This window comes from Nocardioides sp. Bht2 (assembly GCF_047308515.1).
Classification (GTDB): Bacteria; Actinomycetota; Actinomycetes; order Propionibacteriales; family Nocardioidaceae; genus Nocardioides.
Genome location: NZ_JBLBWI010000001.1, coordinates 899329 through 952842, shown reverse-complemented (window position 1 = coordinate 952842; position 53514 = coordinate 899329). Strand labels below are relative to the sequence as shown.

Sequence of the window (53514 nt, the reverse complement as noted above, 5' to 3'; positions counted from 1 at the left end):
ATCGAGCTACCCAGCTTCTCCGGCGGCAGCAGCTCCTTGAGGGCGCTGATCCCGAGCGGCACGATGCCCATCCCGACGCCCTGCAGGCCGCGGCCGACGATCATCGGCACGACGGTCGAGGAGAGCGCGCAGATCATCGAGCCGAGGATGAGGATCGACGAGCAGATCAGCATGATCCGGCGCTTGCCGTAGAGGTCGCCGAGGCGTCCGCTGACCGGGGTGGCGACACCGGCGGTCAGCAGGGTCACGGTCACCACCCAGGCGGCGTTGGACTGCGTGGTGTCCAGCAGTTCGGGGAGTTCGAGGAGCAGCGGCACGACCAGGGTCTGCATGAGCGCTGCGGTGATGCCCGCGAAGGCGAGGACGAAGACGATCGCACCGGCTCGCACCGGCTGAGCCGGGGGCGCGTGCACGTCGCTGTGGTGCGAAGTTGCAGTCATGAATATGTACGATACACATGGGGTGCGCAGCCCACAAAATGTGGTCACTGCATGGGGCGTGCCTGATACACTGCTCACATGCAGCGGGAAGAGTTGCCGGTGGAGGTCGAGAACGCTCTCGACGCGATCGAGTTCGAGGGCATGTTGATGGGGCGGCAGATGTCGCCGCAGAACCATCCCGAACACACTGTGTTGTCGCTCGACCGCAGCGCCTACACCTTGATGAGCCGGATCGAGATCGACGGGCCGCTCTCCATTCCGCAGATGTCGGCGGCCTTCGCGCTCGACGCCTCCACGCTCAACCGGCAGACCGCGGCGATGATGCGCAAGGACCTGATCCGCCGGATCCCGGACCCGGACGGCGGCATCGCCCGCAAGTTCGAACTCACTCCCCACGGCATGGAGCTGCTGGAGGGCGATCGCGACATCAAGCGCCGGGGGCTACGGACGATCCTCGCCGCCTGGTCGGCCGAGGAGGTCACCACCTTCGCCGCGCTTCTGCACCGCTTCAACTCCGACGTCGAGGCGCGCGAAGGTCGACCCTGGCCGCGGCCCACCCATTGAAGCTGAACCGCAGCGATGGGCTGCGGCCGATGACTCTGCACGGCATGATCGGTCTACCTCGACACATCACGTCAGGAGCAGCGCATGCAGCGGACCCGGGTCCACAATTTCTCGATCTCTCTCGACGGCTTCGCGGCCGGTGAGCCACAGTCCCTGGAGACGCCGTTCGGCCACGCCGGGCAGCGGCTCCACCAGTGGATGATCGCCACCAGGTTCTGGAGTGAGCAGGGTGCGGACGGCGTCGACAATGCGTTCGCCCTCCGGCACAGCGACGGCATCGGCGCCGAGATCATGGGGGCCAACAAGTTCGGGCCGCCCGGCTGGGCCGACGATCCGAACTGGCGCGGCTGGTGGGGCGAGAACCCGCCGTTCCACACTCCCGTCTACGTACTCACTCGGCATGAACGGCCGTCGTTGGAGATGGAGGGCGGCAATGTCTTCCACTTCATCAAGGCGAGCCCGGCGGAGGCGTTGGCCACTGCGAAGCAGGCGGCCGGCGAGCTCGACGTGCGGATCGGTGGCGGCGCCACGGTCGTCCGCGATTTCCTGGCCGCCGGACTCATCGACCACCTGCATCTGGTGGTGGTCCCGATCGTGCTCGGCCGCGGTGCTCGGCTGTGGGACGGCTTGGAGGAGATCCAGGACGGCTTCGACGTCGAGACGGTGAGCTCGCCGAGTGGCGTCGTCCATCTGACCTTCACCCGCTCAGCCTGACCGTCGAGTTCGCCTTGAAATCTCTCGAAAAACGATAGATCCTTATCGAAAGGCGGCACCTAGTCGCCGGGAGATAGGAGCAGCGATGGAACGCTGGGTGATCCGGACACTGCGCGGGGTGATCGCGGTCGCGCTGCTCGGTTCGTTGCTGGTGCAGCTGGTGCTGATGCCGCTGCTGTGGATCGATCTGGAGGGTGAGCAACGCGGGGTACAGATCTCCCTGGTCGCGATCGGTGTGCTGGGGGTGGCCTGTCTCCAGGTGATCGGCGTCTGCGTGTGGCGACTGCTCACCCTGGTCGGTCGCGGCACTGTCTTCTCGCAGGTCGCCTTCCGCTACGTGGATCGGATCATCGTGGCGGTTGCGGCGGGCGCCGTGCTGGTCTTCGCCATCGCGGTGGTGGCGCGGACCGCCAACCGGAGCACGCCCGGGGACCAGGTGGCGCCGGGAGCGGTCGGCCTGATCTGCGGCGTCGCTCTGGTGGTGGCCGGCGTCGCCCTGCTGATCTATGTCCTGCGTGCCCTCCTGGCTCAGGCGGTGGCACTCGACGCCGAGGCGAAGCATCTGCAGTCCGAGCTGGACGAGGTGATCTGATGCCGATCGTCGTCGACATCGACGTGATGCTCGCCAAGCGCAAGATGCCGGTCGGCGTCCTCGCCGATCGGATCGGGATCACCCCGGCGAACCTTGCCGTACTGAAGAACGGTCGGGCCAAGGCGATCCGGTTCACCACGTTGCAGGCGCTCTGCGAGGTGCTGGAGTGCCAGCCCGGCGACCTGTTGCGTTGGGAAGCCGACGCCTGACCCGCTCAATGTGACCTCAGCGTCCGAAATCGTGACGATTTCGCGCCGTGAGGTCACATTGAGCGGGGAGCGGTGAATCCGTTCTCGAAGGCCCAGCGGATCGCCTGGCTGCGGCGTTCGGCACCGATCTTCCGGTAGGCGTTGCGGATGTGGGTCTTGACGGAGTTGATGCTGAGGTAGAGCGAGCTCGCGATCTCCTGATTGCTGAGGCCACGAGCGATGAGGGCCAGCACCTCGCTCTCGCGGGGCCGCAAGCCGTGTTCCCGACCGGGCCAGTCGCCGACGGCTTGGATGCGGGAGCGCATCGACGGCGTCTCCACGACCCGCGTCCCGGCATGGACCGCCGTCAGTGCATCGACGAGCCGCTCAGCTGACAACGCCTTGGACAGGTAGCCGGCGGCGCCCTGACTGATCGCCCTCTCGACCAGCTCGGGGTCGGTGTTCCAGGCGAAGACGACCACCTTGGTCTCGCTGGTGTCGGCGATCCGGCTGAGCTTCTTCTCGCCCTCCTCGCCGGGATGGGCGAAGGTGTCGAACAGGACGATGTCGACGTCGTCGGATGCCGGTTCCCGGGCGTCGAGCTCGACCACCCGGACCTGATCGCGATGTTCGGCAAGCATCCGGGCGAGCCCGGCCACGACGATCTCGTAGTCGTTCAGCACGGCGATGCGAGGTGGTTGCGGGCTAGCCGGCATCGTGACTCCTCATCTGGTGGATCGACTGCTGAGGCGCACCACCAACCTACGGGACGGCGCTAGCGCCGGAGCCCGTCTGGAGCCCGATCATCGGATCCGACTCCCCGCCGACGACGACCTCCGCCGCGGCACCGACGGAGAGCCGGTGCTCCCCTGCGTAACGGCGGATCGCCGCGTAGGCGTCGGCCTCGGTCAGGTTGTGCCGCTGCATCAGGATGCCCTGGGCGACACCGATCAGGTGCCTGGTCTTGATCGACGTCTCAAGGCGGCCGACGAGCTTCGCAGTGGTCAGGGCGGTGGCGACATGGGTCGCGAAGACCAAGGCGCGGTCGACATCGTCCTGGCTGAAGGTGCCGGCCGCCTTGTCGTAGACGGAGATCAGCCCCATCACCCGGTCGCCGTCGTCACGGTAGGAGCGGAGCTGGACGGCGACCACGGACCGGATGCCGAGCTCGGCGAGCTGCGCGCACCAGCGGGGCCAGCGTTCCTCGTGCGCGGTGTCGGTGACCAGGAAAGCTCCGGGATCGTGCGGAGACTCCCAGAGCGGGCCCTCCTCCAACTCCAGTTGGAGCGCTCCGCACCGCACCACCAGGTCGTCGGTTGCGACCATCGACTCCCATCTGCCCGCCCGGCGCAGCATCGCGTCGCAGTAGGTGGCGTTCGGGACGACGTCGAAGACCAGCTCAGCGACACGGTCCAGGGTGTCCTTCTGGTCGGTGAGAGCTCCGAGCTCTTCGCTGACGGCGGCGAATCGCGCAGCGTCGCTGAGAGCGCGTGGCTTTTCAGGCACGTTTAGCCCCTTTTGTTATGAAATACCCGGGGAGCGTAGCCCTCGGGGAAGGCCGAGCGCGTCACCCTTTGGGGTGACTGAAAGGGGTGCCGGAGGCGGGATCTCCGCGGCTCTTTTCGGGGCTCCGGACAGGGCGCCGATGACTCCGGCGACCGGGGTCGGTCTGTATCGGAGACCACTCACCTCGGGAGGACCGATGACCGCCAGCTACACCTTCGACATCTTCTCGACCGTGGACGGGTTCGGCTCGTACCGGCCGCCCGGCGACTGGGGCGGTTACTGGGGCAAACAGGGCCCGGAGTTGTTGGCCCACCGGCGCGAGCAGTACGACGGCGAGCAGCGGATGGTCTTCGGGGCGACCACCTTCCGTGAGTTCATCGCGATGCTCGCCGACGCGCCCGAGGACGCCGACGTGCGCGACCCGTGGGTGGAGAGGATGTGCAGCCTGCCGACGACCGTGATCTCGTCGACGCTGAGCGGACCCCAGGACTGGCCGGACGCCACCGTCGTCGCGGGCGACGCCGTCGAGATCGTGGGTCGCCTCAAGGAGGAGTCGGATGCACCGCTGCGGTCGCACGGCAGCCTCGCGCTGAACCACGCGCTGTTGGCGGCCGGGCTGGTGGATCGGGTCCAGGTGACCGTCTTCCCAGTGATCAGCGGGCGCACCGGCCAGACGCCGATCTTCGGTGGTGCCGACGACTTCGACCTCGAACTCCTCCAGACCCGCACCCTGGACGGCGACATCCAGGAGCTGATCTACCGGCCGACGCTGCGTCGTTGGGGTTGACCGGCGACGACGCGGGTGGTGAAGGCTCCGCGGGTTACGCTGGATCGGTCCAGACCAGAGTTGAACGGCTGACCGATGACGCTGAACCCACGCGACCTGCGCGTCGACGCGCCGCGCCTCGAAGCGCCGGACCACCTGGTCGAACAACTCGCCGCGTTGGCCCGTGACAGCAAGCCTTCGGCAGCACCGCGTCGTGGTGCGACCCTCGCTGCGGCGACGGTCGGCGTCTTCGCGCTGGGAGTCGGCGGGGCCTGGGCGACGGGTGCGATCGACGTCCCAGGTCTGCCGAGTCAGCAGCCCGCGCCGCCGGCCAAGACGCCGACCGCGCCGACTTCTCCCGAGCCGAGCAGCACGCCTGCCGACGGCCCCTCCTCGACGCCGAACACCGACCCCGCGGAGCGGCCCGGCGCTCAGAAGGCCGAACGTCCGGAGCAGGACGAGGGCGTCGGCAAGGGAGCGGGCAAGAAGCAGGGCTCCTCGTCGAAGAGGTCCGAGAAGTCGCAGAACGGCGGTAACTCCGAGGCCGCCCCCGGCAAGGCGAAGGGGAAGGGCAAGGAGAAGGCCAACCCCGGTAAGGGCCAGGAGAAACAGGCCGAGAAACCGGCCAAGCCCGCCAAACCCGGTGGCACCAGCAAGCCCGAGAAGCCGACCAAGCCGAAACCCACCCAGGCCGCAACCCCCGCCGCAGGCGTCTCCCCGGGCGATGGCTGACGACGCCGCCGTGGCGCGCGCCCGACAGGGGGACCCGGACGCGTGGCGTGAGCTCTATGCCGACCATGCCGGTCGGCTGCTGGCGTGGCTGCGGCTGCGCCCGCTCGGTGACGCCGCGCTGAGCGCCGACGACGTCGCGGGGGAGGCGTGGTTCGTGGCGGCGTCCAAGATCGCCGACTTCGACGGGAGCTCGGAAGAGTTCGCGGGCTGGTTGTTCGGGATCGCCCGCAAGATCGCGGCGAACGCCCAGCGGACGGCGCAGCGTCGGGCCACCCATCCTCAGGAGCCCAGTGATCTGGTCGACGCCGGGCCACAGGCCGTGGACCATGCCGGTGAGCACGAGCGCATCGACTGGGTCCGCTCGGTGCTCTCCGCCCTGCCGCAGCGGGAACGTGACTGCATCGGACTGGTCGACGCGCTCGGGATGGAGCCGAAACAGGCCGCCGAGGTACTCGGCATCAGTCCGGTCGCGTTGCGGGTCGCCCGGCATCGGGGACTGCGCCGCCTGACCCGCGACGGCGCCACAGCGGTACGACTGCTGATCGAGCAGCCCGGCAGCTGATCCGGACGCACCAGGGGCAGTGAAGGTCGCCCTCCGCCGCCCCTGGTTCAGCGCTGGATCAGGCGGCCGGCGTCTCCGCCGGAGCCTGCTTGGCCTGGCAGTCCGCCAGCCGCGCCTGGGCCTTGGCGAGCCGCTGGACCTGGGCCTTCTTCGCCTTCTTGGCGTGCTCCTTCTTCTCCTTCGCGGAGGCGAGCGCGCGCTTGGCCTTGGCCTTCTCGCTGCGGTTGTCAGCCTTGACGACGGCCTTCTTGGCCTTCTTCACCTTCGCGGCCTGCTTCTCGAAGACAGCGGTCACGCGAGCCAGCGCGTCCTCGGCGTTGGCGACCTGAGTGGTCTCCTTCGCGCACGGCGCCTTGGCGGTCTCTGCGGCGTAGGAGCCGGGCGCCATCAGTGCGCCGAAGGTCAGGGTGAGGCCAGCTAGGGTGGCGGTGACTCGGGTGGACTTCTGCATGGGACAAACTCCTCTGTCGACAACTGATGTCACCCAGTACCTGTCGCGAGGGCGCCGAGGCGTTACATCCGGCCCGGCACTTTTTCAGTGCCGCTCCTCGAGGCCGACGGCGTCACGCAACTTCTGGACGGATTCGGTGAGCGCGGGGTCGTCGGCAGCACGCGAGGTCATCAGGTCGGAGAGTGCCTCGGCGATCACGTTCAACTTCTCGTGGGCGCTCTCCTCGGAGCGTCGTCCGGCGTTCTGCAGCAGCACCAACAGGAGCAGCGAGAGCACGGACGAACCGGTGTGCAGAGCCAGCTCCCACTTCGTCGTGCTGGACCAGAGTGGGAGGCTCGCCACCCAGAGCACCAACGCAGCGACGATGACGTAGAAGAAGGGGGCGCTGCTGACGGTCGTGTTGACCCGCTCCACGAAGTGCTCGAAGGGGCCGCGCCCGGAGCCCTTGCGCCGCGACTCGGCGGCATCGCTGCGTTCCATGCCTCAAAGTAGCCCCTCAATGTGACCTCTCAGCAAGAAAATTGGCCGAATCTGCGCGCTGCGGTCACATTGGAGGTGGGTGGTTCGTCAGTCAGGTAGGAACGCAATCAAGGAGAAGCTATGAAGACGATGACCTGCCGCCAGCTCGGCGGCCCGTGCGACCTCGGCCACCAGGGTGAGACCGCCGACGACGTGATCAACGCTCAGGACCGGCACCTCAAGGAGGCGGTCAAGGCGGGGGACGAGACGCACGTCCCGGCCCGCGAGGACATGAAGGGCCGGTGGAAGCACCCGGTGAAGTCGATGGGTTGGTACCGCGACATGAAGAAGGCGTTCGCCGAGCTCCCCGAGGACTGATCCAATGTGACCTCAGCGCTGACTATTCGACCGAATGGCAGCGCTGAGGTCACATTGAGTTTTTGCGGAGGCGGACGGCGGCCAACAGCTCGGGCTCGGCGCGGAACCGGATCGCGGCGACCCGGCCGTCGACGATGCTGAAGTCGAACGCCACCTGCGGCTTGCCGCGCTGCATCCAGGCCGCGCCCGGGCGGTCTTCGACGAAGGCCGAGAACGCGGCCTGGGCAGCACCGTTGAAGAAGGTCGCCACCTCGTCGCGACCGCTCAAGGTCGGAGTACCCATCGCCGCAGCCGCGGCGTCACCGTCGACCACCACGTCGGGGGCGAGGAGTTCGAGGAGCCGGCTGAAGTCGCCCTCGCGGGCGGCGGCCATGAACGCATCGACGATCTGCCAGTCGGCCAGCGCGTCCTCGGCGGCTGGCTGGGTGACCTTGGCCCGGGCGCGGGAGGCCAGCTTGCGCGCCGCCGTCGGCGAGGTGCCGAGCAGCGCCGCGACCGTGGTGAAGTCGAACCCGAAACTGTCGTGCAGGACGAAGGCCACCCGCTCGCCGGGGCTGAGCCGGTCCAGCACCACCTGGAGGGCGATCCCCACCGTGTCGGCGAGAGCGATCTCCTCGGCCGGGTCCGGAACATGCTCGAAGAGCTCCAGCTCGTCGGCCGGGGTCGGCACCTTGGCCCGCAGCCGGTCCAGGCAGAGCCGGGTGGTCACAGTGGTCAACCAGCCGCCGAGGTTGGCGATCTCGGTCTCTGTCGACCGGAGCCGCAGCCAGGCCTGCTGGACGACGTCCTCGGCTTCGACGTTGTCGTTGAGGATGCGCGCGGCGACCCGCACCAAGCGCGGTCGTTCGGCTTCGAAAGCGAGGGTCTGGTCCATGGTCATCCCATCATCGCGGTTAGGTCCGTCATCGTGATGACGTTCCCGGGGCGGCAGATGTGACCGGCGGCGAACGGAGCCATCCACCCGCCATCTACTATCTCCCTTAGTAGATATCGAAGGGATGGGGCTTGTGCGCGCACAGACCAAGCTGGCAGCGATCGTTGCCGCGCTGATCGTGCTGACCGTGGGGTTCGTCTGGCTGCAGTCCGACGACGGCCCGAAGGAGGCGTCCACCGCTGCGGAGCGCAGCGCGCTGGTGCGACCCGACAGCAGGATCCTCGGCGAGAAGGGTGACGGCAAGGTCACCTTCGTCGAGTTCCTGGACTTCGAGTGCGAGGGCTGCCGCGCGGCATACCCGTACGTCGAGGAGATGCGGGAGAAGTACGGCGACGAGGTCACCTTCGTGGTCCGCTACTTCCCGATGCGCGGACACTTCAACTCCGAGCGCGCGGCGCGCTCCGTCGAGTCGGCTGCACGCCAGGGCAGGTTCGAGGAGATGTACGCCAAGATGTTCGCCACCCAGGAGGAGTGGGGCGAGCAGCGCAAGCCGCTCGACGACCTCTTCCGTGGCTTCGCTGAGGAGCTCGGGCTGGACATGGCGGTCTACGACGCCGACTACTCCTCCACCGAGGTCAAGGAGCGGATCCAGCGCGACATCGCCGACGGCGAGAGCCTCGAGGTCCGCGGCACCCCGACCTTCTACGTCAACGGCAAGCCCTTCCAGCCGCAGTACGTCGAGGACTTCGAGAAGGTGCTCGACGAGGCCCTCGGGCGATGAGCGAGGCGACCCCGACGTTCCCCGACCGACGACTCGGCTTCGGGCTGACGCTCGGCGGCGCGGTCGGACTGGTCGCCTCGCTGACGCTGCTGATCGAACGGATCATGCTGGCCGAGGACGCCGACTACGTGCCGTCGTGCAGCCTCAACCCGGTGCTCAGCTGTGGTTCGGTGATGGAGTCCTGGCAGGCCTCCGTCTTCGGCTTCCCCAACCCCATCCTCGGTGTCGTCGGGTTCTCCGTGCTCACCACGGTCGGAGTCGCGGTGGCGACGGGTGCCGCACTGCCACGGTGGTTCTGGCTCGGGCTCCAGGCCGGCGTCACGCTCGGTCTCGCCTTCGTGCTCTGGCTGATCCACCAGAGCCTCTACCGGATCGGCGCGCTCTGCCCTTACTGCATGGTGGTCTGGGCGACCGTATGGACCGTGCTGCTGTACCTGACGCTGCGCAATGCCGCCTACGGCGCCTTCGGAGCCCGCGTCCAGGCTCACCCGGCAGTCGGACGGTTGCGGGAGTGGCACGCCCCGATCCTGTTGCTGGGCTTCGTGATCGTGCTCGCGCTGATCACCGAACGGTTCTGGGACTACTGGTCGGGCCTGGTGTGACGCCGCCACCATCGCGCCACGGACGGCGCGCGGATCGCGCGCGGCATCGGGCCCCTCGGCGTCCCCTGTCCCTGCGGTGGTTGGGCGCTGGTCTGGCGATCACCGCGGTGGTCGCGACCGTCGGTTTCGCGCAGCGCGACGGCGGCACCGCCGACGCCGAACCCACCGCCACGTCGGGGAAGAGCACCAGCCAACGGTCCACCTCGGCAGGCGAGGAGCCCGCCATCACCGGGCCGGCACAGGCGCCTACGTCGCAGTACACGATCGCGCCCCGGGTCAGGCTGGCGCCGATCGAGGTCCCGGCGGTGGGCACGGGCTCGTTCGCGGTGGCGAACCGGATCTTGGACGATGCGACCGGCTCCGCCGGCGGTGCCGAGACGATGACCGTCCGGATCGAGGTCGAAGGTGGCCTCCGCCACCAGCCTGACGCCGTCGCGAAGCGGGTGATGCAGACGCTGCGTGATCCGCGGGGCTGGTCCGGGGCGAAGGGCGTTCGCTTCGTCCAGGTGGCCGATGAGCCGGATCTCCGGATAGTGCTCGCCACGCCGCGGACCACCGACGCCCTCTGCGCGCCCTTGCTGACCCTGGGTAAGGTCTCGTGTCGCAACGGTGACGTGGTGGTCCTCAACGCCTGGCGCTGGGAGGTCGGCACCGATGACTACGCCGGCGACCTGGAGAGGTACCGGACCTACCTGATCAACCACGAGGTCGGCCACGCACTCGGCGAGTCCCATGTCGACTGCCCCGGGGCCGGCCTGCCGGCGCCGGTGATGCAGCAGCAGACCTATGGCTTGCAGGGCTGCCGGATCAACGTCTGGCCGGACCCAGCGCACTAGCGGGCTCTAGCAGCGCACGCGCCGCTCAGGCGCCGAGCGCCACCGACGCCGCAGTGCCACAACACTGTGTGGCAAGGGCTTCCAGGGCCGGCGCCGCGAGCAGGAGCGCGGGGCTCACCAGCACGGCTGCCGAGGTGATCGCGGCAGCCAACCGGCGCCGGGTGCCCCACGGCGACGGGGTTCGCGAGAGCCGACGGACCCGCTCGGCGGTCGCCACCGCACCGGCCCCGAGGCCCGGCTGGGGGACGGCGAAGCTCAACGTCAGCAGGGCGGAGGCCAAGGTGCGCCGTCCGCCGCTCCGGGTGGCGTCGTCGTCCGCCTGCATCTCGGCGAGGCGCGCGATCTGGTGCTGGGTGACGGCGAAGAAGGAGATCGGCGCGAAGGCCCGGCGCAGCGCGGCGGCGAAGTCGAGGGCGACGTCGTGGCGGGCACGGAGGTGGCTCCGTTCGTGGGCCAGCACCAGGTCGAGCTTGCGGGCGCTGAGCAACTCCCGCGCCGCCGTGGTCACCACGATCGCGCTCCGCCGCCCCGGAAGGCAGTAGACCAAGGGGCGAGTGCTGGTCAGCAGGTAGTAGCCAGCGGGCTCCGGACTGCCGATCAGGTCCAGACGGGAGAGCTGACCCTGCCGCGTCGCGCGGGTGGCGCGACTCTGCGCCAGCCAGAACCAGCCGATCCGGGCGATCAGCAGAGCGGTCCCGGTCAGGACGACCACGGTGAGCACGGTGCCGCCGGGCAGACCGTAGTGCTCGCAGAGCGCCGCCGGTGAGAGCGGCAGGTCGTCCAGGACCGAGGAGTTGGTGACCAGCACCGGGATGGCGGCGGCCAGCCCGGCGAGGACCAGACTGGAGGCCACCGCGATCGACAATGCCTGCCAGGCTCGGATTCCCCAGCGAGGGGCTGCCGACCAGCGGCCGAGTCGCATCAGCCGTGGACCGAACGTCGCACCGAGGAAGGCCAGCGCCAGCATCATCAGGCTGGCCATCAGGGCATGCCGCGCTCGAGATTGGTGAGCGCGCTCCGGAGCTCGGCGAGGTCGGACTCCGACATCTGTTCGACGAAGTTCATCAGCACGGCGCCCCGGTCGGGGCTCTGGGCCAGGACGTCTTCGATCAGGCCGGCGGTGTGCTGTTCACGGCTCAGAACGGCACGGTAGCGGTAGGCGCGGCCGTCCTTCTCCCGAGCCACGAACCCTTTGCTGTGCAGGTTGTCCAGCACCGTCATCACCGTGGTGTAGGCGACGTCGCGCGAGCTCTGCAGCTTCTCCAGCACCTCGCGAACGGTGACCGGGCAGGGGCTCGCCCACAGGCACGCCATCACTTTGGCCTCGAGCTGACCCAAGGGCTTCATCGCTGCTCGCCGTCCCCATCCGGCTCCTCGGCCACCACGCTCTCGCGCGCCCGGCCGCGACCCTCGGTGCCTTCGGCGATCCGCTGCAGGAACGCGTTGTAACTGGCGAGCTCCTGGTCGCCTGTGCGCGCCTCGTTGCGGTCGAAGCGCCGTCGTTCGCGGCGGTCGGAGGAGACCCAACCTGCCAACAGGGCAAGGGCGATGATCGCCAGCGGCAGTTCGCCGAACGCCCAACCCAGCGAGGCGCCGAGGTACTGGTCGTCGGCCAATGAGTCGCCCCAGTCGCGGTCGAAGAGGGTGAACCAGTCCTTGGCGAGGATCTCCTCGCTGGCCATCAACGAGATGGCGAAGAAGGCGTGGAAGGCGAAGGTGACCATCATCAACAGCAGCCGCAGCGGATAGCTGGGCCGCTTGATGCCCGGGTCTGTCCCGATCAGGCAGCTCACCAGCACGTAGCCGCTGAGCAGGAAGTGCAGGGTCATCAGGATATGGCCGGTGTGTGCGCGCATCGACATCTCGAAGAGCGGTGAGTAGTAGAAGCCCATCATCCCGACCACGAAGATCACCGCGGCGACGATCGGCTGGGTCAGCACCGCGGCCGGTCGGGAGTGCACGATCGCCAACAGCCACTCGCGAATCCCACGGCTGTGGTCGCGGCGAGCGGGGAGCGCGCGCAGGGCGAGCGTGATCGGCGCGCCCAGCACCAGGAAGACGGGAACCGCCATCGCGATCGTCATGTGCTGCACCATGTGCGCGCTGAACAGCACCCGGCCGTAGACGGCCGGTGCGCCGCTGGTGGCCCAGAAGAAGATCGCCCAGCCGATCACCCAGGAGAGCGTCCGTGCCCACGGCCAGGAGTCGCCGCGACGGTGCAGCTTGACGACGGCGACCACATAGGCGACGACGACCAGCACGGTCAACGGGGCGAAGAGGCTGTCGAGGTTCCACTCGGTCGCCCACCGGGAGCCGGTCAGTTCGGGCGGGAACGGCTGTCCGAGCTTGGACTCCGCGAAGCTCAGGCTCTCGGCGGTACGCGGTGCCGGCGGCGGAGCGCTGCGGTTGAGCGCGACACCGAGCCCGGCGGCGGTGAAGAGGACGACCAGTTCGCCGGCGACCAGCCGGGCGAAGGCACGGGGAGCGCCGTCAGCCAGGCGGTCCAGGAGATGGCGACGCTGCCACCAGCCGGCGACCAGAAGCGCCAACAGGGCAACGGACTTGAGCAGCACGAGGCTGCCGTAGCCGGTCCACAGATCGCTGAAAGCCGGGATCCGCAGCACCGCGGCGAGCACCCCCGAGACGGCGACCGCGGCCAGGCTCCAACCGGCCAGCGTGGAGAAGCGCCGGACCGCGATGGAGAGGTCGGCAGGCTCCAGCGTCCGCCGGACCCAGGCCAGTGCTGCCAGGGACCCGGCCCAGACGCCGATCCCGAGCAGGTGGATGAACTGATAGTTGACGGCGTTCTCGTGGTCGGCGGTGCCGGCTGCGTGGCCGGTCAACGCGATCGTCCACAGGCCGGCAACGGTGAAGGCCAGCAGCCAACCCAGGCCGCCGACCCGCTGAACGACGGTGGCCCCGAGGGTGATCAGGGTGGCCAGGCCGGTGCCCCAGACCAGGTAGGTACCGACGTCGAAGTTCCGGGCGAAGAGCATCACGCCGTCCGCGAAGGCCGGGTCGCTCAACGGGACCCCGGAGGCGTCGGAGTAGGTCAGCGCGATCAGTGCGGCCGAGCAGATCGCCCAAGTGAGGGCGGTGACCTGGCTCAGCACCAGCAGCCGGGCCCGTGGGCCGCGGAGCCGGTCGCCCTTGCTGCCGGGCAGGCAGGTCGCGGCGACCAGCAGCGCGCCGAGCGTGACCAGCGCGACGACGTCGCGGATGGACTGGACGATCGGCAGCGAGAAGCGGGTCAGCGGACCGGGGTCGGGGAGTCCCGAGATGGTGGCGCCGGTCAGCGAGTCGGTGATCGCGGCACCACAGAGGGTGACGATCGCCGTCCAGAGCACCAGGGCGGTGCCCCACAACCAGCGGTTGCTGGCCGGCGTGGCGGTCGCGGTCTCGCGGGTCGGTTCGACCTCGGTCTGCTGGCTCATCCGCGTGCGCGGCGGCGGTTGGCGCGGGCGGCGAGGACGCCGACCCCGATGATCACGACGGCGGCGATACCGCCGACGGTCCACCACCAGGCGGACGAGGAGTCGTCGCTCTTCTCGTCGCTGGTCTCGGCGTCGGTCTGCTCCGGCTCCGGCGTCGCGGTGGGGGTTGCCGAGACGGTCGGCTCGGGAGAGGTGCTCTCGGTGGTCGCGGGCGCGGTGACGGTGAAGTTCACCTCGCCGGTGACCGGGTGGCCGTCACGGGAGACGACCCGGTAGGCGACCGTCCACTTCTTGCCGGACCCGACCGTGGCGGGGACCTCGGCCAGCAGGATCTCCGGGCTGTCGCCCACGCTGAGCGGAAGCTTCACGGCCGGGTTGCCGGCGATCCGCAGCGAGGCCGAGCTCAGGTCGGCGCTCATCGTCTCGGTGAAGGTGAGGGCGACCGAGGTCGGCGCCTGGGTGAGTTCGGCGCCGTCGGCGGGGTCGCTGCTCACCAGCGCGGTGTGTGCCGACGCCGGGGAGAGGCCCAGCAGCGGGAGTAGGAGGAGCAGTGCGGCGACGCTGCTCAGGCGGCCAAGAAGGCGAATTCTCGAAGCGATCACCCATCTACTATAGGAGGTAGTAGATAGTCGACCGAGGCGGGTCAGAGCCTGGGGCGGCTCCGCGTTCGACCGCGAGAAGTTACTCATTCGGGGGTAGACGCCTCCCCGATGCCGGGTGCAGGCTCAGAGGCGGTCCGGGTTCACCCCGGCCACCTCTCGGAAAGGTTGAACATCGTGAAGAAAGCACTGACGATCTCGACGTCAGTCCTCGTCACCGCGGGGATGCTGATGCCGATGAGTGCCACCCAGGCGGCGCCTGCGAACCAGGCTGCGCCAGGGCATGGCCGTTACACCCCCACCGAACCCACGTGGGGGACGTGTGAAAGCCCGCGGCTACAGGCCGCGGGGGCTGAATGCGGAATGTTGGAAGTGCCGTTGAACTACGCCCGTCCGGGCGGCCGGAAGATCCAGATCGCGGTCAGCCGGGTGCTGCACAGCGACCCCGACTACAAGGGGATCATCGTCGGGAACCCCGGTGGACCGGGTGGCTCCGGGTTGGGGATGGCTCGACTCGGTGCCGCGATCCCCAACGGCGTCGGCGCCAAATACGACTGGTACGGATTCGACCCGCGCGGCGTCGGCAGCAGCACACCGTCGCTGAGTTGCGACCCGGAGTACCCCGGTGCGGGTTACGACCGCCCGAACTATGTCCCGACCAAGCCGTGGATCATGCGCTGGTGGCGGAAGACCACCTCCCAGTACTCGCGCGACTGCGCCCGCTCCGATGCCCGTGGCCTGCTCCGGCACATGCGGACGACCGACGTCGCCGCCGACCTCGACAGCCTGCGTCAGGCGGTCGGCGCCAAGAAGCTGAACTACTACGGATTCTCGTACGGCACCTACCTCGGCCAGGTCTATGCGACCAAGTACCCGCACCGGGTCGGCCGCTTCGTCTGGGACGGCGTCCTGAACGCCAAGAACGCTTTCTACCAAGCGAACCTTGACCAGAACGTCCAGTTCGACAAGAACCTCGACATCTACTTCAAGTACCTCGCCAAGCACGACAGCGCCTTCGCGCTCGGCACCGACTGGCGCGCCATCAAGCGCGGTTACTACCGCCAGTTGCGCAAGCTCGACCGCACTCCCGCAGCCGGAGGGAAGCTCGGTCCCGACGAGTTGGGCGACGTGATGCTCAGCGCCGGTTACTACGTCTACGACTGGGTGGGCCTCGGTGAGGCGTACGCCAAGCTGGTCAACACCGGCGACGGCGCGGACCTGCTGGCGATGTATGCCGAACCGGGTGACGACAACGGCTTCGCGGTCTACAACGCGGTGCAGTGCACCGACGCCCCCTGGCCCGGTTGGAAGCGGACCCGGGCGGACGCCTGGCGGATCCACCGCAAGCATCCGTTCCTGACCTGGGGCAACACCTGGTTCAACGCACCGTGCCTGAACTGGCCGGCGCCGTCGGGCAGGGCGGTCAAGGTCAGCGGGGCGAAGATCAAGACGCCGATCCTGATGATCGGCGAGACGAACGACGCCGCCACCGTCTTCACCGGAGCCTTGGCCACCCGTCGGGCGTTCGGGTCCTCGTACCTGATCGAGGGCGTCAACGGCACCACACACTCGGGCTCGCTCTCCGGAGTCGAGTGCACCGACAACACGATCGCTGCCTACCTCGACACCGGGAAGCTGCCGAAGCGCAAGCCCGGCAACAACCGCAGCGACCAGAAGTGTGACCCGGTGCCGGCCCCGGAGCCGGAGACGGCGCTGGCTCGTTCCTTCGGTCCGGCGTCGAACGACCGGATGCCGGCTGACCTGCGGCAGTTGTTGACCAACGCCCAGAGCACCGGGCGCTGAGCGCGCGTTCAACGCATCTCATCTAGCCGGCTCCGTGGGCGCCACTCCTTGTTTGGGTGGTGGTCACGGGGCCGGTGCGCGTGAGCGACAGGCCCTGTTCAAGGGCTGACGGCTGCACGGTAAGGAGCGCACCTGGGCTAGGGCTTCTTGATGGCCGCGAGGTGTTCAGGCTTGAGTCGTCGCACGTCGGCGGTGAACGCCGGCGTGATGTCGAACTTCACTCGGCGGAGTCGATCGTGTCCAGATGAGCGAGGAAGCTATCGCCGTCGTCGAAGGTCGTTACCTCACCAGCGGCGACCGTGTCGTCGACATCGCGCTCACGCTCCTGCCACCGCTTGGTCCAGAACCATGCCTGGTCGGCGGGCACCGGGAGAGAGGGGCGCCGTTCGAGGACGCCGTCAGGTCGCTCAGTGAGTTCGACCAGCGGGGTGTGCTCGAACGGCGGGGTCTCGACAGGCGGGGTCTCGACAGGCTCGACCACCGGGGTCGGCCGGACGGGTGTGGTGGGTGCTTACGACTCGGTGGGCAGGGTCGGCAGGTCGGGCCCGACCCGCTCGGAGAGCCACTGCGCAACCTGGTCCGGTGACGGCGCCAGGCCATCGCTGATCACGTGCGGCGAGACCCGCGAGAAGTAATCGGTGACCATGCCGTCGGATTCGCGGACCAGGACACCTGCGGACTCGCCGTCCACGATCCAGGAGCCGAGCACGACGCGGTTGCCTTCGAAGCTCGGCAGCTCGGCGTACTGCTGGTAGACCCAACCCTCGGTGCCGTAGTCGCCGGGCATGACGACGTCCTCCAGCATGTCCTCGAGGTGGATCCGGATGCTCTCGCCCTCCCGTCCATGCAGCGGCTTGGCGACCCAGTTCTCCAAGTCGTGCGGCGAATCGAAGTAGGCGGGCAGCAGCAGACGGTGGTTGGGGAAGAGTTCCCAGAGCACCGGCAACAGAGCCTTGGTGCTGAGCAGCACCTTCCACGCGGGCTCTATCCACTTGGTGGGGTTCACCTCGGTCGCCTCGACGATGTAGCGGCCGAACGGCTCGCGCAGCATCTCCTCCCAGGCGTAGAGCTTGAAGGCGTTGCGGATCGGGTAGTCGTTGGCGTCGCGGTAGTCGCGGGTCTCCGGGTTCCAACCGACCTCGGCCATCGGGTGCGCGAGGGTGGCCCAGCCGGCCTGGATGGCGGTGTCCATCAGGTAGTAGCAGGTCATCTCCATCTCGCCGCCGTCGTAGCTGTCCTCCTCACCGAGGTCGTAGAGGAAGTGCAGTTCGTTGCCGGAGAAATGGCCCGACGCCAGCAGCTTCTCCCAGGCGGCGACGAGGCGATCGTGGAGCGAGTTCCACTGATCCATCTCGCCCATCACCTCCTCCATCCACTTCCACTGGATGATCCCGGTCTCGACGAGTCCGGTCGGGGTGTCGCCGTTGATCTCGAGCATCTTCACCGAGCCGTCGGCGCCGTAGACGAGATCGAAGCGGGCGTAGAGGGCCGGGTCCTTGCGGGCGATCGAGCGACGGACCACCTCCAACGAACCGGGGGCGAGGCCCAGACGTTCGTCGGTCATCGTGGTCGCCATGTGGCTGACCGCCTGTAGGCACATCGCCCACAGCTCTTCGGTGGCAGCCTCCAGCATGTCCACCTCGTCGACGGTGAACTCGTACCAGGCCTCTTCGTTCCAGTACGGGATCTCCCGACCGTCAGGGAGCGGAGTGACCGGGAAGACCAGGCCCTGCTCGACGACGGTCTTGCGCCAGTCCTTACGAGCTCGCGCGCGGTGCCGCCACATCAGGCGATGGAGGCGCAGACGATGGCGCCGACCGAGATGGCGGCCGCGGCGGCGACGTAGGCCAGCGGACGGACCGGACCGGGCTCGGTGACGATCTGGCGCAGCGAACCGGGCATGATCGCCTCGATCGTGAAGAACATGACGGCGTTGAGCACGATGCCGACGACACCGAAGGCGATCGTCCAGCCGAGTGCCGTGCCGAGGTCGGTGTCCCCATTGGTCCAGATGGCGGTGAAGAGGACGGCCGCGTTCGAGAGCAACCAGGCCGAGGTGATCACGCCGGCGGAACGCGAGTGCGCGTGGACCGACTCGTTGCCGTTGGCGTCGACGCCGCGCAGGTGGGTGCCGAGATGACCGGGGGTGGCCAGGTCGAGCACGTAGTAGCTCAGAACCAGCATCGCGCCACCGGCGACGGCGTAGGCCACGGCGTGCCAGACGGCGTTGAAGAGGTCGTCCACGGGTATCTCCTGCGAGCGGGATGGGATGAGAACAGGTCTGTTGGGTGCGGGCTAGCTGAAGCCGCGGCCACTGCCGCCGAAGCCGCCCTTGCTGGTGGCGGTCTTCACCGAGCTGCTGCCGGACTTCGGGAGTCCGCCGCGTTGCACGTCGCCGCTGAGGCTGCTGCCGGACCAGGTGCCACCGGTGGCCTGGCCACCGACGGCGGGGACGCGTTGCGAGGAGCCCAGGTAGTACCAGAAGAAGCCGGTCGACGTCCCGTTGTACTCGGTGTCGTCGTCGCACTCGTCGTCGTCGACCCGGTTCTGGGTCTCGGGGTCGACACAGACGGCCGCATAGTCGGCACTGCTGGCGCATCCGGTGAGCCCACTGGCCATCAGCGCGGTGACCCCGATCGCAACGCTGGTCGAGCGCATCCGCCGTCGCGTCGCGGGACTGCTGGACGTCATCTGCTCAGGCCTCCGGTCGGTCGCTGTCGGCCACATTCTCCACGACGGCTCAAGGACGCGCTATGTGGTGGCTGGCTCCCGATAGCAGGGAGCCAGGCGCCACATAGTCAGCGGCGACCGTCAGCGGCGACGTCGCAACAGGCCGCCGGCCCAGAGCGCCCAGAGGACGAGCACCGGTTGGAAGAAGAGGCGGGTCAGACGCTTGCTGTCCGTGTCGAGGCCGAAGGCGTCGGTCCCTTCGACGTACTGCGCGATGTTGCCGGGGAAGATGGCGATGAAGAAGGCCGCCAGCAGGCCGCCGAAGAGGCCGCGATGCTTGGGGGCGGCGGCCATTCCGGCGCCGAGAGCGATCTCGACGACGCCCGAGCCGAGCACGGTGAGGTCGTCAGAGACCGGGAACCAGTCCGGAACCTGGGCGGTGAACTCCTCGCGGTGGGTGGTCAGGTGGAGGACACCGGCGGTGACCATCACGGAACCGAGAGTGAGACGAGCGATCTTCTGCGGAAGTGGGCTCATGTGTTTCAGCCTAGCGGCGTGATCCTGGTACCGGCCCGGCCTTCGAGCAGGGCGAGCGGGTCGTCGAGGGAACCGATCACGGCGAACTTCCCGCCCGACTCGACGAACCGGCAGGCGGCCTCCACCTTCGGCCCCATCGACCCGGCGGGGAACGAGATCGCCCGCAACGAGGCAGGGTCGATCTCGCGGATCGGGCGTTGGTTCGGCGTCCCGAAGTCGCGCATCACCGCGGCCATGTCGGTGAGGATCAACAGGGCGTCCGCCCCGAGCGCCCCGGCCAGCACGGCCCCGGTGAGGTCCTTGTCGACCACCGCTTCGACGCCGTGCAGCCGGTCGGCACCGTCGCGGACCACCGGCACGCCGCCACCGCCGGCGCAGACCACGATCGTGCCGGCGTCGAGCAACAGCCGGATCAGTTCGGTCTCCACGACCCGTTGCGGCTGCGGGGAGCCGACGACGCGGCGCCAGTCGTCGCCGTCCGGGCGCATGCTCCAGCCGCGGGTCGTGGCCAGCTGGGTCGCCTCGTCGTGGGTGTAGGTCTCGCCGATGAACTTCGTGGGGTTGGTGAAGGCCGGGTCGATCGGGTCGACCTCGGTCTGGTTGATGATCGCCGCCACCTGCCGGTTCGGGGCCACGTTGTGCATCTCCTGCAGCAGCCAGTACCCGATCATCCCCTGGGTCTGTGCGCCGAGGACGTCGAACGGGTACGGCGTCGTCAGGTGTGGGTCGGAGGCACTCTGCACCGCCAGCACCCCGACCTGGGGCCCGTTGCCGTGGGTGAGCACCACTTCGTGGTCGTCCAGCATCGGGGCCAGGGCCGCTGCCGCCCGACGGACGTTCGCCTGCTGGATCGCCGCGTCCGGGCGTTCGTGACGGCGCAGCAGGGCGTTGCCACCGAGCGCGATCACGATCCGCATAGCGCGACACTAACCGGGAGAAACCTGGTTGCGCGCTGCCGCGCGGCGCGCAACCGTAGAGAGATGAGCAGCTTCATCTCGCACACCTCTGTCGACTGCCGTGACGCCTACGTCCTCTCCAAGTTCTGGGAGCAGGTGCTGGGCTACCGCGAACTGCCCGATGACCCCAACCTGCCCGGCCACGAGGAGTGCCTGATCCGTGACCCGGAGACCGGCCACCAGGTCCTCTTCCTGGAGGTTCCGGAGGCCAAGTCGGTGAAGAACCGGCTGCATTTCGACCTCCGTCCCCGGTCGGGCACCCGGGACCAGGAGCTGGCCCGGCTGCTGGAGATCGGCGCCGTCGAGGTGGCTGACCATCGCGGGATCCACGGCCCCGGCACCGGCTGGGTGGTGCTGGCCGACCCCGAGGGCAACGAGTTCTGCATCCTGCGTTCCGAGGCGGAGATTCCTGCCGAATAGCCGCTGGACGGCTCCCGATCTGTCTTAGGGTGCCAGCCATGCAACGCACCGTCGCCTGGGCTGTTCTCGGGGTCCTCTCGCTCTCCCACCTCGGGTTCCAGTTGGCGGATCTCGATCTGCTGAGTGCGATCACCCAGATCCTGCTGATGCCGGCGGTCGCCGCGTTGCTCTGGACGCTGACCGATGCGCCGCGCGGGCGACTGGTCCGCCTCGGCCTGGTCGCGCTCGGCTTCTCCTGGCTCGGGGACACGCTGCCGCGCTTCGTCGACGACGGCTTCCTGCTGATGGTCGGTGGCTTCCTGGTCGCCCAGGTCATCTATGCCGTCGCGTTCTGGCCCTACCGGTCGCGGGCCACCGTGGCGCGGGCCCGTTGGCTGGTGCCGGCGGCAGCGGTCGTGGTGATCGCGCTGCTGTGGGTCTGTCGCGACGCCGGATGGCTGCTGCCGGCTGTCGCCGTCTATGCGACCGCGTTGGTGGCGATGGCCCTGCTCGCCGACGGCGTCAACCCGGTGGCCGGCGTCGGTGCCCTGGTCTTCGTGGTCTCCGACGCGATGATCGGCCTGGGCGCGTTCACCGACCTGGACCTGCCGGCGTCCGGCTTCTGGATCATGCTCACCTACATCACCGCTCAGATCCTGATCACCCTCGGGATCGCCCGGGAGGCCCACGCGCATGCCGATTCCTGACTTCATCGTCGAGCTGCGCAAGCGGATCGGCCACGACCCGCTCTGGCTTCCGGCGGTCACCTGCGTGGTGGTGCGGGGCGACGAGATCCTCTTGGTCCGCCGCGTCGACAACGGAGAGTGGTCGCCGGTCACCGGCATCGTCGACCCGGGCGAGAATCCGGCGATGACGGCGGTCCGCGAGGTCTTGGAAGAGACCGATGTGCAGTGCCTGGTGGAGCAGTTGGTCTGGGTCACCGTGGGCGCCCCGGTGGTCCACGCGAACGGCGACCAGGCGCAGTACCTCGATCTGGTCTTCCGCTGCCGCTACCTCCGCGGCCTGGCGCGGATCGCCGACGACGAGTCGATGGACGTGGGCTGGTTCCGGGTCAAGGACCTGCCGCCGATGCAGCCGTATCTGATGAGTCGGATCGAGGTGGCGTTGCGCCACAAGGGCCCCGCCCGCCTCTAACTCAATGTGACCTCAGCGCGCAGAATCGGGTCGATTTTGCGCGCTGAGGTCACATTGGGGGGATGATCGAAGCATGCGTCCGATCATCGTCACCGCGTTCATCTCGCTCGACGGCGTTGTGGAGGCGCCCGGCGGCGAGCCGGGCCACCGCAGCAGCGGCTGGACCTTCCAGGACATCGACTTCCTTCCCGAGGCCTACGAACTCAAGGGCACCGAACAGGAGGAGACGACGGCGCTGCTGCTCGGTCGGGTCAGCTATGAGTCGTTCGCGCCGGTCTGGCCCAGCATGGAGGAGTTCGCCACCTACAACGCGATGCCGAAGTACGTGGTGTCGACCAGCCTCGACGCCGACGAGGTCGCCGCCGGCCCGTGGCAGCCGGTCGAGGTGCTGCGTTCGCTCGACGAGGTCGCCGCCCTCCGTGCGGGTGAGGGCGGACCGATCGCCGTCCACGGCAGTGCCACCCTGGCCCGTTCGTTGGAGGAGGCCGGGCTGGTGGACCGCTACCACCTCTTGGTCTTCCCGGTCCTGCTCGGCGCAGGCAAGCGGCTCTTCAGCGACGCCGACCTGGCCAAGATCAAACTGAACCTGCTCGACTCCGCGAGCTACGCCAACGGCATCCAGAAGCAGGTCTTCGAGGTCGTCCGCTGAGATGACGATGAGCCTCGCGGCGATCCGTCGCTACCCGGTCAAGTCGATGGGTGGCGAGGCGTTGTCGCAGGCCGTCGTCGAGGGCCGGGGGCTGGCGGGAGACCGCTGGTTCGCGGTGGTGGATGCCGATGGGAAGCTTGCCTCCGGCAAGGACACCCGGCGCTTCCGGCGCCGCGACGCGATCTTCGACTACACCGCGCGTACCGACGGCGACCAGGTCCTGGTGAGTCGCCACGGCACACAGTGGCCGGTCGGTGACGCCGAACTGGATGCCGACCTGTCGCGCGCGATGGGGGCCGCGGTCCGGGTGCTGCCCGAGGGCGCCGTCGACCACTTCGACGAAGGGCCCGTCTCCTTGATCGGGACGGCGACCCTGGCCTGGTCAGCCGAGCGCGGAATCGAGGCCGACCCGCGCCGGCTGCGGGCGAATCTCGTGGTCGAGACCGACGAACCGTTCGTCGAGGAGAGCTGGGTCGGCGGGGAGGTGCGGGTCGGAGGCGTCATACTGCGGATCGTCGACCGGCTACCGCGGTGTCGGATGATCGACCTCGACCAGGACGGCGCCTCCGCCTCCGGTGGTTGGCTCAAGTTGCTCGGCGCCGAGCGGGATACCTGCGCGGCGGTCTACGCCGATGTGGTGCGTCCCGGTCTGCTCGCCGTCGGGGATCGCCTGGCTCTCTAGCCAGCCGCCGGGGAAGCGCGCGTAACGGATGACGGCGCGCGCGGTGATCGAGCACACCCTTGAAATGGATACCCTAGGGGGGTACGGTATGTGACATGTCGACCGAGCAGACCGTCCACGAGCAGCCCGACCACGCCGAGCCCCACGCCGATGAGCACAGCTACATCGCGCACGGCAACAAGGAGGCCTACCTCAAGCGCCTCAAGCGGATCGAGGGTCAGGCACGCGGGCTGCAGCGGATGGTCGAGGAGGGCCAGTACTGCATCGACATCCTGACCCAGGTCTCCGCGGCCAAGAAGGCGCTCGATGCGGTGGCCCTGGGGCTGCTGGAGGAGCACATGGCGCACTGCGTCGTGAATGCGGTGCGAGCCGGCGGCGACGAAGCCGAAGCCAAGTTGAAGGAAGCCAACGACGCGATCGCGCGTCTTGTGCGCTCCTGACCGATCGAGAAGGACAAGAGAGATGACTCAGAACACCTACACCGTGACCGGAATGACCTGCGGACACTGCGTCTCCTCGGTGACCGAAGAGGTCCAGGAGATTCCAGGCGTCTCCGCGGTCGAGGTCGACCTGCCTACCGGAGCCGTGACCATCACCAGTGCCGACGCCCTCGACGAAGCCGCTGTGCGTGCCGCCGTCGAAGAGGCCGGCTACCAGCTGGCATGAACACGCCACTGCGGATCGGGCTCTTCGCCTCGGCGCTGGCCTTCGTCTTCGGAACTGCGGTGATCGCGGGTTGGGCCATCGGCCCGATCGACGACGAACCGAAGAGCCACGACGCCGGCCACGGTGCGGAGAACTCCCCGAGCGACGAGACGCAGCCCCACGAACACGGTGCCGAGACGCCCGAGGCAGCCGAGAGCGCGCCCGCCGGGCTCAGCATCTCCGACCAGGGCTACACCCTCGCTCTCGCCTCCGCCCACGCCGAGGCTGGCAAAGGCCGCGAGCTCGCCTTCCGCATCATCGGGCCCGACGCCACGCCGGTCACGGAGTTCGAGGTAGCGCACGAGAAGGAGCTGCACCTGATCCTGGTGCGCCGCGACTTCACGGGCTTCCAGCACGTCCACCCGGTCCGCGCCGACGACGGCACCTGGCGGATCGACGTCGACCTGACGCCGGGTACGTGGCGCGTCTTCGCCGACTTCCAGGCGACCGGCGGGCCGGCGCTCACCTTGGGCGCCGACCTCCACGTCCCAGGTGTCACCAAGCACGTCGCCACCGAACCGAACCGGGCCGCACAGGTCGGTGACTACGAAGTCACCCTGGCCGGAGAGCTGGCTGCAGGCGAGGGCAAGGAGCTCCGCTTCACCGTGACCAAGGACGGCAAGCCGGTCACCGACCTGCAGCCCTACCTCGGCGCCTACGGTCACCTGGTGGCGTTGCGCGCCGGCGACCTCGCCTACCTGCACGCCCACCCCGGCGGTGACCCGAGCGACCCGGCGACGCCGAGCGGGCCGGAGGTTGGCTTCCATGTCACCGCGCCGAGCGCGGGCCAGTACCACCTGTATCTCGACTTCCAGCACGACGGCGTGGTCCGTACCGCTCCCTTCGTGCTCGACGTCGGGGCCGCCGGATCGGCGCCCGAAGACCAGAGCCAGACACCGTCGAGTCCCACCGAGGAGGAGAGCAGCGATGAGCACCAGCACTGACGCTCCCGCCACCGACCGCGAGGTCGAGCTGGCGATCACCGGGATGACCTGCGCCAGCTGCGCCAACCGGATCGAGCGGAAGCTGAACAAGCTCGACGGCGTCACCGCGACCGTCAACTACGCCACCGAGAAGGCGAAGGTGCACTTCGCGGACGAGGTCGGCACCGACGCCCTGCTGCAGGCGGTCGCCGACGCCGGTTACGCCGCGAAGCTCCCTGAGTCGAAGCGCGCCGCGGTAGACGCGCCCGCGGAAGAGGCGGACCCGACCCGCCCGTTGCGGGATCGGCTGGTCATCTCGACGATCCTCAGCGTGCCGGTGATCGCTCTGGCGATGGTCCCGGCCTGGCAGTTCGACTACTGGCAGTGGCTCTCGCTGACCCTCGCCGCGCCGGTCGTGGTCTGGGGCGCGTGGCCCTTCCACCGGGCTGCCTGGACCAACCTGCGCCACGGTGCGGCCACGATGGACACGCTGATCTCGTTGGGCACGTTGGCTGCGCTCGGCTGGTCGATCTACGCGCTCTTCTGGGGCACGGCCGGGACGCCGGGGATGACCCACCCGTTCGAGCTCACCATCCAGCGCAGCGACGGCGCCGGGAACATCTACCTGGAGGCGGCGGCCGGCGTCACCACCTTCATCCTGGCCGGCCGCTACGCCGAGCAGCGTTCCAAGCGTCGCGCGGGTGCGGCTCTGCGCGCACTGCTGGAGTTCGGCGCCAAGGAGGCCAACGTCCTGGCCGACGACGGCAGCGAGCGTCGGGTGCCGATCGAGGAGTTGAGCATCGGCGACCGGTTCGTGGTGCGCCCCGGCGAGAAGATCGCCACCGACGGCGTCGTCGACCAGGGCAGTTCCGCCGTGGACGCCTCGATGCTGACCGGCGAGTCGGTCCCGGTCGAGGTCGGCCCTGGCGACACGGTCACCGGAGCGACGGTGAACACCGGCGGCCGGTTGGTCGTCCGCGCCACCCGCGTCGGCAGCGACACCCAGCTCTCCCAGATGGCGCGTCTCGTTGAGGACGCCCAGAACGGCAAGGCGCAGGCGCAACGCCTCGCGGACCGGATCTCCGGGATCTTCGTGCCGATCGTGCTGCTCCTGGCGGCCGGAACCCTGGGTTTCTGGATCGGTACCGGCAACGGCCTGAGTGCGGCGTTCACGGCAGCGGTGGCGGTACTGATCATCGCCTGCCCGTGCGCGCTGGGTCTGGCCACGCCGACCGCGTTGATGGTCGGTACCGGTCGGGGCGCCCAGTTGGGCATCCTGATCAAGGGGCCTGAGGTGTTGGAGTCGACCCGCAAGGTCGACACCGTGGTGCTCGACAAGACCGGCACCGTGACGACCGGCCAGATGGCGCTGCGCACGGTCCACGTGGCGGCGGGGGAGAACGAGGACGAGGTCCTCCGTCTCGCCGGCGCATTGGAGGCGGCATCCGAGCACCCGATCGCCCAGGCGATCGCGGACGCCGCTCGGGAACGGACCGGTGCGCTGCCCGAGGTCGACGGTTTCAGCAACGTCGAGGGGCTCGGTGTGCAGGGTGTGGTGGTCGACGGCGAGCAGAGTCACGCCGTTCTGGTCGGTCGGCCGCGGTTGCTGGCCGAGTGGAGCCAGCACCTCGATGACGAGCTCACCGCTGCATTGAACCGGGCCCAGCAGGAGGGCGGCACCGCCGTCGCTGTCGGTTGGGACGGTGCGGCCCGCGGCGTGATCGTGGTCGCGGATGCGATCAAGCCGACGTCGGCGGAGGCGATCGCGCAGCTGCGTGGTCTGGGCCTGCGTCCGGTCCTGCTGACCGGTGACAACGCGGCTGTCGCCGGAACGGTCGCTGCCGAGGTCGGAATCGACGCCGACGACGTGATCGCGGAGGTCCTTCCCAGCGAGAAGGTCGACGTCGTCAAGCGGCTGCAGTCCGAGGGCCGGGTCGTGGCGATGGTCGGTGACGGCGTCAACGATGCGCCGGCATTGGCCCAGGCCGACCTCGGTCTGGCGATGGGGACGGGTACCGACATCGCGATCGAGGCCAGCGACCTGACCCTGGTCCGTGGCGACCTGCGGTCGGCGGCGGATGCGATCCGGTTGTCGCGTCGAACCCTGGCCACCATCAAGGGCAACCTGTTCTGGGCGTTCGCCTACAACGTGGCGGCGCTGCCGTTGGCGGCGTCCGGTCTGTTGAACCCGATGCTGGCCGGTGCCGCGATGGCGTTCTCGTCGGTCTTCGTGGTCACCAACAGCCTGCGGTTGCGGCGGTTCCGGGCCTCCTGATCAGGCTGACTCTGTTATAGGTTCCCCCTCGGGTTGAAACGTTGCTCGAGGGGGAATCGTCCATGTCAAACGTCACGAACACCGGTCGGCTGAAGCTCACTCCGATGCGGCCGCGTGACCCGGCCGAGCCGGCGCGGGTTGCGAGCATGCTGGAGCTCTTCTTCGACCTGGTCTTCGTGGTCGCGGTCAGTACGGCTGCGGTTCAGTTGCACCACCAGATGACCGAGGGCCACGTCCTTGATGGCCTGCTGCACTACGCGATGGTCTTCTTCGCGATCTGGTGGGCGTGGATGAACTTCACCTGGTTCGCCACCTCGTTCGACACCGACGACTGGCTCTACCGGGTGGTGACGATCGTCCAGATGGGCGGTGTGCTGGTCCTCGCGGCAAGCATCGAGCCGGTCTTCGCCGACGATGACTTCCGGCTGATGATCGCCGCCTACGTGGTGATGCGGATCGCGATGGTGACCCAATGGTTGCGGGCGTCGCGCTCTGGCGGACCGCACCGCCGGGCGGCGCAGACCTATGCGCTCGGGATCGCCGTCGTCCAGGTGCTGTGGATCGCTTTCATCCCGCTCTCGGACACCGACTTCGCGGGGTACCTGGTGCTGGCGTTGATCGCCGCCGAGTTGTCGGTGCCGGTGATCGCGGAGCGGGGCGGCACCACGCCGTGGCACGCGCACCACATCACCGAGCGGTACGGCCTCTTCACGTTGATCCTTCTCGGCGAGAGCCTGCTCGCCTCGGCGAACGCGATCCTGAAGGCGGTGCACGACCAGGAGGAGTTGGCGCCGCTGATCGCGATGGCGGTGTTGACGTTGGTGGTGACCGCATCGCTGTGGTGGATCTACTTCTGGCCCACTCATCACCACGCGATCGGCACTTTGCGCGAGTCGCTGCGTTACGGCTACGTGCACTACTTCGTCTTCGCCGCCGCCGGCGCCTTCTCGGCGGGTGTCGAGGTCGAGATCGACGTCCTCACCGACCACAGCAAGCTGAGCGAGATGGCCGCCTCCTTCACCGTCACGGTGCCGATCGCCGTCTTCGTGCTGGGCATCTGGTGGATCGCGATCCGCCAGTGCGCGGACCGGGTGGTCAACACAGTGGTCCCTGCCGGCGCGGTGTTGGTGCTTCTCGACCCGCTGATCCCGATCCCGATCACGCTGACCGCCGTGGTGATGGTGATCATCGTTGCAGTGTTGGTGATCCGGGAGCCGCAAGGGCAGCAGGCTGACCTTCACGGGGCGGCTGGCGTCAGCCACTGACGAGCCCGGGGCGTCAGCGGGCGCGCGCTGCGATCCGAACGCCCAGATCCTCAAGCTCGTCCGCGAGTGCGCTGGCGATCCAGACCTGGTTGCGGGCCCGGTCGGTGAGCGGACGGATGACGCCGCCGGCATGGAGGCGCTCGATAGCGGTGTAGAGGCTGGAGGTGGCGCCGCCGACCTGCGCCGTGGCATCGTCGGCAGAGAAGATCGGGTGGTCGGTGAGGTTGTCGAGGAGCTTCGCCGCAGCGCTTCCCTTGCGTGGTCTACCGGCCCGTTCCCGCCAATGATCGGGGAGTTCAGCCAAGCGTTGGGCGGTGACGCGTGATTCGCGGGCGGCGAGGGCGCTGGCGGTGGTGAACGCCGTCAGGAGGGGTGCGAGGTCGCCGTCACGGTAGGCGCCGAGCGCAGCGAAGTACTCGTCGCGTCGAGCCACGACTGCGGAGGCGAGCGGGATCACCACACGTCGAGTTGCGCCCCGGCGACGGAAGACCGTGTTGATCAGCGCCCGGCCGATCCGCCCGTTGCCGTCGGTGAACGGATGGATCGACTCGAACTGGGCATGCACCACGGCTGCTTGTTCCAGGACACCGAGATCGTCGCGGTTGACGAAGGTTGCCAGGTCATCGAGGTAGCCGGCGACGGTCTCCGCAGGAGGCGGCACGTAGAGCGCTTCGCGGGGAGACCAGTCGGAGCCACCGATCCAGTTCTGCATGTCGCGCAGTCGTCCGGCATAGCTCTTCTCGTGGGGATCTTCGGCCATCAGGACCTTGTGGGCGGCAAGAACGTCGGTGATCTCGAAAGTGCGATCGCCCGCGGCGGCATTGATCAGTTGGTCGAGGGCGCGAGTGGAGGCGACCATCGAGGTGGCGGATGTGTTCGCCTTGACCCCGTGCAGGGCACGAGCGTAGTCGTCGACGCTGGCTTCGATCCGTTCGATCTTGGAGGAGGCCACCGACTCCGCCCGCAGCAGCATCAGTGAGAGCGGCTGCAGGTGAAGGCCGTGGGTCTCGTCGACGGCGGCGATCTCACGCAGGGCATCGTCGGTCAGCGCACGAAGCTCGGCCGGAACAACGACGTCGAGGTCGGCGATCAGCGGCGGGCGTTGGACCTCGACCTTGCGCAGCATTCTGTCTTCGCGGGTTCCGCCGCGGAATTCCTGGCGCCATGGTGCGACCGAGCGGCGGTGCGGCGGTATCGGGATCGACGGCATGAGGTCTCCTAACTCGGAACATCCTCCCAGTTATTCCGACTTATGACCACTAAGTCGGAATAACTGGCGCGTTATTCCGACTTAGCCGCCGATCCAAGAACCGTCATCGATCCTGACCAGGCGCCGGGCTGCTGGGCGGTAGCGTGCCGCTATGGCAGTCGAGTTCACGGTCCAAGGGCGGTTCAGCGCCTTCCGCACGCCCGAGCGTGGCACGGTCCAAGCCACCATCGGCCTGGAGGGCCCGGCGCTGGCACCCGTCTATGAGCACGTGGTCCGGTCGCTGGAGGCGGTGTCGCAGAGCATCGCGCCCCTGCATCGACCCGATGCCGGTCCGATCACCTGGTGGTCGACCCAGCAGGTGCGGACCTGGGCCAACCGTCCGTGGAACAACGAAGGCAAGCAACTGCCCCTGGTGCACCACGCCCGGGTCAGCCTCTCGGTGAAGTTCTCCGACTTCGCCGAGCTCTCCCGTTGGGTGGGGCAGCACGTCGAGCACACCCGCGGTTTCAGCCTGGACGGCGTCGACTGGGCGCTGACGACGAAGCGCCAGGCCGAGTTGCAGCGTGAGGTCCGCGCAGCGGCCGTCCGGGACGCCGCCGAACGAGCCCAGGCGTACGCCGACGCGCTCGACCTCGGCCCGGTCCGGCCGGTCGCGATCGCGGACGCCGGCATGCTCAGCTCCGGGATCGGGCCGACCGCGATGCCGGCCGCCGCCTACATGCGTGGCGCGGCGGGCGGTGGCGGCAGCAGTGAACTCGCCCTGCTCCCCGAGGACATCGAGGTCAAGGCCGAGGTCGACGCTCGGTTCGTCTCGTAACCCGATGAGCGGTGAGACGTCGAGGTTGAGCCAACCGATCACGGCGGGAGTGCTGACCGCCCTGGTGGGGTTCACCAGTTCGTTCGCGGTGGTGCTGGCCGGGCTCACCGCGGTCGGGGCGACCCCGGCGCAGGCGGCCTCGGGGCTCCTGGTGCTCTGTGTGGCCCAGGCGCTGGGCATGCTCTGGATGAGCCGCCGTCATCGGATCCCGATCAGCCTTGCCTGGTCGACGCCGGGCGCGGCGCTGCTGGCCGGCACCGGCATCCCGGACGGCGGTTGGCCGGCCGCGGTCGGCGCCTTCGTGGTGGTCGGTGTGCTGATCCTGCTGACGGCACTGTGGCCGCGGCTGGGCGAACTGATCGCGATGATCCCGGCGCCGATCGCCCAGGCGATGCTGGCCGGGGTCCTGTTGTCACTCTGTCTGGCGCCGGTCCGTGCCGTCGTCGACGACCCTGCCGTGATCGCACCGGTGATCGTGACCTGGTTGGTGCTGGTCCGCTTCCTCCCGCGGCTGGCGGTACCGGCGGCGTTCGTCGTGGCGCTGATCGTGATCTGGACCGCGGGCCACGGCGGTCCGAGCGGCGCCTGGCTGCCGCAGGTCGAGACCACGATGCCCGCCTTCGAGGTCGGCGCACTGGTCGGGATCGCCCTGCCGCTCTACGTCGTCACGATGGCCTCGCAGAACGTGCCGGGCGTCGCGGTGATGGCGAGCTACGGCTATCAGGTGCCGTGGCGCGAGACGATGACGGTGACCGGGATCGGCACCGTCGGCTCGGCGTTCGGGGGCGGCCACGCCGTCAACCTGGCCGCGATCACTGCCGCGATCAGTGCCGGTCCGGACGCCGGGACGAACCCGAAGCGGCGCTGGATCGCCTCCGAGACCGCCGCCTGGTCCTACCTCGTCCTCGCGGTCGCCTCGGTCGCGTTGACCACGCTGGCGGTCTCCGGTCCACCCGGTGTGGTGGAGACGGTGGCGGGGCTGGCTCTGCTCGGCACCCTCGGCGCGAGCCTGTCGGCCGCCGTTGCGGCGACCGAGGGCCGCGAAGCCGCGGTGGTGACCTTCGTCGTCGCCGCCAGCGGTGTCACCGTCGGCGGGATCGGTGCGGCGTTCTGGGCTCTGGTCGCCGGGCTGGTCACGGCGGCGGTGCTGCGTCGTCGGTGAAGCGAGGTGACACGTGACAGCATGCCCCCCATGATCGCTCGTCGTCTCCGTGCCTCGGTTCTCGCGACCGTCGTCGCCCTCGCTCTGACGGGATGCGGTGATGACGCTGACGGGGAGTCGACGCGCACCCCCGAGCAGGCCGAGGTCGGGTTCGCCACCGACCTGCTCCAGCACGATGCGCAGGTGCTCGCCCTGCTCGACCTGGCCCGGGAGCGGATCCTGCCCGCCGAGGTGACGACGGTGTTGAGCGAGGTGCAGCTGCATCGCGCCACCGAGGTGGAGGCGTTGACGACGTTGCTGGCCGAACTCTCGGCGCCCACGCCCGCGACGGTGCGGGACCACGCGAACGTCGGTCACAGCGAGGACGGGCCGCACGCTGCCGACACCGAGACCGGCGGCGACCTTCCGGGGATGCCGGACGCCGACGAGCTCAACGAGCTGACTGCCGCCGACGACGGGGAGTTCGCCCGGCTGTTGGCGGAGCTGCTCGGGGAGCTGAACGACGGTGCCGTCGAGATCGCCGACGACTACCGCGGCGAACTCGCCGACGGTGACGGCGCCGAGCTCGCGGACGAGGTCGCCGCGCAGCGCGAGGCCGAGGAGAAGCTGCTGGACCAGCTCTCCGCCTGACGCTGTGGAACGATGCCAGCCATGACGCTCGCCAAGTCGCTCGTGCTCTTCGGTCTGGCCGCGTTCGCGGAGATCGGCGGTGCCTGGCTGGTCTGGCAGGGAGTGCGGGAACACCGCGGCTGGCTGTGGATCGGTGGCGGCGTCGTCGCGCTGGGGCTCTACGGCTTCGTGGCCACCTTGCAGCCGGACGCCAACTTCGGCCGGATCCTGGCTGCCTACGGCGGGATCTTCGTGGCGGGTTCGCTGCTCTGGGGGACGGCGGTCGACGGCTTCCGCCCGGACCGCTACGACGTCGTAGGCGCTCTGGTCTGTCTGGTCGGGGTCGCGATCATCATGTACAGCCCCCGTTCAGTGTGACCTCACGGTCCAATTTCGGGGCAAAAGCCAGCGCTCAGGTCACATTGAGCGGGACTGGTCCTCGATCCGTTGGGCGTAGGCGGCGCGCTCGCCGCCGTGGGTGCGCAGCGCCCGGTCGTCCTTGGTGATCCGGCGAAGCTGCTCCTCGGCGGCGCTCGGGATCACGGCCATGAAGGTGGAGAGCGCGCCCACGTAACGGGGGACCGCGATCTCCGCCTTGCGAGAACCGATCGAGGCGACGACGGCGTCCGCGATCTCGCTCGGTTGCACCTTGGGCAAGGGCTTCATGTCCAGCCCCGAAGCCAGCGCGGTGTCGACTGCGGACGGCAGGATCGCGGTCAGGCTGACCCCGGAGTCGGCGTACTCGCGCCGGGTCGCCGCCGTCAGCCCGACCACGGCGAACTTGCTCGCGGTGTACATCGCCAGGCCCGGCACCGGGAACTTCCCGACCAGCGACGCCACGTTGACGATGTGCCCGCGACCACGGCTCAGCATCCCGGGCAGAGCCACCTGCATCCCGTTGACGACGCCGCCCACGTTGACGTCCATGATCAGTTGATTGGTGGCGTCGTCGATCTCCAGGAAGCCGCCGTTCGGCATCACGCCGGCGTTGTTGACCAGAACCTCCAGTGGGCCGTGCGCCGCCTCAGCCGCCGCGATGAAGGCAGCGAACGCATCACGGTCACGGACGTCGAGCCGGTGTGCGGTCCCGCCGATCGCAGCCGCGGTCCTCTCGGCCAGCGCTAGGTCGAGGTCGCCGATCGCGACCTGGGCGCCACGGGCGGCGAGCGCCTCGGCGGTGGCGCGCCCGATGCCTTGGGCAGCGCCGGTGATGGCAACACTCGCGCCGGACAGCGAGACGGCGGGGTAGCGGGACATGGTGCTCCTCAGGCGTAGGTGTAGGCGTCGAGCGGGAAGCTGCCGGCGGCGCGCAGCGCACTCACCGTCGACGTCGGGCGCAGCAGCGTCGCCTCGTTGTGCTGGTTGAAGTAGTAGCTGTTCGCGGTGGAGCAGTGGCCGAGCGCGAAGACGGAGTCGCCGACCAGGTCGCGCATCCGGGTCAGGAAGGCGTCGTTAGCCTCCTCGGTGACCTCGAAGGTGGTGGCGTCACGGTCCGCGAGGGCGGTGAAGAGCCGCTCCATGTGCCGCATCTGGCATTCGATGGTGGTGAAGTAGGAGAGCCCGCTGTACGAGTACGGGCTGTTCAGCGAGATGAAGTTGGGGAAGCCGGGGACGGTGACGCCCTCGTACGCCTGGAACCGGGTGGCTCGCCACCATTCGCCCAGGTTGCGGCCGTCGGCGCCGATCACCTCGATCGCCGGGAAGTTGACGTCCCACAGGTTGAACCCGGTGGCCAGCACCAGCACGTCGACGTCGGTGCGGCGTCCGTCGGAGGTGACCAGCCCGGTGGCGTCCAGGTGGCTGATGGAGGTGGTCTCCAGGTGCACGTGGTCGCGGTTGAAGGTGGGGAAGTACTCGTTGGAGAAGGTGGGGCGCTTGCAGCCGAACGAGTAGTCCGGGGTGAGCTTGCGGCGCAAGGCCGGGTCCTTGACCTGGCGGGCCAGGTGGGCGCGGCAGCCGCGCTCGGCCAGCTGGTTGATCAGCTTCGCCTGCCGGTAGTGGAGCACGCCGCTGACCATCATCCCTTCCAGGATCGAGGTCCCGACCAGGCGCGCGGCGCGTTGCGAGAGCGGCACCGAGGCGAAGAACTGCTGCACCGCCTCGGGCACGCTGAAGTCGACCTTGGGGCTGACCCAGATCGGCGTCCGCTGGTAGACGGTGAGGTCGCTGACCCTCTTCGCGAGCTCTGGGATCAACTGGACGGCGGTGGCGCCGGTACCGATGACGGCGGCGCGCTTGCCGGTGAAGTCGTAGTCGTCGTCCCAGTCGGTGGTGTGGACCACGTGACCCTCGAACAGGTCGATCCCGTCGATCTCGGGCATCTTCGGCTGGGAGAGGAAGCCGGTGGCGGTGAGCAGATACCGCGCCTCAATCGGTTCACCGTCGGCGACGCGGACCTGCCAGGTCTGCGACTCGGGCTGCCAGGTGGCCCCGTCGACGACGGCGTTGAACTGCATGTGCCGACTCAGGTCGTACTTGTCGGCCACGTGCTGGGCGTACCGCTTGAGCTCGGTGCCCGGCGCGAAGAGCCGCGACCAGTAGGGGTTGGGCTCGAACGAGTACGAGTAGGTCGCCGAAGGGATGTCGACGGCGAGGCCGGGGTAGCGGTTCACGTGCCAGGTGCCGCCGAGGTCGGACTCACGGTCGAGGATCACCAGGTCGTCGAAGCCGAGGCGCTTGAGGGCGATCGCTGCGCCCATCCCGCCGAATCCGGCACCGACGATGACGGCGTCGTGGACTCTGCTCATCCCTGCTCCTTGGCTCTCGGTCGAACGGAACTCGGTGTCACTTGCGGAACGGTATGTCAGTTTTCGGAGAGCTGGCAATAGAATCAGCGACGTGAGTGTCGAACCAGCCCTGAGCCGCACCGAGCGCAAGAAGGCCGAACTGCGCCGCGAGATCCTGGACGCCGCCTTCGAGGCGTTCGCCGAGCAGGGCTACCACGCAACCGGGATCGCCGAGATCGCCGCGCGCCTCGGCATCGGCCACGGCACCTTCTACCGCTACTTCGCGAACAAGCGCGACATCGTCGAGCACGTCGTCACCGCCACCATGGACCGGATCATCGGCGCGCTCACCGCCGAGAACGCGCCCGGCGCCGTCGACACCCTCGCCGGGTACCGCGAGCAGAGCCGCCGGATCGCCGACACCCTCGGCGAGATCATCACCCACGACCCGCGGGTGCCCCGGATGCTGATCGTCGAAGCCCCCGGGATCGATCCGCAGATGGCCGACCGGATCCTCGACTTCCTCGACCTCGCCGTCGAGCTCAACGCCGCCTACCTCGCGCACGGAGTCGAACGCGGCTACCTTCGTCCCGACCTCGACGTCGTCAACACCGCACGGGCGATCAACGGGATGATCCTGGCCGCCGCGATCGACGGCATCCGCCGCCCTGAACCCGAGCACCAACGCCGGCTCAGCGCCGCGATCATGGCGGTGATGTTCGACGGCGTCGCGTCCTGAGCGAGGCGACCGTTACCCTGATCCGGTGATCCGCACGCAGGTAACCCCGGGCTCCGGGGTACGCGTGCAGGTTCGCCCGGCACCCGGCACCCGGCTCCGGGCCGCGCTGGCCACGGTCGAGATCATGGCCGCCGTCACCGGCGCACACGTCTGGGCGGGCGGCGAACTGCCGGCTCTGCCCTGGCTGCTTGCGATGAGCGGGCTCGTCTATCTGAGCGGTGCGCTACTCATGCGTGGCAGCTTCTCGTTGCTGCCAGCAGCGCTCGGCGTCGGCGCCGCACAGTTCGGCCTGCACCATCTGCTGACGGCGATGAGCCCGGACGCCGGCCACGCGCACGGCACGATGTTCGGCGAGATGAGCGGTCAGATGCTCCTCGCCCACGCCGTCGGCGCGGTTGCCACCTGGTTGATCTGGGCGCTGCGCCGCCGCTCCCTCGATGCGATCCTGCACTGGGCGCAACTGCTGGCCAGTCCGCCGCCCATGGCGCCGCGGACCCTCCTGGTCGAGGGCCGGTGCGCCGCGCCGATCGCCTTGCGCGTCGTCCGGGACAGCCCACGCCGTGGGCCACCTCGGCAGAGTCTTTCCCTCGCTGCCTGACCTCACCCGAGGCCAGGCACAGTCCTGCCCGCCGCGAACCCCCCGGCGGGCCCCGAACGCGTCCCTTGGTGACCGCGTTCCCTGCACTCTGCCTAGGAGAACTCTGATGAACTTCCGTACCACCTCTCGCCTGCTCGCCGTCCCCGCCGTGCTCGGCCTGGTCGCGTTGGCCACCGCCGGACCGGCATCGGCCCACGTCACCGTCACCGCGTCCAGTTCGGCCGCCGGCGCCTACACCGTGCTCACCTTCAGCGCGGGCCACGGCTGCGACGGGTCGCCGACCACCAAGATGGAGATCTCCATCCCGGAGCAGATCCTCAACGTGACGCCGACCCGCACCCCGTTCTGGGACCTCGAGGTCCAGAGCGAGAAGCTCGCCGAACCGGTGACCGACGCGCACGGCGCCAAGGTCACCGAGCGTGACGCGGTCGTCGTCTTCACCGCCACCGAGCCGCTCCCGGACGGCGTCCGCGACACGTTCGAGCTCTCGGTCCAGCTCCCTGACGCCGAGGGCGAGACGCTCGCCTTCCCGGTGATCCAGAGCTGTGAGAAGGGGGAGACCGCCTGGACCGAGGTGGCCAGCGACGGCAACGCCGACGAGCTGGAGTCCCCGGCACCGGTGCTCACGGTGACCGCTGCCGAGGGCTCCGGCCACGGTGCCGCCGCTGGAGCCGGTGACGCGGCGAGCGACGACACCGAGAACGACGCCGACTCCTCGACCAAGGCCGCCAAGGCCGAGGACGACGACAGCAACTGGATGGGCGCCGTCGGTCTCGGCGCCGGTCTGCTCGGCGCGGTCGCCGGCGGAGTGGCGCTTGCGCGCACCCGCCGGACCTCGTGAACCGACTCCTCCGGGCCAGCCTGGCCGGCCTCGTCCTGAGCATCCTGGTGGTGCTCGGCGGGGCCGGCCCGGCCGCGGCCCACGCCACGTTGGCGTCGTCCGATCCGGTCGACGGCGCTGTCCTGGCAAAGGCGCCGGAGCAGGCGACGCTCACGTTCACCGAGTCGGTCGCGTTGCCGCAGGGCGGGGTCCGGCTCTACGACGCGGACGGTACCGAACGGGAGGTGACGGCGTCGGCGCTCGACCGCACCGTCACCGTGGCCCTGCCGGGCGGGTTGTCGCGCGGCAGCCACGTGTTGACCTGGCGGGTCACCTCGGCGGACGGGCATCCGGTGGCGGGGTCGATCACCTTCGCGATCGGGGAGCCGAGCGCGAGCGTCGTCCGGCCTGACGGCGATGACGGCGGGATGGTGCGGCACGTGGTCGCCGTCGTCACCGCGGCGGCCTATCTAGCGCTCTTCCTGGCGCTCGGGGTGGTCGGGTTCTGGCGGTTCCTGCTGCCGGGGACGCAGCGACTGGCCCCGGCTGGACAGCGCTTGCTGCGGATGGTTCGGATCGCTGCCGTGGTCGGTGCCGTGGCCTGGGTGCTGGTCTTCTGGGTCCGCGCCGCAGCGGCGACGCAGAGCGGACTCGGCGCGCTGCTGCGACCGGGTGACTGGACCTGGTCGACACCGGAGCTCGCCGCCAGTCTGCTCACCGCGTCCGCGCTCCTTGCGCTGCGCTGGGTCACCGACCTGTGGCCGATCGTCGCCGCAATGCTGGCCGGTGCTGTCGGCCCGGCGCTGGCCGGTCATACCCGGGCCTTCGACCCACAGCTCCCGGTGATCGTGACGGATGTCGTCCACGTCGCGGCGGGGAGCGCCTGGTTCGGCGGTTCGGTCGCCCTGGCGATCGTCCTGCCTCGGCTCGCCGGGCGGCGCCAGGCCGGTGAACTGGTAGCGCGGTTCTCGACGCTTGCGGCCGGCGTGCTGGTCGCGTTGGCGGCGTCCGGCGCGCTGTTGGCCTGGCGGATCGTGGGGAGTTGGGAGGCTCTCGTGGAGACCACCTACGGCCGGGTCCTGCTCGCCAAGGTGGCGGTGGTCGTGGTGGTCGTGCTGTTCGCCGCCTGGAACCGGTTCGTCCTGCTGCCGCGTGCTCGGGCAACGGTGGGTCATGAGGCGGAACGCCAAGGTCTGTTGGCGATCGGCCGGGTGGTGCGGGCCGAGGCGGTCCTGCTGGTCGCGGTGCTGGCGTTGAGCGCGGTCCTGGTCGACCGGGCGCCACGGGTCGAGGAGGCGTTCGTGGTGCCCGGCCAGCCGGCGACCCGGACCCTGGTGCTGGGGGAGGCGGAGGTGCACCTGACGCTGGAGCCGGCCCGGGTCGGCGCCAACACGCTCTCGGTCCATGTCGAGTACCCGGAAGGCGCCCCGCTGACCAAGCCGACACTCTCCGTCAGTGGGGGTGGCAACAGCCTCGGTGAGCAACGGTTGGAGATCGTCGGTCACGGTGCCTGGACCAGCCGGATCGTGTTGCCGACGTCCGGTGACTGGGAGTTTCGGATGGGGATGCGCCTGACCAAGTTCGACAACCCGGTCGACGCCGTTTCTTTCGAGGTGCGCTAGCTCAATGTGACCTCAGCGTCGCGTTTCGTCCCGAAACCGCGCGCTGAGGTCACATTGAACGGGTGGCTAACGTGGGGGCCGTGAAGCTCTCCTCGATTCCCACCGCGCCCTTGACCGCTCTCGGCCTGGTCGGCGGCTTCGTGCTCGCGAACCGCACCGGCAACCGTCCCCTGGGTGGCGTGGTGATGGCCGCCGCCAACGCCGCCGCCCTGCCCTCCTGGACGTCGCGTGGCCCGGCCACTGCCGCCGGGCTCTCCGCCCTCTACTGGGGCGCGATGGGTGCCTCGCACCCGCTGGCCAAGAAGATCGGCGTCTGGCCCTCCGTCGGCACGGTTGCCGCCGTCAGCGCGGGGGCTGCCTGGATCGCCGCCGATCGACGCCGCTGACAGCCAGCTCAATGTGACCTCAGCGTCGCGTTTCGTCCCGAAACGGCGCGCTGAGGTCACGTTGAGCTTCAGGAACAGACGCCGACCTGGTTCTCGCGCAGACAGACGTACGCCGGAGCGCTGAACCCGGTTCGACCCTGTGAGTCGGTGACCCTCGCGCTGAGCCGATAGGCGGTAAGCCCGGGGGCATGGGCTGCGCCCAAAGTGAGCTCGCCGCTGCTCCCGCGTCGGGTGAGTGCGGGATGCAGGTGGAGGTCGCCTTCGCCGTGGTGCATCAGCTCGACGGTCAACTGGACCTGGCCGGAGAGGTCTCGGCCCTCCTCGTCCTGTGCCAGCACCTGCCAGGTGAAGGCCTCGTCGACGCCTACCCAAGCGCCACCCTCGGGGAGCGTGATGGACACGGTTGGAGAGCCCCCAGGTTGTGAGAAGGCGACCACAGGTTCCGCGTAGGGATCACTCACCCGATGCACGACCACGACCGTCGCTACGCCGGCCGACACGTGCTCGATGATCCGTTCGTCGGTGGGTGTCGGCCCCCAAGCGTCGTGGACCATCCGGCCGTTCACCTGGACCTGCGTCCAACCGTCGCTCTGGACCGCGACCTCCAGAGGCCCACTCGCGGATCGGAGGCGGGATCGCCAGCGCACGGTGTAAGGCTCGCCGGCGAGCTCGGTCGGGACGTCGTCGAGGGTGGCAGCGTCGGAGCAGGACACTGCAGCCGGCTCTCCTACGGGCTCAGTGCCGTGGAACCACTCGGCGCGGACCTTGTCGAGTCCGCAGATCACACCGTCGATGCCGGGCTCGATCCGGCGCAGCTCTCCGGGAAAGATGGAGAGATACCAGAGCCGACCCTGACTGTCGGCCAGGATCTTCACGGGGGTGCCTGCGAGCTGACCTGAGAAGAGCAGGGCATCGGTAGCTGCCGGTTCGGGTGCGTCCAGATCGACGGTCCGGATCTCGCCGAACACGTAGTCGGCATAGAGGAAACGTCCCGCGAGCCCGCCGGGCCAGTTCTGCCCGAGCGTCACGCCCGCTGTCACCGATCCCATATCTCTGCGGTGGGGGTAGACGAAGATCGGCCAGTCCAGGTCGCTCTCCCCATCCGCCACCTGCTGCCACATCTCGGGGCACCCGGGACGGGGTACCCGCGGCGGGGTGAAGATCTGATCCGCCGCTTCGAAGCATGGCCAGCCCAGATTGGCGCCGGGCCTGATCCGGTTGATCTCCTCCCACCGACTTCCGCCCACTTCCCCGACGATCAGCGCTTCGTTGCTGTCGAGAGCCATCCGGAAAGGGTTACGCAGGCCGTAGGCGTAGACCCGGTTGCGGTTGCGAACCCCCGGAGTGCCGGCCCCGTCGTAGAAGGGATTGTCGGGCAACCCGAGACCAGTCTCGGGGTCGATCCGCAGCACCTTGCCGGCCAGGACGTCGAGCGACTGGGCGCGGATGTTCTCCAACTCTTCACCCCAGTAGATGACGCCGTCACCGATGCTGACGAAGAGACTGCCGTCCGGGTGGAAGAGCAGGTCGCCGATCGTGTGGGAGGTGCCCCACGAGGGAATGCAGTCCGGAAGACCAGGGTTGTCGCGGTCGCATTGGCGCCCCGAGACGTTACCGAGGATCACCTGCTCCGCGCCGTCGCGGACCCCGCGCCGGAGATGGACCCGGGTGACCCGCTGGCTCTTGGCGAGTGGTGACGTCCAGATGTCAGGGTCGTCCCAGACATAGGCGACGTAGACCCAGCCAGTCAGCCTCTGGTGGTCGAAATCCGGGTGGAGAGCGAGTCCGGTAAGGCCACGGTCGTGTTCGTCATCGACCTGATCGGTCAGGTCGATGACGGGGACTTCTCCCCGTACGCCATCGGTCACCAGCCAGATCGCCCCTGCCTTCTCCGCGATCAAGGCGCTGTCGGTGCCGATCATGGCGAAGGTGGTGGGATTGACGAGCCCGGCAGCCAGGGTCTCCTGGCTATAGCCGGGCGGAACCGGTAGTGCGCGCTCGAGGTGGAAGGGCGCGGACGTGACCAGGCCACGCTCCGCTCCGCGGACCAGCCGGGCGGTGACTCGATGTTCACCGGCGGGCAGCTCGGCCACGTCGAGAAGCGCATCCCAACTCCGCTGGTCGACGGAGTGGGCCATACCCGCACTCCGTTCGTCGATGAAGAGTTCGACCTGGTCGAGGGCTTGATCGGTCTGCACGGCCACGGTGACCTGCTCGCCGGTGATCTCAGTGGTGACGGAACCGGTCAGTGGACGGACGAGGACCTCGAGCGTCGGAGTGGTCAGCCCCGGCGCACCACGGTGGCTGCCGATGGTGGCACGCCAGCGATGGAGTCGGACGCTCGCTGAGGTCGGGGCCACGGTCCACCGGCCGCGTTTGTCGGTGCGGGTCGTGTGCCGGGTCAGCCATCGACCCGCCACCTGCTCCTGGACGGTGACCTTCCTGCCCGTGCGGGCCGGAGCCACTGTGCCGCTCAACAGCATCGCGCCGCGGGCGGCGCTACCGGCGTTCAGCGTCGCCTCCTGGCGCCGTGGGCTCAACCGGACGGTGCCCGTCGACACCTTCCGCCCCGCCAGTTGGAGCCGTAGCTGACGCTTCGTGCCAGGCATGGTGAGAGGTACCCGGTACCTCCCCTTCTTGTTGATGACCGTCCGTGCGACGGTCTTCCACCGGCGGCCGGTGTGAAGTTGGATGAGGGCACGGGAACCCGACCTGCGCCATCTCTTCGGGATCGATCCGCTGACCACGATCCGTTCACCCGCTATCGCATCACGGGGGGTGATGGCGGGCAGGGCGAGTGGGGCGCGGCGCTCCTCGACCCGGGGTGCTGCCGCCGTCGCGGTCGCCGGGCCGGGTGCCGCCACCAGACTGAGCCCGATGGCGACGAGAAGTCCCGCCAACGCCGTCGTCGAGGCGCGGTGCATCACAGACCGTGGTGATGGCACCACAAGACCCCCTGCAGAGTTGGCGTTACGTCTCCTCATCATCGGTTGCCTGGATGGGTTCCGGAGGAGATTGCCGCTCAATGTGACCTCAGCGTCGCGTTTCGTCCCGAAACGGCGCGCTGAGGTCACATTGAGCGCTCAGATGGGGCCGTCGGGGTGGATGCTGCGCGTTTCGGAGCGCTGCTTGCGACGGCCGATCCAGTCCTGGACGTAGATCTTGGGCAGACACTTGGCGATCGCCAAGGCCACGTAGAGCACGGTATTGATCGCCACGAAGGCAGCCAGGACGGCGACCGCGTGCGAGCGGAGCAGGCTCTCCGGGAAGAGGATTCCCCAGGTCTCCATGGTCAGTCCTCCACCTTCACGGTGCCGTCGTCGGCCTGCACGATGTGCTTCCAGGCGGCCTCGCGGCCCAGGGCGATGTCCATCACGCCTCGGACGTAGACGATGTTGAGGAACATCGCGTAGGCGAGCTCGGGGAAGAGGGTCAGGGCGAGCAGTCGCGCCCGCCAACCGCCACGCCAGACGGTGACCACCCGTTCCAGTACGAAGAGCAGGCCGATGCCGAGCCAGAACGGGAACCAGACCCACGAGTCCATCGACAGCATCATCAGGGCCATCAACAGCAGGTAGCTGGTGAGCGCCAGGACGCCGTAGCCGATGCCGAGCTGCTGGGCCCAGTAACGCATCGTCTGCGGGGTCAAACCGTAGGCGCCGAGGTTGTCGAGCGCGCCTCGCTGCCAACGCAGGCGCTGGGCCCAGAGCGCGCGCCAGCTCGGCATCACCTCGGTGACGACGGTGCACTGGTGCGGGGAGACCATCTGCGCGCCGAGGCTCTTGAGCGCGAGGGTGAGCTCGTTGTCCTCGGTCAGCGCCAGGGTGTCGTAGACGTCCCCGGGTACGCCCGGAAGGGTGCCGCCGCGGCTTGCGGCGACGGTACGCAGGGCGATCGGACGGAAGACGGTGGCGGTGCCGGTGAGCACGTAGACCCGACCCCGCCGACGGCGTAGCTCGCGTCCGTAGCGGTGGTACTCGTTGCGCTGCATCTGGCCGATCAGGCCGCCGCCGTCCTCACCGTAGAAGAGTCCGCCGACCGCCATCAGCGCGCGGTCGTCGGTCATCCGGGTGGCGACGATCTCCAGGAAGCCGGCGTCCAACGTGGTGTCGGCGTCCATCACCATCACCAGGTCGTTGTCGCCCTGTCCGGGCAACACCTGGCGCAGTGCCTGGTTGAGGCCACCCGCCTTCTTGTGTGAGTTGTCGACCGTCTCCAGGACGTCGACGCCGCGGCCCCGGGCGATCTCGACGGTGGCGTCGGTGCAGTTGTCGGCGACCACCACGATCCGGCTGGGCGGGAACGACTGGGCCTTCAACGAGTCGATGGTGGCGCCGATCGCCGCCTCCTCGTTATGGGCGGGGACCAGCACCGTGATCGTCACCGGGCCGGCGAAGACGCCGCGGGTCTTCGCCATGATCACGCGCGGAGCGAGCGGCAGGACGTCCGGCATCATGCTGCGCCGGGAGCGCAGCGAGATGCGGCGTTCGGCCAGTGCGACCAGCGCGGCCAGGGCGAGCCCCAGTCCGACCGCGAAGATCAGGATCCGCAACGGTGGCACCGAGTCGTCGTAGAAGACGTTCCAGGTGTCGCTGATGAGGGTGTGCTCGGGCGGCTCGGCCATCAGCGGGTCGGTCCATGCCACGGCGAACAGCATCAGCGCAGCACCGGCTACGGCCGATCCGATGATGATCAGCCCGACGGCCCGTTGGAACTTCATCGCACACCCTCCGAGTAGGCATCTGCAGTACCCAATTATGGGGATCCCAGGCTAGAACGCTCGATGTGACCTCAGCGCGCCGTTTCGGGACGAAACGCGACGCTGAGGTCACATCGAGCGCAGGGAAAGGGAAACGCCCGCCCCAGCCGGGTGGCTGGGGCGGGCGTTCTTCAAGCGGTGAGCCGGGGGATCAGTCCTCGAGGGCCTTCTCCACGCGGCGGTGAGCCTCCCAGATCGCCTCAGGCATGTTCGGGAACTGCTCGAGGTGCTCCGTGCGGTAGCCCATCTCCTGCTGCCAGCGAGCGGTGTCGATGGAGAGGATCTTGGCCAAGTCGGCCTCGCTGATCTCGACGCCGTCGAGGTTCAGCTCCTCCTTGGTCGGGATGATGCCGACCGGAGTCTGGTGACCCTTGACCTCGCCGTTCTTGAGCTGGATCAGCCAGAGCAGCGGGCGCAGGTTGTCGCGGTATCCGGGCCACAGGAAGTGGCCGTCCTCGGGGTCACGCTGGAACCAGTTCACGTGAGCGAAGATCGGCTGCTCCTTGGCAGCGCCGACGACGTTCAGGTAGTGCTGGGCGTAGTCACCCTCGCCGTACGCCATGAACGGGCGGTTCGACATCGGGTCGTAGCGCAGCACGCCTTCCTTGCCCTCGGCGGCGAAGGTGGCCTCCGCGCCCAGGGTGAGGCCGTCGTAGACACCCTCGGCCAGGTCGGTGATCGCGCGGATCAGCGGCTCGCGGTCACGGGTACGACCACCGAAGATGATCGCGTCGATCGGCACGCCGGCCGGCTCGTCGTAGTCCTTCGCGATGTTCGGGACGTTGCCGAGCGTGGTGGTGAAGCGGCTGTTCGGGTGCGCCCACGGGTCGTTCGCCTGCTCGGGGGAGCGGTCGGCGATGGCGTCGCCCTTCCAGTCCTCCCAGCCGGTGACGTCGGCCGGGGGAGCGTCGGTACGACCCTCCCACCAGACCTCCTGCGTGGTCGGGTTGTAGGCGACGTTGGTGAAGATCACCTTGGTGCCCTCGGCCAGCGACTCCAGAGCGGTCGGGTTGGTGACCTCGTTGGTGTCCTTGGCAACGCCGAAGACGCCGTACTCGGGGTTCATGCCGTAGAGCTTGCCGCTCTTCTCGTCGACCCAGAGCCACGCGATGTCGTCGCCGTAGAAGGAGACGTGGTACCGGTCGCCGAGGACGTCCGGGGCGAGCATCATGGCGAGGTTGGTCTTGCCGGAGGCGCTCGGGAAGCCACCACAGATGTGGTAGTCCTTGCCGGTCTCCTTGTCGTGGATACCGATGAGCATGTACTGCTCGGCAAGGAACTTCTTCGAGGCCCAGCCGTCGTAGGCGCCCTGACGCAGACCGTGGGCGATCTTGCCCAGCAGCGCGTTGCCGCCGTACGAGGAGCCGTAGTGCAGGATCGTGCGCTCGTCGGCGACGGTCACGAACCAGCGCTGGTCGTCCGGGGTGCCCTGGCCGAGGTTCTCCAGGTCGCCGGTGACGTGCACGGCCTTGACGAACGAGTCCGGGTCCTCGAGGTCGTTGACGTACTCGACGCCGACCCGAGCCATCCGGATCATGTGCAGCACGACGGTGCGGGTGTCGGTCAGTTCGACACCGGTGCCCCAAGGAGCAAGCGCGTTGCCGGCAGGAGCCATCAGGTAGGGGACCACGTACATGGTCTTACCGGCCGAGGCGCCGCGCATGCGGCCCTCGAGCAGAGGCTTCATCTCAGACGAAGGGCGCCAGTTGTTGTAGACGCCCTTGTCCTTCTCGTCACTGGTGGCCACCACGGTGCGCTCTTCCGAGCGTGCGGTGTCCTTGTGGTAGCTCCGGGAGTAGTAGCGACCATCGCCGGCCGGCAGCAGCTCGCCTGCCTCAAGTGCCTCCGCGATCAGGCGGTCGTCGTCAGCGGCACCAACCACCTCGACACGCTCCGCGCCGGTCAGCTCCGCCCAGTATCGGACGTACTCCCGAACCTTCGGGTTGGACAATCCTGCTTCGTCCAACACCGCTTCCACATCGACCATTGAATCTGTCCTCTCCTGATGATTCTTCACGGTCTTGCTGGTCAGACTCTGCCATGAGCGCGCGCAGAGGTGTGAACGGGCTCAGGAAGCGGGCACCTGAGTGGCTGGTGTGAGTGGTGTGGTCACGGCCTTGGATGTGCCCTATCGAACAGACATGACGATAACCTGACCTACATGTTCCGTGGGGCGGTGTCGGTCCTCGACCGGGCCCAGAGACGGGTCCGGGCTGTGTCGATCCCGCTTGCGGTCATCTACAAGTTCTTCGAGGACCAGGGCAACTATCTGGCCGCGATCCTCACCTACTACGCCTTCATCGCGATCTTCCCGCTGATGCTGCTGGCCACCTCGATCCTCGGTTTCTTCCTCGAAGGCCGCCCTGAGCTGCAAGAACAGCTTCTCGACTCCGCGCTCAGCCAGTTCCCGATCATCGGCGACCAGCTCGGTCGCCCGGAGGGCCTGAAAGGGTCGACCGCCGGTGTGATCTCCGGTCTGCTGGTCTCGCTCTACGGTGCGATGGGGCTCGGCCAGGCGATCCAGAACGTGCAGAACGTCGCGTGGTACGTGCCGCGCAACTCGCGGCCGAACCCGATCCTGCTGCGACTCAAGAGTGTGGCGCTTCTCTCGGTGGTCGGCGTCGGGATGGTGGCCATCTCGGTGCTCGCGACGCTGGGTAGCTCGACCGACATCCTGGGTAATTGGACGCTGCGTCCCGGGATCTCCTGGCTGATCCGGTTGGCCCACGTGCTGCTGATCGGCACCGTGCTGACCCTGCTCTTCCGAGTCGCCACCGCTAAGGATCACCACCTGCTCAGGGCCGCGCCCGGTGCGTTCACGGTCGCCGTGCTCTGGCAGGTCGTCCAGCACTTCGGAACGGTCTTCGTGGCGAAGGTGATCGTCGGCACCTCCGAGATGACCCAGGTCTTCGGTGTCGTTCTCGGTCTGATCGGTCTGCTCTACGCCGGCTCGGTGGCCGCGGTCTTCGGTGTCGCGTTGAACGTGGTGCTCGCGCTACGGCTCTACCCGCGGGCCCTGCTCACCCCGTTCACCGACCACGTCCAGCTCACCGACGGCGACCGGCGGGCCTACACCGGGATGGCCCGCGCGCAACGGACCAAGGACTTCGCCGACATCCAGGTCCGATTCGGGCCATCACCGCTCGATCTCAAGGTGGCCCGGGAGACCGCGGAACGGGCTGCCGCCGAACGGTCGACGCTGGCCCGGCTCCAGCAGCAGCGCCGGGCCGAGCCCTCGGGTGACCCCGGTGACGACCTGGAGCCGACGCAGCCGTTGCGGTTCGAGGACCTCGACGACGGCAAACCCGCCAGCTGAGACCGTCGGGCTAGCTGGTCTCGCGGAGCAGGTTGAGGTCGACGTTGCCCGGGACGCCGTCCACGCGCGCGCTGTCCGACTTCTGCCACATCCACCAATCGCTGCCGGGCTCTTCCTTGCCGAGCAGTCGCACCCACAGCCGACGGTCGAGGGCCGCCGTCAGGTGGAACCGCTCCTCGAAGTCGGGGTAGGCGTAGACGACCACGTTGCGCCCGGTGGCGGCTTCGACGTCGTCGATGAAGCCCTGCACCTCGCGCAGCAGTTCGGCGCGGGCCGGGGGCTGGGCGCAGTTTCCGCCCAGTTCGAGGTCGACGGCGGGCGGGAGGGTGGTCCGCCGATCACCCTGCTCGCCGAGCACCTGGACGAAGTGCTTCGCCTGCGGTGCGCCCGGTGAGCAGATGCTGAAGTAGTGGTATCCGCCGACGCGGAGCCCGGCCGCGAGGGCCTGGCGGCGGTTGTCGGCGAAGCGTGGGTCTGTGAAGGTGCTGCCCTCGGAAGCCTTGAGGTAGGCGAACTCGATCTCATCCGCGGCGACCCTCTTCCAGTCGATCACGCCCTGGTGGTGCGAGGCGTCGATGCCGAGGTGGTCGCGGACCCGGCTACTGCTCGGCGTGGTCGCCTCGTTCTCCTCGGTGGCCTTCGCCCGTGGCAGGCCGGCCTCGGCGTCCAGGGTGGCCTGCGGGATCTCGGAGGAGAGCAGTTCGGAGCGGGTCACGTCGTGTTCGTGGTCCGGCTTGGCCTCGGGCTCGTCGCTGCACGCGGCCAGCGTGCTCGCCGTCAGCAGCGCGCACAGGAAGGCCAGGGTCTGGAGCATCGGCCGCCCGGTCGCGGCGCCACGGATCCGCACCGGGTCAACGTACGCCGGGTGCCCGGCCGATGGCTACGTCGGGGCGGAGGTTCGTCAGGTGCGGTGCGGCCCGGTCCGATAACCGCTCGCGACGGTCGGAGGTGGCGAGGATGATAGGTCGGTGAGTTCGACCGACGTGACCTTTCGCAACTTCCTGGCGGCACTCCCCACCCCGGGGCGCTGGTTGTTGGCGACCACCGCCTTCCAGGTCCTCGGCCGTGGTCTCACCCTGCCGTTCACGATCATCTACCTGCACGAGGTCCGTCACCTGAGCCTCGACGTCGCGGGCGCGATGATGGCGCTGATCGGTGCCGTCGCGCTGGTCTTCACGCCGTTGGCCGGCACCCTCACCGACCGGTGGGGCGCGCGGATGATGGTGATCATCGGCAGTGCCGCGCAGGTGATCGGGGTCGGGCTGCTCGCCTTCGCCGACACGGTCGGCGAGGTCACCGTGGCGATGTTCTTCATCGGCATCTGCAACGCCGGTGGCTGGTCGGCGTTCAACGTGCTGATCGCCTCGATCGTCGACGGACCGCTGCGCCAGCAGTACTTCGGGATCAACTTCGCGCTGATCAACCTCGGGATCGGAGTCGGCGGCGTGATCGGCGGCGTCTTCGTCGACGTCGACCGCGCCGAGACGTTCACCACCATTCTTGATCGACGCGGTCTGCATGCTGATCCCGATCGCGTTGATGCTCGGCCCGTTGCGCGCCGTCCACGGTCGCAGCGAGGTGCCTCCGGAGGAGATCGGCGGCCCGAAGGTCACCTATCTCTCCCTGCTCCGGCGTCCGGGGGTGGCGAACCTGGTGCTGATCGGGTTGGTCTTCGCCTTCGTCGGCTACGGCCAGATGGAGGGCGGCTTCCCGGCGTTCGCGCGCGGCGTCAGCGAGGTGTCGACGCGGGTGATCGGGTGGGCGTTCGCTCTGAACACGTTGGTGATCGTGCTCTTCCAGTTCGCGGTGCTCCGCCGGATGCAGGGTCATCGTCGGACCCGCGTGATGATGGTGATGGCCGCGATCTGGGCGGCCTCGTGGCTGATCCTCGGCTCCACCGGACTCTTCAGCGGTACCGCGGCGGCGGCCACCATGGTGCTGGTCTTCCATGCCCTCTTCGCGAGCGGCGAGACGTTGCTGCAGCCGACTCTGCCGGCGATCACCAACGATCTGGCACCGGCCCATCTCCGCGGCCGCTACAACGCCTTGGGGGCGGCTGCGTTCCAACTCGGCGCGGTGGTCGCGCCGCTCTCGGCGGGCTTCCTGTTGCGTCACGACCTCTCGGCCGCCTTCATCGCGGTGCTGCTCGCCGGGTGCGCGCTGCTCGCGGTCTTCGCGCTCCGTCTGGAGCGTCAGATCACGCCCGAGGTCAACGGCTCAATGTGACCTCAGCGCGCGGATCTGGGTCGAACTACGGCGCTCAGCTCACAGTGAGCGGGAAAGATTCGACAGCAGTTCTTCGTGGATCGCACGCAGACCCTTCGGCGCGAAGGTCCGCTCGAAGAAGCCGCCGATGCCCGAGGCACCGGTCCACGTGGTCGTGACGTCGACCCTGCTACCCGTGCCGCTCGGCGTCACCTGGTAGGTGGTGACCATCGAGGAGTTCCGGTCGCTCTCGGTGACCGAGGTGGAGGTGGTGAGTACGTCGGCGACGACGTCGCGGGTCCGCTTCTCGGTGGCGTGCAGCTTCCATGCCACGACGGTCCCTGCGCCGACGCCGCCTTCCTGGACGGCGTAGTCGGTGTAGTGCCGGGTGAGGATGGTCGGACGCACGGTGGCGTAGTCGGCCAGTGCGGCGAGCACCTGCTCCGGTGCGGCGGCGATGGTGGCTTCGGCAGTGGCGGTGACCTGACCCATTTGATGCTCCTCGAGAAGAATGTCCGGCGTCGCGCCGGGAAGTCGGTTGCCGAGAACGGTACGGCGCTCCGGGAAATTTCTTGTGGTCAGGGTGACAAGTTCCGGTACTTGGTCGTTGAACCTGAGGAAACGCGCTTACGCGGCCCTTAGGTGGGCTGGAGCATGTACCGACACGACAACGACAATCTGCTGGGGGCAGCGGCGTCGGGCCGCGAACGAGATGAAATTTTTGGAATGGTCAGAGGTGTTCGTCAAGGACCCGCCGACGCCGTCGACACGGTCGGAGACCGACCGTGAGCTGCAGTCGATCCGGACCGCGAACGACTGGTTCGGCGCCCACCTCTTCAACTGGCTGTCGGCCGACTGGGATGCCATGGAGGAGCTGGCACCGGACTCCCCGGAGGCCGCCGAGGCCAGCGCGACATGGCGCTCGATGCTGAGCGACTACGCGTTCTCGGTCGGCACGAACATCACCGAGATCGGTCATCGCGCGCAGAACGCCGCCGAGGCCGAGGGCAAGGCGTTCCCAGGCACCGAGATCAACTTCCACATCCTCAACCACGCGATGCTGGCGATGTGGAGTCTGGCGATCGGTGTGCCGACCGACCACTCGCGAGCGCAAGAGATCCGCGACGCGCAGATCTCGTTGGCGTTGGCGGGCACCCATCACGCCGAGGATCGCGACCGACGTACCGACCACACGCCAGACGCCTACTACGCCGAGGAGAACGCGGCCTACCGGCGGAAGATCTCCGGCATCGCCACCGAACTCGACGCCGCGATCGTGCTGTTGGAGCTCTGCAAGCGGCACCCCGATCTCTGTGTGCTGCCGGCCCCGCGGAGGTTCGAGGCGTTCAGCGCCGCGGTGCTCGACGAAGAGGGCCGTCACGTCAACGCCAACAGTGACTTCGTGGTCTTCAACACCAAGGAACTACTGGTGATCGGGGTCCAGGTGAAGACCTCGGTGGGGGCCAATACCCAGGCGTACAGCAACGATCACGTGGTGCTTCTCGACGGCGTCCACGACCTGGGGAACACGCGCGCCGTCCGGCTCGACCCGCGCCGCTCCGACCGTCGGATCAAGCCGTGGCCGGGGTTGATCGCGCTCGGATTCCTGGCCGACGTCCCCGCCAAGGTGCTCCGCCAGCACGCCGGTGCCACGCTGCGCGGCATCCACTCCGTGATGCGGGACCGGGAACAGGCCCGCACCCTGGTCGGAGAGTTCCCGGACATGCTGGAGGCCGCCGTGCAGCGGGCCGAAGCCTTGATCCTGCCGAGGGTGACGGGGCAGACCCCGGAGAGCTGACGCCGGACTGCGCTATCGGTGAAAACGGCGAAGGCCGCCCCGAGCGAACTCGGGACGGCCTTCGGCGGAGTCAGATCTCAGACACCGACCAGTTCGGGGTCGAGGTCGTCGTCCTTGCTGCGGTGCAGGGTGTCCATGTGCGGGCGGTGCAGGTTCTCGCCCTCGATGTCGACGTTGGGCAGGATCCTGTCCAACCACTTCGGCAGGTACCAGGCCTTCTCCTTCATCAGGTACATCAGCGCCGGGATCAGCGTCATCCGCACGATGAAGGCGTCGAAGACGATGGCGGCTGCGAGAGCGAAGCCCATCATCTTGATGATCGGCTCGGCCTGGAGCATGAACGCCGCGAAGACGAAGGTCATGATCACTGCGGCCGCCGCCACCACGCGGGCGCTGCCACGGAAGCCGTCGATCACTGCCTCGCGGTAGTCGGCGCCATGCACATGGGCCTCGCGGATCCGGGTCACCAGGAAGACCTGGTAGTCCATCGCCAGACCGAAGACCACACCGATCAGGAAGATCGGCATGAAGCTGACGATCGGCTGGCCCTCGAAGAGACCGAACGCCTCCTCCTGGAAGACCGCCACGGTGGCGCCGAGGGTGGCGAGCACCGAGAGCAGGAAGCCGAGGGTCGCCGTCAGCGGAACCAGGATGGAACGGAAGACGATCATCAGCAGGATGAACGCCAGACCGATCACGACGGCCAGGTAGATCGGGAGGGCGTCGGCCAACTGCTCCGAGATGTCCACCGTGATCGCGGTGAGGCCGGTGATACCGGTGTCGGTGCCGGTCGCGGCTTCGATGGCGTTCTGGCCGTTGCGCAGGTCGGCGAGCAGATCCTCGGTCGCGGTGTCGTCCGGTGCGGACGACGGCAGGATGGTGATCAGCGCACCACTCTGGTCCTCGTTGGTGGCGGCGAGGGTGGCCAGGCTGACGTCGTCCTGGCCCTTGGCCCAGTCGACGATCTCGTTGATCTTGTCCATCCGCTCGTCCTCGGGGACGTCGCGGGCGTCGGCGACGAGCAGCATCGGACCTTCACGGCCGGGACCCCACGCGTCGGCGATCAGGTCGGACGCCTTGCGCTGGGTGGTCTCGGTGGGCGAGGTGCTGTCGGTCGGGAACGCCAGGTGCATGTTCTTCATCGGGATGGCGATCGCGCCGAGGGCGACGATCACCAGCAGGACGACGGCGACCGGACGCTTGCCGACGAACTGAGCCCAACGGACACCGTTGTTGAGGACCAGGCCGCGGTCGTCGCGGGCCGGGCGGTACTTGCGGACCTGACCGCCGAACGCCTTGGTCTTGAAGAGGCCGAGGACGGCGGGAAGCAGGGTCAGGGCCACCAGGACGGCGACGAAGACTGTCGCGGCGGCGGCCAGACCCATGGTGGTCAGGAACGGGATGCCGACGACGGAGAGCGCGGAGAGCGCGATCAGCACGGTGAGGCCCGCGAAGACCACCGCGGAACCTGCGGTTCCGACCGCGATGCCTACCGCCTCTTCACGGTCGTCGGTGTGGTCGAGTTCGTTCCGATAGCGCGCCAGGATGAAGAGGGCGTAGTCGATTCCGACCGCCAGGCCCAGCATGGTGGCCAACATCGGCGTGCTTGAGCCGATGTCGGTGAAGGCGGTCATCAACTGGATGCCGATCATTCCGATCGCGACACCGATGATGGCGGTGATGATCGGCAGGCCGGCAGCGACCAGCGAGCCGAAGGTGAGCACGAGGACCAGCAGGGCAAGGCCGATGCCGATCATCTCGGAGGTCAGGCCGAGCGGAGCCATGGCGGACATGCCGGAGCCGTTGGCTTCGACGGTGAGGCCGGAGTCGCGGGCGGCGTCCATCGCGTCTTCGACGGCTTCGACGGTGTCGACCTCGACGTCCATCACGGTGTCGACGTCGAACTGGAAGGTGATCAGCCCGGTGCGACCGTCCTCGGTGAGGGCGAGCAGCTGCTTGATCCCGAGCAGGTTCTCCTGGACCGTGGCGGCGGCAGCCTCCGGCGTCGCGCCGTTCTCGATCTCGGTCTGGACCATCTGTGCGTACTGGTCCTTGGCTGCGGTGACCGGATTGGCCGGCAGCGGCGCGGGGGCACCGGAGTCGAGCTCGGCGCCCTCAGCGAACATCTGGGGTCCGTCGATCAGGTCGGCGACGAGGGAGTCGATCGCATTCATGTACTCGGGTTCGGCCAGGGTGTGACCCTTCGGAGCCTGGACGACGACGCTCACGCTGGCTTCGTCGAAGGCGTCG

60 protein-coding genes and 1 pseudogene (2 of these 61 cut by a window edge) are annotated in these 53514 nt (G+C 68.5%); 35 read left to right on the top strand and 26 right to left on the bottom strand.

What is annotated here, in order from left to right:
• Positions 1-440, bottom strand: the 5' portion of a protein-coding gene (locus tag ACLM5J_RS04615) for an MFS transporter (protein WP_413654880.1). The gene continues 1027 nt to the left of window position 1, outside the view; 440 of the gene's 1467 nt are visible here — the first part of the coding sequence; its start codon is at positions 438-440; its stop codon lies off the left edge, out of view.
• Between the two features lie 78 nt (positions 441-518).
• Between ACLM5J_RS04615 and ACLM5J_RS04610 the strand changes: the two genes are divergently transcribed.
• The 4 genes from ACLM5J_RS04610 (at position 519) to ACLM5J_RS04595 (ending at position 2519) form a co-directional block, all read left to right on the top strand.
• The gene (locus tag ACLM5J_RS04610; RefSeq protein WP_413654879.1) at positions 519-1004 is read left to right on the top strand and encodes a MarR family winged helix-turn-helix transcriptional regulator; all 486 of its coding nucleotides are present in this window, start codon (positions 519-521) and stop codon (positions 1002-1004) included.
• Between the two features lie 84 nt (positions 1005-1088).
• Positions 1089-1718, top strand: a complete 630-nt coding sequence (locus ACLM5J_RS04605; RefSeq protein WP_413654878.1) for a dihydrofolate reductase family protein — start codon at positions 1089-1091, stop codon at positions 1716-1718.
• Between the two features lie 85 nt (positions 1719-1803).
• Positions 1804-2310 carry a DUF2975 domain-containing protein gene (locus ACLM5J_RS04600; protein ID WP_413654877.1) on the top strand — a complete coding sequence of 169 codons (507 nt, stop codon included), beginning with the start codon at positions 1804-1806 and terminating at the stop codon, positions 2308-2310.
• Positions 2310-2519, top strand: coding sequence for a helix-turn-helix domain-containing protein (locus ACLM5J_RS04595; protein WP_413654876.1), 210 nt, complete (start codon positions 2310-2312; stop codon positions 2517-2519). The genes ACLM5J_RS04600 and ACLM5J_RS04595 overlap by 1 nt, the downstream gene beginning before the upstream one ends.
• A 53-nt stretch (positions 2520-2572) precedes the next feature.
• Here ACLM5J_RS04595 and ACLM5J_RS04590 read toward each other — a convergent pair whose 3' ends face one another.
• Positions 2573-3214, bottom strand: a complete 642-nt coding sequence (locus ACLM5J_RS04590; protein WP_413654875.1) for a DNA-binding response regulator — start codon at positions 3212-3214, stop codon at positions 2573-2575.
• Between the two features lie 46 nt (positions 3215-3260).
• Positions 3261-4004 carry a GAF and ANTAR domain-containing protein gene (locus ACLM5J_RS04585; RefSeq protein WP_413654874.1) on the bottom strand — a complete coding sequence of 248 codons (744 nt, stop codon included), beginning with the start codon at positions 4002-4004 and terminating at the stop codon, positions 3261-3263.
• A 196-nt stretch (positions 4005-4200) separates the two neighbouring features.
• On the opposite strand from ACLM5J_RS04585, the gene ACLM5J_RS04580 reads away from it, so the two are divergent.
• The 3 genes from ACLM5J_RS04580 to ACLM5J_RS04570 all read left to right on the top strand — a co-directional run bounded on the left by ACLM5J_RS04580 (position 4201) and on the right by ACLM5J_RS04570 (position 6064).
• A complete protein-coding gene (locus ACLM5J_RS04580; RefSeq protein WP_413654873.1) occupies positions 4201-4791 on the top strand; it encodes a dihydrofolate reductase family protein in 591 nt (196 codons plus the stop codon).
• A 75-nt stretch (positions 4792-4866) separates the two neighbouring features.
• Positions 4867-5502 carry a hypothetical protein gene (locus tag ACLM5J_RS04575; RefSeq protein WP_413654872.1) on the top strand — a complete coding sequence of 212 codons (636 nt, stop codon included), beginning with the start codon at positions 4867-4869 and terminating at the stop codon, positions 5500-5502.
• On the top strand, positions 5495-6064 hold the full coding sequence (locus ACLM5J_RS04570; RefSeq protein WP_413654871.1) for an RNA polymerase sigma factor: 570 nt from the start codon (positions 5495-5497) through the stop codon (positions 6062-6064). Before ACLM5J_RS04575 ends, ACLM5J_RS04570 begins: the two co-directional genes overlap by 8 nt.
• Positions 6065-6122: 58 nt before the next feature.
• Here the strand turns inward: ACLM5J_RS04570 and ACLM5J_RS04565 are convergent, their stop codons facing one another.
• Both ACLM5J_RS04565 and ACLM5J_RS04560 read right to left on the bottom strand, forming a co-directional pair.
• Positions 6123-6515 (bottom strand): hypothetical protein, encoded by a 393-nt coding sequence (locus ACLM5J_RS04565; protein WP_413654870.1) that lies wholly within the window; start codon positions 6513-6515, stop codon positions 6123-6125.
• 84 nt (positions 6516-6599) lie between these two features.
• Positions 6600-6995 (bottom strand): low affinity iron permease family protein, encoded by a 396-nt coding sequence (locus ACLM5J_RS04560; RefSeq protein ID WP_413654869.1) that lies wholly within the window; start codon positions 6993-6995, stop codon positions 6600-6602.
• Between the two features lie 120 nt (positions 6996-7115).
• Between ACLM5J_RS04560 and ACLM5J_RS04555 the strand changes: the two genes are divergently transcribed.
• Positions 7116-7352 carry a hypothetical protein gene (locus ACLM5J_RS04555; protein ID WP_413654868.1) on the top strand — a complete coding sequence of 79 codons (237 nt, stop codon included), beginning with the start codon at positions 7116-7118 and terminating at the stop codon, positions 7350-7352.
• Positions 7353-7401: 49 nt separating this feature from the next.
• On the opposite strand, the gene ACLM5J_RS04550 is transcribed toward ACLM5J_RS04555, so the two are convergent.
• The gene (locus tag ACLM5J_RS04550; RefSeq protein WP_413654867.1) at positions 7402-8226 is read right to left on the bottom strand and encodes a sigma-70 family RNA polymerase sigma factor; all 825 of its coding nucleotides are present in this window, start codon (positions 8224-8226) and stop codon (positions 7402-7404) included.
• A gap of 133 nt (positions 8227-8359) precedes the next feature.
• Here ACLM5J_RS04550 and ACLM5J_RS04545 point away from each other — a divergent pair, with 133 nt between their 5' ends.
• The 3 genes from ACLM5J_RS04545 (at position 8360) to ACLM5J_RS04535 (ending at position 10445) form a co-directional block, all read left to right on the top strand.
• Positions 8360-9007: a DsbA family protein gene (locus ACLM5J_RS04545; protein ID WP_413654866.1), complete on the top strand. Its 648-nt coding sequence runs from the start codon at positions 8360-8362 to the stop codon at positions 9005-9007.
• A complete protein-coding gene (locus tag ACLM5J_RS04540; protein ID WP_413654865.1) occupies positions 9004-9609 on the top strand; it encodes a vitamin K epoxide reductase family protein in 606 nt (201 codons plus the stop codon). Before ACLM5J_RS04545 ends, ACLM5J_RS04540 begins: the two co-directional genes overlap by 4 nt.
• An 80-nt stretch (positions 9610-9689) precedes the next feature.
• On the top strand, positions 9690-10445 hold the full coding sequence (locus tag ACLM5J_RS04535) for a DUF3152 domain-containing protein (RefSeq protein WP_413654864.1): 756 nt from the start codon (positions 9690-9692) through the stop codon (positions 10443-10445).
• A 25-nt stretch (positions 10446-10470) separates the two neighbouring features.
• Here ACLM5J_RS04535 and ACLM5J_RS04530 read toward each other — a convergent pair whose 3' ends face one another.
• From ACLM5J_RS04530 to ACLM5J_RS04515, 4 genes are read right to left on the bottom strand one after another with little or no spacing between them, the layout of a single operon-like run.
• Positions 10471-11427 carry a M56 family metallopeptidase gene (locus tag ACLM5J_RS04530; protein ID WP_413654863.1) on the bottom strand — a complete coding sequence of 319 codons (957 nt, stop codon included), beginning with the start codon at positions 11425-11427 and terminating at the stop codon, positions 10471-10473.
• Positions 11427-11792, bottom strand: coding sequence for a BlaI/MecI/CopY family transcriptional regulator (locus ACLM5J_RS04525; RefSeq protein ID WP_413654862.1), 366 nt, complete (start codon positions 11790-11792; stop codon positions 11427-11429). The genes ACLM5J_RS04530 and ACLM5J_RS04525 overlap by 1 nt, the downstream gene beginning before the upstream one ends.
• On the bottom strand, positions 11789-13879 hold the full coding sequence (locus tag ACLM5J_RS04520) for a cytochrome c oxidase assembly protein (RefSeq protein WP_413654861.1): 2091 nt from the start codon (positions 13877-13879) through the stop codon (positions 11789-11791). Before ACLM5J_RS04520 ends, ACLM5J_RS04525 begins: the two co-directional genes overlap by 4 nt.
• On the bottom strand, positions 13876-14481 hold the full coding sequence (locus ACLM5J_RS04515) for a copper resistance protein CopC (protein ID WP_413654860.1): 606 nt from the start codon (positions 14479-14481) through the stop codon (positions 13876-13878). Before ACLM5J_RS04515 ends, ACLM5J_RS04520 begins: the two co-directional genes overlap by 4 nt.
• Positions 14482-14655: 174 nt before the next feature.
• On the opposite strand from ACLM5J_RS04515, the gene ACLM5J_RS04510 reads away from it, so the two are divergent.
• On the top strand, positions 14656-16281 hold the full coding sequence (locus ACLM5J_RS04510) for an alpha/beta hydrolase (RefSeq protein ID WP_413654859.1): 1626 nt from the start codon (positions 14656-14658) through the stop codon (positions 16279-16281).
• 217 nt (positions 16282-16498) lie between these two features.
• Here ACLM5J_RS04510 and ACLM5J_RS04505 read toward each other — a convergent pair whose 3' ends face one another.
• The 6 genes from ACLM5J_RS04505 to arcC all read right to left on the bottom strand — a co-directional run bounded on the left by ACLM5J_RS04505 (position 16499) and on the right by arcC (position 20405).
• Positions 16499-16762 (bottom strand): hypothetical protein, encoded by a 264-nt coding sequence (locus tag ACLM5J_RS04505; protein WP_413654858.1) that lies wholly within the window; start codon positions 16760-16762, stop codon positions 16499-16501.
• A gap of 30 nt (positions 16763-16792) precedes the next feature.
• Positions 16793-18067: a glutathionylspermidine synthase family protein gene (locus ACLM5J_RS04500; protein WP_413654857.1), complete on the bottom strand. Its 1275-nt coding sequence runs from the start codon at positions 18065-18067 to the stop codon at positions 16793-16795.
• On the bottom strand, positions 18067-18525 hold the full coding sequence (locus tag ACLM5J_RS04495; RefSeq protein ID WP_413654856.1) for a DUF350 domain-containing protein: 459 nt from the start codon (positions 18523-18525) through the stop codon (positions 18067-18069). Before ACLM5J_RS04495 ends, ACLM5J_RS04500 begins: the two co-directional genes overlap by 1 nt.
• Before the next feature lie 51 nt (positions 18526-18576).
• Complete coding sequence (locus ACLM5J_RS04490; RefSeq protein ID WP_413654855.1) at positions 18577-18972, bottom strand: hypothetical protein; 396 nt, start codon at positions 18970-18972, stop codon at positions 18577-18579.
• A gap of 120 nt (positions 18973-19092) precedes the next feature.
• The gene (locus ACLM5J_RS04485; RefSeq protein WP_413654854.1) at positions 19093-19488 is read right to left on the bottom strand and encodes a hypothetical protein; all 396 of its coding nucleotides are present in this window, start codon (positions 19486-19488) and stop codon (positions 19093-19095) included.
• 5 nt (positions 19489-19493) lie between these two features.
• The gene (gene arcC, locus ACLM5J_RS04480; protein ID WP_413654853.1) at positions 19494-20405 is read right to left on the bottom strand and encodes a carbamate kinase; all 912 of its coding nucleotides are present in this window, start codon (positions 20403-20405) and stop codon (positions 19494-19496) included.
• A gap of 63 nt (positions 20406-20468) precedes the next feature.
• Between arcC and ACLM5J_RS04475 the strand changes: the two genes are divergently transcribed.
• The 10 genes from ACLM5J_RS04475 (at position 20469) to ACLM5J_RS04430 (ending at position 28497) form a co-directional block, all read left to right on the top strand.
• Positions 20469-20864, top strand: a complete 396-nt coding sequence (locus ACLM5J_RS04475; RefSeq protein WP_413654852.1) for a VOC family protein — start codon at positions 20469-20471, stop codon at positions 20862-20864.
• Between the two features lie 38 nt (positions 20865-20902).
• A complete protein-coding gene (locus ACLM5J_RS04470; RefSeq protein ID WP_413654851.1) occupies positions 20903-21550 on the top strand; it encodes a lysoplasmalogenase in 648 nt (215 codons plus the stop codon).
• A complete protein-coding gene (locus ACLM5J_RS04465) occupies positions 21537-21998 on the top strand; it encodes an NUDIX hydrolase (protein WP_413654850.1) in 462 nt (153 codons plus the stop codon). The genes ACLM5J_RS04470 and ACLM5J_RS04465 overlap by 14 nt, the downstream gene beginning before the upstream one ends.
• A gap of 73 nt (positions 21999-22071) precedes the next feature.
• A complete protein-coding gene (locus ACLM5J_RS04460) occupies positions 22072-22647 on the top strand; it encodes a dihydrofolate reductase family protein (protein ID WP_413654849.1) in 576 nt (191 codons plus the stop codon).
• Position 22648: 1 nt separating this feature from the next.
• Positions 22649-23329, top strand: a complete 681-nt coding sequence (locus tag ACLM5J_RS04455; RefSeq protein WP_413654848.1) for an MOSC domain-containing protein — start codon at positions 22649-22651, stop codon at positions 23327-23329.
• A 95-nt stretch (positions 23330-23424) separates the two neighbouring features.
• Positions 23425-23769, top strand: a complete 345-nt coding sequence (locus tag ACLM5J_RS04450) for a metal-sensitive transcriptional regulator (protein ID WP_413654847.1) — start codon at positions 23425-23427, stop codon at positions 23767-23769.
• Positions 23770-23791: 22 nt separating this feature from the next.
• Positions 23792-23995: a heavy-metal-associated domain-containing protein gene (locus ACLM5J_RS04445; RefSeq protein ID WP_413654846.1), complete on the top strand. Its 204-nt coding sequence runs from the start codon at positions 23792-23794 to the stop codon at positions 23993-23995.
• Complete coding sequence (locus tag ACLM5J_RS04440; protein ID WP_413654845.1) at positions 23992-24978, top strand: hypothetical protein; 987 nt, start codon at positions 23992-23994, stop codon at positions 24976-24978. The genes ACLM5J_RS04445 and ACLM5J_RS04440 overlap by 4 nt, the downstream gene beginning before the upstream one ends.
• Entirely contained in the window at positions 24962-27232 is a 2271-nt protein-coding gene (locus ACLM5J_RS04435; RefSeq protein WP_413654844.1) for a heavy metal translocating P-type ATPase, read from the top strand. Before ACLM5J_RS04440 ends, ACLM5J_RS04435 begins: the two co-directional genes overlap by 17 nt.
• Before the next feature lie 62 nt (positions 27233-27294).
• Positions 27295-28497: a low temperature requirement protein A gene (locus tag ACLM5J_RS04430; protein WP_413654843.1), complete on the top strand. Its 1203-nt coding sequence runs from the start codon at positions 27295-27297 to the stop codon at positions 28495-28497.
• A 13-nt stretch (positions 28498-28510) separates the two neighbouring features.
• On the opposite strand, the gene ACLM5J_RS04425 is transcribed toward ACLM5J_RS04430, so the two are convergent.
• Positions 28511-29707, bottom strand: coding sequence for a Fic family protein (locus tag ACLM5J_RS04425; RefSeq protein ID WP_413654842.1), 1197 nt, complete (start codon positions 29705-29707; stop codon positions 28511-28513).
• Positions 29708-29858: 151 nt separating this feature from the next.
• Between ACLM5J_RS04425 and ACLM5J_RS04420 the strand changes: the two genes are divergently transcribed.
• The 4 genes from ACLM5J_RS04420 to ACLM5J_RS04405 are packed head-to-tail and all read left to right on the top strand — an operon-like array spanning position 29859 to position 32673.
• Positions 29859-30524, top strand: a complete 666-nt coding sequence (locus ACLM5J_RS04420) for an SIMPL domain-containing protein (protein ID WP_413654841.1) — start codon at positions 29859-29861, stop codon at positions 30522-30524.
• Positions 30525-30528: 4 nt separating this feature from the next.
• Positions 30529-31686 (top strand): benzoate/H(+) symporter BenE family transporter, encoded by a 1158-nt coding sequence (locus ACLM5J_RS04415; protein ID WP_413654840.1) that lies wholly within the window; start codon positions 30529-30531, stop codon positions 31684-31686.
• A gap of 30 nt (positions 31687-31716) precedes the next feature.
• Positions 31717-32316 carry a DUF305 domain-containing protein gene (locus ACLM5J_RS04410; protein ID WP_413654839.1) on the top strand — a complete coding sequence of 200 codons (600 nt, stop codon included), beginning with the start codon at positions 31717-31719 and terminating at the stop codon, positions 32314-32316.
• Between the two features lie 21 nt (positions 32317-32337).
• Positions 32338-32673 carry a YnfA family protein gene (locus tag ACLM5J_RS04405; RefSeq protein WP_413654838.1) on the top strand — a complete coding sequence of 112 codons (336 nt, stop codon included), beginning with the start codon at positions 32338-32340 and terminating at the stop codon, positions 32671-32673.
• 39 nt (positions 32674-32712) lie between these two features.
• Here ACLM5J_RS04405 and ACLM5J_RS04400 read toward each other — a convergent pair whose 3' ends face one another.
• The gene (locus tag ACLM5J_RS04400) at positions 32713-33552 is read right to left on the bottom strand and encodes an SDR family oxidoreductase (RefSeq protein WP_413654837.1); all 840 of its coding nucleotides are present in this window, start codon (positions 33550-33552) and stop codon (positions 32713-32715) included.
• An 8-nt stretch (positions 33553-33560) separates the two neighbouring features.
• Positions 33561-35042, bottom strand: a complete 1482-nt coding sequence (locus ACLM5J_RS04395) for a flavin-containing monooxygenase (RefSeq protein WP_413654836.1) — start codon at positions 35040-35042, stop codon at positions 33561-33563.
• Between the two features lie 91 nt (positions 35043-35133).
• On the opposite strand from ACLM5J_RS04395, the gene ACLM5J_RS04390 reads away from it, so the two are divergent.
• The 5 genes from ACLM5J_RS04390 to ACLM5J_RS04370 all read left to right on the top strand — a co-directional run bounded on the left by ACLM5J_RS04390 (position 35134) and on the right by ACLM5J_RS04370 (position 39186).
• Positions 35134-35760: a TetR/AcrR family transcriptional regulator gene (locus ACLM5J_RS04390; RefSeq protein ID WP_413654835.1), complete on the top strand. Its 627-nt coding sequence runs from the start codon at positions 35134-35136 to the stop codon at positions 35758-35760.
• A gap of 25 nt (positions 35761-35785) precedes the next feature.
• Positions 35786-36358 (top strand): cell division protein FtsQ, encoded by a 573-nt coding sequence (locus ACLM5J_RS04385; protein WP_413654834.1) that lies wholly within the window; start codon positions 35786-35788, stop codon positions 36356-36358.
• 106 nt (positions 36359-36464) lie between these two features.
• On the top strand, positions 36465-37199 hold the full coding sequence (locus ACLM5J_RS04380; RefSeq protein ID WP_413654833.1) for a YcnI family protein: 735 nt from the start codon (positions 36465-36467) through the stop codon (positions 37197-37199).
• A complete protein-coding gene (locus ACLM5J_RS04375; RefSeq protein ID WP_413654832.1) occupies positions 37196-38800 on the top strand; it encodes a CopD family protein in 1605 nt (534 codons plus the stop codon). The genes ACLM5J_RS04380 and ACLM5J_RS04375 overlap by 4 nt, the downstream gene beginning before the upstream one ends.
• A gap of 62 nt (positions 38801-38862) precedes the next feature.
• Entirely contained in the window at positions 38863-39186 is a 324-nt protein-coding gene (locus ACLM5J_RS04370) for a hypothetical protein (RefSeq protein WP_413654831.1), read from the top strand.
• A 68-nt stretch (positions 39187-39254) separates the two neighbouring features.
• Here ACLM5J_RS04370 and ACLM5J_RS04365 read toward each other — a convergent pair whose 3' ends face one another.
• From ACLM5J_RS04365 to ACLM5J_RS04350, 4 genes are all read right to left on the bottom strand, one after another.
• Positions 39255-42110 (bottom strand): PQQ-dependent sugar dehydrogenase, encoded by a 2856-nt coding sequence (locus ACLM5J_RS04365; protein WP_413654830.1) that lies wholly within the window; start codon positions 42108-42110, stop codon positions 39255-39257.
• A gap of 159 nt (positions 42111-42269) precedes the next feature.
• Complete coding sequence (locus ACLM5J_RS04360; RefSeq protein ID WP_413654829.1) at positions 42270-42476, bottom strand: hypothetical protein; 207 nt, start codon at positions 42474-42476, stop codon at positions 42270-42272.
• Positions 42477-42478: 2 nt separating this feature from the next.
• A complete protein-coding gene (locus ACLM5J_RS04355) occupies positions 42479-43906 on the bottom strand; it encodes a glycosyltransferase (protein ID WP_413654828.1) in 1428 nt (475 codons plus the stop codon).
• A 190-nt stretch (positions 43907-44096) separates the two neighbouring features.
• Entirely contained in the window at positions 44097-45932 is a 1836-nt protein-coding gene (locus ACLM5J_RS04350; RefSeq protein ID WP_413654827.1) for a phosphoenolpyruvate carboxykinase (GTP), read from the bottom strand.
• Between the two features lie 174 nt (positions 45933-46106).
• Between ACLM5J_RS04350 and ACLM5J_RS04345 the strand changes: the two genes are divergently transcribed.
• A complete protein-coding gene (locus tag ACLM5J_RS04345) occupies positions 46107-47261 on the top strand; it encodes a YihY/virulence factor BrkB family protein (RefSeq protein WP_413654826.1) in 1155 nt (384 codons plus the stop codon).
• Between the two features lie 10 nt (positions 47262-47271).
• Here ACLM5J_RS04345 and ACLM5J_RS04340 read toward each other — a convergent pair whose 3' ends face one another.
• Entirely contained in the window at positions 47272-48108 is an 837-nt protein-coding gene (locus tag ACLM5J_RS04340; protein WP_413654825.1) for a GH25 family lysozyme, read from the bottom strand.
• 121 nt (positions 48109-48229) lie between these two features.
• Here ACLM5J_RS04340 and ACLM5J_RS04335 point away from each other — a divergent pair.
• Positions 48230-48688: pseudogene (locus ACLM5J_RS04335) on the top strand (MFS transporter); the annotation flags it as partial.
• Between the two features lie 91 nt (positions 48689-48779).
• The gene (locus ACLM5J_RS04330) at positions 48780-49487 is read left to right on the top strand and encodes an MFS transporter (RefSeq protein ID WP_413654824.1); all 708 of its coding nucleotides are present in this window, start codon (positions 48780-48782) and stop codon (positions 49485-49487) included.
• Positions 49488-49526: 39 nt separating this feature from the next.
• Here the strand turns inward: ACLM5J_RS04330 and ACLM5J_RS04325 are convergent, their stop codons facing one another.
• Entirely contained in the window at positions 49527-49958 is a 432-nt protein-coding gene (locus ACLM5J_RS04325; RefSeq protein WP_413654823.1) for an SRPBCC family protein, read from the bottom strand.
• Between the two features lie 244 nt (positions 49959-50202).
• On the opposite strand from ACLM5J_RS04325, the gene ACLM5J_RS04320 reads away from it, so the two are divergent.
• Positions 50203-51264 carry a hypothetical protein gene (locus tag ACLM5J_RS04320; RefSeq protein WP_413654822.1) on the top strand — a complete coding sequence of 354 codons (1062 nt, stop codon included), beginning with the start codon at positions 50203-50205 and terminating at the stop codon, positions 51262-51264.
• Positions 51265-51341: 77 nt separating this feature from the next.
• Here the strand turns inward: ACLM5J_RS04320 and ACLM5J_RS04315 are convergent, their stop codons facing one another.
• Positions 51342-53514, bottom strand: partial view of an MMPL family transporter gene (locus ACLM5J_RS04315; protein ID WP_413654821.1) — the 3' portion only. 200 nt of this gene lie beyond the right edge of the window; only the last 2173 of its 2373 coding nucleotides appear in the window; its start codon lies off the right edge, out of view; it ends in the stop codon at positions 51342-51344.

What these genes read in the sequence shown, in the direction of transcription:
- ACLM5J_RS04455 (WP_413654848.1), top strand. Translation starts at nt 22,649, where the DNA reads ATGACGATGAGCCTCGCGGCGATCCGTCGCTACCCGGTCAAGTCGATG.
- ACLM5J_RS04330 (WP_413654824.1), top strand. Translation starts at nt 48,780, where the DNA reads ATGCTGATCCCGATCGCGTTGATGCTCGGCCCGTTGCGCGCCGTCCAC.
- ACLM5J_RS04410 (WP_413654839.1), top strand. Translation starts at nt 31,717, where the DNA reads ATGATCGCTCGTCGTCTCCGTGCCTCGGTTCTCGCGACCGTCGTCGCC.
- ACLM5J_RS04500 (WP_413654857.1), bottom strand. Translation starts at nt 18,067, where the DNA reads ATGTGGCGGCACCGCGCGCGAGCTCGTAAGGACTGGCGCAAGACCGTC.
- ACLM5J_RS04395 (WP_413654836.1), bottom strand. Translation starts at nt 35,042, where the DNA reads ATGAGCAGAGTCCACGACGCCGTCATCGTCGGTGCCGGATTCGGCGGG.
- ACLM5J_RS04450 (WP_413654847.1), top strand. Translation starts at nt 23,425, where the DNA reads ATGTCGACCGAGCAGACCGTCCACGAGCAGCCCGACCACGCCGAGCCC.
- ACLM5J_RS04555 (WP_413654868.1), top strand. Translation starts at nt 7,116, where the DNA reads ATGAAGACGATGACCTGCCGCCAGCTCGGCGGCCCGTGCGACCTCGGC.
- ACLM5J_RS04530 (WP_413654863.1), bottom strand. Translation starts at nt 11,427, where the DNA reads ATGGCCAGCCTGATGATGCTGGCGCTGGCCTTCCTCGGTGCGACGTTC.
- ACLM5J_RS04460 (WP_413654849.1), top strand. Translation starts at nt 22,072, where the DNA reads ATGCGTCCGATCATCGTCACCGCGTTCATCTCGCTCGACGGCGTTGTG.
- ACLM5J_RS04560 (WP_413654869.1), bottom strand. Translation starts at nt 6,995, where the DNA reads ATGGAACGCAGCGATGCCGCCGAGTCGCGGCGCAAGGGCTCCGGGCGC.
- ACLM5J_RS04465 (WP_413654850.1), top strand. Translation starts at nt 21,537, where the DNA reads ATGCCGATTCCTGACTTCATCGTCGAGCTGCGCAAGCGGATCGGCCAC.
- arcC (WP_413654853.1), bottom strand. Translation starts at nt 20,405, where the DNA reads ATGCGGATCGTGATCGCGCTCGGTGGCAACGCCCTGCTGCGCCGTCAC.
- ACLM5J_RS04485 (WP_413654854.1), bottom strand. Translation starts at nt 19,488, where the DNA reads ATGAGCCCACTTCCGCAGAAGATCGCTCGTCTCACTCTCGGTTCCGTG.
- ACLM5J_RS04590 (WP_413654875.1), bottom strand. Translation starts at nt 3,214, where the DNA reads ATGCCGGCTAGCCCGCAACCACCTCGCATCGCCGTGCTGAACGACTAC.
- ACLM5J_RS04360 (WP_413654829.1), bottom strand. Translation starts at nt 42,476, where the DNA reads ATGGAGACCTGGGGAATCCTCTTCCCGGAGAGCCTGCTCCGCTCGCAC.
- ACLM5J_RS04425 (WP_413654842.1), bottom strand. Translation starts at nt 29,707, where the DNA reads ATGCCGTCGATCCCGATACCGCCGCACCGCCGCTCGGTCGCACCATGG.
- ACLM5J_RS04435 (WP_413654844.1), top strand. Translation starts at nt 24,962, where the DNA reads ATGAGCACCAGCACTGACGCTCCCGCCACCGACCGCGAGGTCGAGCTG.
- ACLM5J_RS04600 (WP_413654877.1), top strand. Translation starts at nt 1,804, where the DNA reads ATGGAACGCTGGGTGATCCGGACACTGCGCGGGGTGATCGCGGTCGCG.
- ACLM5J_RS04475 (WP_413654852.1), top strand. Translation starts at nt 20,469, where the DNA reads ATGAGCAGCTTCATCTCGCACACCTCTGTCGACTGCCGTGACGCCTAC.
- ACLM5J_RS04415 (WP_413654840.1), top strand. Translation starts at nt 30,529, where the DNA reads ATGAGCGGTGAGACGTCGAGGTTGAGCCAACCGATCACGGCGGGAGTG.
- ACLM5J_RS04575 (WP_413654872.1), top strand. Translation starts at nt 4,867, where the DNA reads ATGACGCTGAACCCACGCGACCTGCGCGTCGACGCGCCGCGCCTCGAA.
- ACLM5J_RS04470 (WP_413654851.1), top strand. Translation starts at nt 20,903, where the DNA reads ATGCAACGCACCGTCGCCTGGGCTGTTCTCGGGGTCCTCTCGCTCTCC.
- ACLM5J_RS04520 (WP_413654861.1), bottom strand. Translation starts at nt 13,879, where the DNA reads ATGAGCCAGCAGACCGAGGTCGAACCGACCCGCGAGACCGCGACCGCC.
- ACLM5J_RS04325 (WP_413654823.1), bottom strand. Translation starts at nt 49,958, where the DNA reads ATGGGTCAGGTCACCGCCACTGCCGAAGCCACCATCGCCGCCGCACCG.
- ACLM5J_RS04420 (WP_413654841.1), top strand. Translation starts at nt 29,859, where the DNA reads ATGGCAGTCGAGTTCACGGTCCAAGGGCGGTTCAGCGCCTTCCGCACG.
- ACLM5J_RS04595 (WP_413654876.1), top strand. Translation starts at nt 2,310, where the DNA reads ATGCCGATCGTCGTCGACATCGACGTGATGCTCGCCAAGCGCAAGATG.
- ACLM5J_RS04605 (WP_413654878.1), top strand. Translation starts at nt 1,089, where the DNA reads ATGCAGCGGACCCGGGTCCACAATTTCTCGATCTCTCTCGACGGCTTC.
- ACLM5J_RS04525 (WP_413654862.1), bottom strand. Translation starts at nt 11,792, where the DNA reads ATGAAGCCCTTGGGTCAGCTCGAGGCCAAAGTGATGGCGTGCCTGTGG.
- ACLM5J_RS04365 (WP_413654830.1), bottom strand. Translation starts at nt 42,110, where the DNA reads ATGCACCGCGCCTCGACGACGGCGTTGGCGGGACTTCTCGTCGCCATC.
- ACLM5J_RS04565 (WP_413654870.1), bottom strand. Translation starts at nt 6,515, where the DNA reads ATGCAGAAGTCCACCCGAGTCACCGCCACCCTAGCTGGCCTCACCCTG.
- ACLM5J_RS04430 (WP_413654843.1), top strand. Translation starts at nt 27,295, where the DNA reads ATGTCAAACGTCACGAACACCGGTCGGCTGAAGCTCACTCCGATGCGG.
- ACLM5J_RS04405 (WP_413654838.1), top strand. Translation starts at nt 32,338, where the DNA reads ATGACGCTCGCCAAGTCGCTCGTGCTCTTCGGTCTGGCCGCGTTCGCG.
- ACLM5J_RS04570 (WP_413654871.1), top strand. Translation starts at nt 5,495, where the DNA reads ATGGCTGACGACGCCGCCGTGGCGCGCGCCCGACAGGGGGACCCGGAC.
- ACLM5J_RS04345 (WP_413654826.1), top strand. Translation starts at nt 46,107, where the DNA reads ATGTTCCGTGGGGCGGTGTCGGTCCTCGACCGGGCCCAGAGACGGGTC.
- ACLM5J_RS04440 (WP_413654845.1), top strand. Translation starts at nt 23,992, where the DNA reads ATGAACACGCCACTGCGGATCGGGCTCTTCGCCTCGGCGCTGGCCTTC.
- ACLM5J_RS04445 (WP_413654846.1), top strand. Translation starts at nt 23,792, where the DNA reads ATGACTCAGAACACCTACACCGTGACCGGAATGACCTGCGGACACTGC.
- ACLM5J_RS04380 (WP_413654833.1), top strand. Translation starts at nt 36,465, where the DNA reads ATGAACTTCCGTACCACCTCTCGCCTGCTCGCCGTCCCCGCCGTGCTC.
- ACLM5J_RS04400 (WP_413654837.1), bottom strand. Translation starts at nt 33,552, where the DNA reads ATGTCCCGCTACCCCGCCGTCTCGCTGTCCGGCGCGAGTGTTGCCATC.
- ACLM5J_RS04350 (WP_413654827.1), bottom strand. Translation starts at nt 45,932, where the DNA reads ATGGTCGATGTGGAAGCGGTGTTGGACGAAGCAGGATTGTCCAACCCG.
- ACLM5J_RS04580 (WP_413654873.1), top strand. Translation starts at nt 4,201, where the DNA reads ATGACCGCCAGCTACACCTTCGACATCTTCTCGACCGTGGACGGGTTC.
- ACLM5J_RS04550 (WP_413654867.1), bottom strand. Translation starts at nt 8,226, where the DNA reads ATGGACCAGACCCTCGCTTTCGAAGCCGAACGACCGCGCTTGGTGCGG.
- ACLM5J_RS04490 (WP_413654855.1), bottom strand. Translation starts at nt 18,972, where the DNA reads ATGACGTCCAGCAGTCCCGCGACGCGACGGCGGATGCGCTCGACCAGC.
- ACLM5J_RS04610 (WP_413654879.1), top strand. Translation starts at nt 519, where the DNA reads ATGCAGCGGGAAGAGTTGCCGGTGGAGGTCGAGAACGCTCTCGACGCG.
- ACLM5J_RS04540 (WP_413654865.1), top strand. Translation starts at nt 9,004, where the DNA reads ATGAGCGAGGCGACCCCGACGTTCCCCGACCGACGACTCGGCTTCGGG.
- ACLM5J_RS04355 (WP_413654828.1), bottom strand. Translation starts at nt 43,906, where the DNA reads ATGAAGTTCCAACGGGCCGTCGGGCTGATCATCATCGGATCGGCCGTA.